Source organism: Burkholderia sp. GW821-FHT14F03, assembly GCF_058803765.1.
The window spans coordinates 1-56,459 of the sequence record NZ_JBXAPG010000014.1 but is presented as its reverse complement, the minus strand read 5'-3'; the positions used below and the strand labels follow the sequence as shown (position 1 = coordinate 56,459).

Here is a 56,459-nt window from a genome sequence, read left to right as displayed (position 1 = left end):
AGTTCGAGCGCGGCGGCATGCGGGATCCCGACGTCGCGCGCGGCCAGTGCGGCGCGCAGCCGCCTGGCCATGGCTTTGGCCTGGTCGATGGTGGGCAAGGTGGACTCCTGGTCTCGGCGACGGTCAGTCGGGGCTCGCATTGCCGATCCGTCGCCGGCCCGAAGGACGCGGTGCAAGGAAAGGATGTCGTGATGCATTCACCATCCCCGGGCAGGAGGCGAGCGGCAGGCTGCATCGGCCGAAGCGGCATCGTGCCGCGTTTTCGGGGCATCGTCAAACCCGGGGGCGGTCGCGCGTTTCGGCGGTCGGCGGCGCAATGGGACGGGGCAGGCGCGCGGCGGGCAAGAGCCCCGCACGGCGGTTTTCGCACGCGCGCGACGCGCTGTCGGTCCGGCCGGCGGGGCGCGACTGGGAGGCGGCGGTTGCGCGGCCGATCCGTAAGGGATTCGAAGTCTTCGTGGAAGCTTTTCCGGGAAGTAAATCAGGGTTTTTCCGGGACCGGTTCCATCGATCGGGGTGACGGCGCGACAAGGCCCACGGCGGCGCTCGCCGCGATGGGTTCCGGGCGATCCGGAGCGTTGCGCCGAGCCCACGGTCGTTTATTCAGCATTTTGAAATATTGGGTAATCCGTCAGAATGGCGCCCGCATGGACTCGCCCATGTGCAGCAAACCACACCATACAAAAGAATTTTGAGGACGGAGAATCAATGAAGAAGCGCGTAGCAGTCGTCATGACGGCCGCCGGTCTTGCCGCCGCAACCACGGCCCATGCCCAGAGCAGCGTCACCCTGTACGGGATCGTTGATAATGGCCTGACCTACCAGAGCAGCGCCGCATCGGTCGGCGCGACCTCGGGCGGCCATTCCGCCGTCAAGATGTCGACGGGCGTGTGGGCCGGCAGCCGGTTCGGCCTGAAGGGCGGTGAAGATCTGGGCGGCGGCACGAAGGCGATCTTCCAGTTGGAAGCAGGCGTCTCGACCACCAACGGCACGTCGCAGTACGCAGGCGGGATCTTCACGCGCCAGGCGTGGATCGGCCTGACCAACCCGGCCTACGGTACGCTGACGGCCGGCCGCCAGTACACCGCCTACTACACGCTTCTGTCGCCGTACAGCCCGACCACGTGGCTGACGGGCGCATTCGGCGCGCACCCGGGCGATATCGATTCGCTCGACACCAGCTACCGCGCGAACAACTCGCTCGTCTACATGTCGCCGAAGTTCTACGGCTTCACGGTCGGCGGTTCGTACTCATTCGGCGGCACGCCGGGCAGCGTGAACGCGGGCTCGACCTGGAGCGCGGGGATTCAATACATCAACGGTCCGGTGGGCATCGCCGCGGCATTCCAGCGCGTCAACAACTCGACGCCGGGCGGCGGCGCCGTGTGGGGCGCGAATTCGACGACGAGCAACGGTGGTGCGCAGACGGCCGTGACGGCGATCAACGGCGGCTACTCCCAAGCGCAGGCGCAACAGCGCGTCGCGGTGACGGCGGGCTACCAGTTCTCGTCGGCGTGGGACGTGTCGGTGTCGTACTCGAACGTACAGTACATCCCGGGTACGAATTCGAATTTCCGCAACACCGCGATCTTCAATACCGCGGGCGCCGTGCTGCACTTCAAGCCGACGGCCACGTGGGATTTCGCGGGCGGCTACAGCTACACGCGCGCAACCCTCTCGAATGGCGTGACGAGCGCTGCGCAATACCATCAGTTCTCGCTGTCGCAGTACTACAGCCTGTCGAAGCGCACCGGCCTGTACGCGGTTGAGGCCTACCAGCGCGCGAATGGCCAGACGCTCGCGGGCGGTAAGATCATCGATGCGACCGCATCGATCGGCGACGGCTTCAATTCGTCGCCGTCGTCGTCGCGCAGCCAGGTGGCGGTTGGCGTCGGCATGATCCACCGCTTCTGATGCGGCGCGGCGTATCTGCCGCGTGATGCCGATGGATGGACGAACAGCCGGCCCGGGGCCGGCTGTTCGTTTTTGGGGGCGGCGATCAACGTCGTTTGCATCGAGCATGCATTTCCCGTCGCCGAATCCCGTGAACAGCCTCGGCTTGGCGGGTGGGGAGGCTCGGTTGGGCGGGATATCCCGGGGGGACGCATCACGCTGATGTTCGCGGCGGGCTCGACAGCGCACGCCCCCGGATTATGCGCCGGGGGGGCGTGATTTCCGCGTTCGACGCGGGTTGAGCATCATCGGACGGTCGGCCGAATCGATTCACGCGACAGAGCGCTGGGTTCGCGGCCGTATGGGGTTCCGACTGTTCCAAAGCGATGCGCAACGATGCTGATACAGCGGGGCGTGGTTCGGGTCGGCGAAGAGGCAGAGGTCTTGCCGGATGCCGGTTCAGCCCTGGCGAACGGCATCGTGACGAAACGCCACATTGAGCGACGTGACGAACTGCTAAGGTTCTCTACTTAATATTTCTACTGGTTTGAAGACGGGATGTGGCGCAATCGACTGTTGATACTACCGGGGCTGATGGTCGCGGGTGTGGCGAGTGCAAGTGGCTGGGATGAGGCTGTTCAACGTGCGGTCCTGTCACGAGCCATGTGCACCGAGGCTGACGTTCTGAATCTGGATGGCGGCGCGCCATCCGGTATTCAGCAACCGCCCTTGCCGGTCATGGGCGCGCCGTCGGCATCGAGCCGGACGAGCGCCGCGGACGTAAGCCGGCCGGACAAGTCACAGTTCGCGGAGCCGTCGCTGGTTCCCATGACCATGCAAGTATTTGAGGTGCTGGCACGGGGCTTTGCCAATATGGCCGCCAGCGCGTCGGGGCAAAAAAATATCAGGAATTGAGACGCTGATCCGTTCGGGCCGGCGATGCTGGCGTGCCGGCCTGTCGAGTCAGGAAGAACGCGAGGGGATCGAAATCGTGTAGGGTATCGGTGCACGGTGGATCCACCCGCAAGGCCGGCCATCTTTGGGACACGAACCGGTTTCGCGGCGGTGTGCGCGGCGAATTGCAGCACGAACGCTGCGGGATGCTTGAGCCGGCAAGTCGCGGCTGCGCGTTGCCCCCGAAGGTCGCCGATTACGAATCGCCTTCGATTACTCCGCCGGCGTTGATATTGTGCCGATATTGTTCCTGATATGCTGAATCCGAGCCGGAAGGTTTATACTTTCTTGTAAGGAATACTTATGATTGCGCATGCCGGTAGTGGGTACGAGGAACGGTCGTTCTCGTCAGTGGTGGACGGCGCCGAAATATTCCTCCGAAAATGGACCCCGCCGGTCGGGGTCGAGCCTCGGGCCGTGGTCCAGATCACGCACGGAATCTGCGAGCACGGCGGGCGATATGACCGGTTCGGCCGGTACCTCGGCGAGCGGGGCTACGTCGTCTACGCACTCGACTTGCGTGGTCATGGTCGGACGGCCGGCGCGGCCGGCCTGGGACAAGCGGGGCTGACTTGCTGGGCGGACATGACGAGCGACATTGCCCAGCTCTCGAGGCTGGCGAAATCCGAATATGCCGACCTGCCTTTGGTCGCGTTCGGCCATAGCATGGGTTCCGCGCTCACGCAGTCGCACATCCAGAATCACGGCGACCTGCTGGCGGCTGCCGTGCTGTGCGGCACCTTGGGCGCGTTGCCGGGGGTGGACGATGCGGAGGTGACGGCGCTCGAGGGTGTGGCGCATTCCGCCGAGGGCGATCAGCCCTCGGCGCTTTTCGGGAAAGTCCTGCATACGCTCAACGCACCATTCGCCCAGGATGGTCAGCCGGTGACCGGCTGCGAATGGATGGCGACAGACCCAGCCGAAATCCAGCGCTTCCTGAGCGACGATCTTTGCGGGAAGCCGTTCTCCAACAGCATGCTTTACTCGGTGCTGGATGGATTCCGTAGCCTGTGGGTTCCGGAAAACGAAACCAGAATTCCGGTAAGCCTGCCTATCCTGGTGGTGGCCGGCACTCAGGATCTTGTCGGCGGGAACACCGTCTCGATACAGTCCTTGATTACCCGCTACATGCGCCAGGGCCATCTTGCACTGGCGTATCGCTTCTATCCCGGGGACCGTCACGAGATATTGAACGGGTTCAACAAGGACATCGTTCAACGTGACGTGGGTGCGTGGCTGGATGATGCGCTTGCGCGTTCAGCGTAAGCCGACGGGCGCGCCCGGATTCCCTGCGCGGAGAAGATGGGGCGGATGAATTGCGGTTTGATCACGTGGACGAACGCTGCGCGCGGGGCGCCGACTGCTTCCCGAAGGCGGGCGCCGCGCGACCGCCCTGTCGTTCAACCGTGGCTGTCGACCCACGCGCGCGCCCAATCGAGCCCGGCGTGACGCGCTTCGTCCTCGGTGTCGAACACGCCCAGCACGCTCGAGGCCTCGATCAGCTTGTTGGCGCGGGTGATGGTGCCGCTCGCCGCGTAGCGCTCGGGTTGCAGGATTTCCTCCTGCTGCAGGATCGCGTGGCCCCAGATCTGGTAGCCCAGGTAAGTTTCTGCTTCCATCAGCGCACCACCTCGGCGTGACGACGGCCGGTGCCGACCTGCAGCACGTTGCCGTCTGGCGTGATCATTCGCGGGATCTGCGGCGTGGCCGACATATCCGGCGTCGTGCGTTCGATATCGCCGCGCGGCGCACTGCTGACCGACGGAGCGCCGCTGCGCGGCCGGGCGGTGAATTTGGGTGTGGCAGCGATGGCCGGCGCCCGACGGACGTTTGCCGGCACCACGTGCGGCGCGGCGCGCCGGGGTTTCGCCGGCGCGGGCGCGGCTGCCGGCGCGCGCGGCGCCGCGCCGCGCGCCTCGGGCGGATTCCAGATCTCTACGTAGTGGTCGCCGGCATGCGCAAGCGCCGCGCATGTCAGTAAGCACAACCCGAATCCCGCTCGTTTCACTCTGTGTTCTCCGTATGGCGCCGATGACGTTCGGCGCGATGCGCCGGATGCGCGGCGGGCCGAATGATACCCGGGCCGGGAGGCGATGTCCCGTCGAGCGTTGCCAATCCGCAAACCTGTATGAATATACAGTTTTCCGTGGCGCTTGTCTGCGTGGCGGGTTGCGCCGCGACAACGGGCCTGCCTAAGCGCGCCGCCCGGCGGCGGGCGGGGGCGGGGCAATCCATGCGAAATGGGCGAAGGGCATGGCGTAGCGCGGCAGCCACGGGGTGGAGAAGCTCCGGATCTCGTTGGTGCGGTAGGCCGCCTATTCACTCGCGGTCAGCTCGCGCAGCGGCTTGCCGTGGTCCTTCGGCACGTTCGATCGCGGGCGAGCCGCCGTCGGTTCGAGGCACGAAGATCAGCGTGTTGATCGGCAGGTACGGGAACCGTGCGGGCAGCGGGCAGCGAGCCGCCGACGGGAGCGCCGCCGCGAATTGGCGGGCCTGCCGGCGGGGCGCGAAGCGTCGCCGGCTGGCTACGCCGAAGGCGAACAGCAGCGCGATGCAGCCGCCGTGCAGCAGCCAGATCCACGGCAGCCGCGCGGCCGCGTCGGGCGGCGCGCACGAGGCCCGTCAACGACAGCGCGGCGAACAGGCGGTTCAGGTTCATCTCGGGCCTGCCGGCCGGAGGCGGCGAGGGTGGCGGAAGTCGGGAGACGGATTTGCATGAGGCAAACTTTCACGCGCTTTTTCCCGCAGCGGCGCGGCGGGCGCAGACGGTGAGGCTGTTGCTCTTTCCGGGTGTCGGCGCATCATGGCCGGGCGCTGGCCGGGCTCGGGGTGGTCAATGAATCGAGGCGGATCGCTTCGACGCGTCGAGAGGGGAGTCATTGATTTTAGACGACCGGTCTAATTTTGATTTATGATCTGGCTCCATGACGATAGGGGGCTGGCAAGGCGTCGTGACGTGGCCGATTGAATCGGACATGGCATATGAGGATGGGGCCGCAATCCAAGCGGCCATCGATGCCGATGCGAGGGTTTTCGTGGCGGCGCGACATGGGGGGATGCGTTGCCCGGCGGAGTGTGGGTGTGCATCGTGGATATTGGGGGGCGTGTCATCGGTCGCTGCGCACGTCGTAGCGTCGTCGTGTCGCGGTATGACCCCAAGGCGCGTGGGCGTCGCGTCGTGCAACCGCCATGCGCGCATGCGATGCTTGGCGGGTCCGCGCGGAGCGCCGGCACGGGATAGCGTCATGCCTGCCTCGGTGAGGTCGACGCTGGATTAACCGCATGGCGATTTTGAATTAGACGACTGGTCTAATATGTCGAGAAAAAGAAAGCCGTCACGGGTTTGAGGTCGTGCGTGTTGGCACGGCATCACGCGTCGCACCCGCCGTACCACCGGGTGTCAAACACCGCGCCGCGACGTCCGATCCGGACGGTCGCGTGCCGGCAGCGGGTTTTCAAGTGGCATGGGGTGCGCAGGGCAGCAGGCCCGACGTGTCGCATGCCGGATTGTCCTGTTTCGTTCGCAAGGAGCGCACCATGAAAGTTCTTGTCGTCCTGACTTCCCACGATCGCCTCGGCGATACCGGCCAACCGACCGGCTTCTGGCTCGAGGAACTGGCCGCACCGTACTACGCCTTCCAGGACGCGGGCGTCGATCTGACGCTCGCGTCGCCGCTCGGCGGCCAGCCGCCGCTCGATCCGAAGAGCAGCGATCCCGCGTCGCAGACCGACGCCACCCGTCGCTTCGACGCCGATCCGCAAGCCAAGGCGGCGCTGGCCGCGACGCGTTCACTGACGGAGGTGTCGATCGACGATCACGACGCCGTGTTCTACCCGGGCGGCCACGGTCCGCTGTGGGATCTCTCCGAGGATCCGCGCTCGATCGCCCTGATCGAGCGTGCGTTCGAGGCCGGCAAGCCGGTCGGCGCGGTCTGTCATGCGCCGGGTGTGCTGCGCCACGTGAAGCGCGCGTCGGGCGAGCCGCTCGTCAAGGGGTTGCGCGTGACCGGCTTCACCAACACCGAGGAAGCGGCGGTGGGCTTGACCGAGGTCGTGCCGTTCCTTGTCGAGGACATGCTGAAGGCGAACGGCGCGCAGTTCTTCCGCGGCGCCGACTGGGCGCCGCACGTCGAGACCGACGGCCTGCTGGTCACCGGCCAGAACCCTGCCTCGTCCGAACCCGCCGCAGCGGCGCTGCTGAAGCTGCTCGGCCGCGCCTGAACCCGCGAGGCCGGCGCGTCGCGCCGGCCGCCGCCCCTCGTTGTTCCGTATTCCGAATCGCCCCACCTTGACCTGGAGTCATCGATGTCCGCTTTGTTCGAACCTTTCAAGCTCAAAGACGTCACGCTGCGCAACCGTATCGCGGTGCCGCCGATGTGCCAATACGTGGCCGAGGACGGCCTGATCAACGACTGGCATCAGGTGCATCTGGCCGGCATCGCGCGCGGTGGCGCGGGGCTCGTGATCGCGGAGGCGACCGCGGTGGCGCCCGAAGGGCGCATCACGCCGGGCTGCGCGGGCCTGTGGAACGACGCCCAGGCCGAGGCCTTCGCGCGCTCGGCGGCCGCCATCAAGGCGGCGGGCGCGGTGCCCGGGATCCAGCTCGCGCATGCCGGCCGCAAGGCGAGCGCGAACCGCCCGTGGGACGGCGACGATCACATCGCCGATCACGATCCGCGCGGCTGGCCGCTCATCGCGCCGTCGGCCGTGCCGTTCGGCGCGCACCTGCCGAAAGTGCCGCGCGCGATGACGCTCGACGACATCGCGCGGGTGCAGGCGGACTTCGTCGCGGCCGCGCAACGCGCGCGCGACGCGGGCTTCGAGTGGCTGGAATTGCATTTCGCGCACGGCTATCTGGGCCAGAGTTTCTTTTCCGTTCATTCGAATCAGCGCGACGACGCGTATGGCGGCTCGGCGGAGAATCGCGGCCGCTTCCTGGTCGAGACGCTGGCGGCGGTGCGCCGGGTCTGGCCCGAGCACCTGCCGCTGACTGCGCGCTTCGGCGTGATCGAGTACGATGGCCGCGACGAGGAAACGCTCGCGGAGTCGATTGCGCTGACCCGGCGTCTCAAGGAGGTGGGGCTGGACCTGCTCAGCGTCACGATCGGCTTCTCGACGCCGACCGCGCAGATCCCCTGGGGGCCGGCCTTCCTCGCGCCGATCGCCGAACGGGTGCGCCGCGACGCGCGGCTGCCGGTCGCATCGGCGTGGGGCATCGACACGCCGCAACTGGCCGAGCGCGTGATCGCCGACGGCCAGCTCGATCTCGTGATGGTCGGGCGCGCGCACTTGGCGGATCCGCACTGGCCGCATTACGCTGCGAAGACGCTGGGCGTCGAACGTCCGTCGTGGACCTTGCCCGCGCCGTACGCGCACTGGCTGGAACGCTACAAGACCGCCTCGAAGGCGGCCTGAACGACAGCGGTCCGTCCTGGCGGCGGGCCGCCGGTCGGCGCGGATTGTCCGGTGTGCGAATCACCCCACCATTACAACCAAGTCCCGGAGTTCCCACCATGACGACGCTTACCATCAACGGCACGCCCCACGAGGTCGACGCCCCCGGCGATATGCCGCTTCTCTGGGCGTTGCGCGATCTGGTCGGGCTGACCGGCACCAAGTTCGGCTGCGGGATCGCGCAGTGCGGCGCCTGCACCGTGCACCTCGACGGCATCGCGGTGCGTTCGTGCGTGCTGCCCGTCGCGGCGGTCGGCGACAAGAAGATCACCACGATCGAGGCGGTGGGCGCGACGCCCGCCGGCCGCAAGGTGCAGGAGGCGTGGCGCGCGCTCGACGTCGTGCAGTGCGGCTACTGCCAGTCCGGACAGGTGATGGCGGCGGCGGCGCTGATCGCATCGAATCCGCGCCCGACCGACGCCGACATCGACGCCGCGATGACCGGCAACATCTGCCGCTGCGGCACCTACAACCGCGTGCGCGCGGCGATCAAGCACGCTGCTCAGGAGGCCTGACATGTCGCGAGGACTGATCGAGGCCGGCCGGGCGGCCGCGCGCGCCGGGTTGTCGCGGCGCACATTCGTCAAGTACGGCATCACGCTCGGCGCGGCGGCGGGCGGCGGCCTGTTGCTCGGCTTCAGCGTGCCGGCGGCGGGCGGCGATGCGCGCCGCTCGGTGCTCGGCGGCGACGCCGTCGAGGGCGCGCAGCCGGGCGTGTTCGCACCGAATGCGTTCGTCCGGATCGATCGCGCCGGGCAGGTCACGCTGGTGATGCCGAAGGTCGAGATGGGACAGGGCGTCTATACGTCGATCCCGATGCTGATCGCGGAAGAGCTGGAGGTGCCGCTGTCGAGCGTGACGCTCGACCATGCGCCGCCGAACGAGAAGCTGTTCCTCGACCCGCTGCTGGGCGGCCAGCTGACGGGCGGCTCGACGTCGATCCGCTATGCATGGGAGCCGATGCGGCGCGCGGGCGCGACCGCGCGCACGCTGCTCGTCTCGGCGGCCGCCGCGCAGTGGAAGGTCGACCCGGCGAGTTGCCATGCGCAGAACGGCGAGGTGCTGCATGCGCCGAGCGGGCGGCGCGCTTCCTACGGGCAACTGGCGGATGCAGCCGCGAAGCTGCCGGCGCCGAAGGACGTGGCGCTGAAAAAACCCGAGGACTTCAAGCTGATCGGTCAGCCGGTCAAGCGGCTCGATTCGCCCGAGAAGGTCGACGGCAGCGCGCAGTTCGGCCTCGACGTGCGCGTGCCGGGCATGCTGTACGCGGTGATCGTCAACAGCCCGGTGTTCGGCGGCACGGTCGCGAGCGTCGACGACGGCGCGGCGCGCCGGGTGCCGGGCGTGCGCCAGGTGGTGCGCGCCGACAACGCGGTCGCCGTGGTGGGCGACCACACGTGGGCGGCCAAGCGCGGCGCGTCGGCGCTCGTCGTGCAGTGGAACGAGGGCGCGGGCGCGCGCGTGTCGATGCGCGAGATCGTCGCGGATCTCGCGCGCGCGGCCGAGCGTCCGGGCGCCGTCGCGCGCCGCGACGGCGACGTCGAGCGCGGTTTCGCGGACGCGAAGACCCGCGTCGACGCGGTTTATCAGCAGCCGTTCCTCGCGCACGCGACGATGGAGCCCGTCAACTGCACGGTGCACGTGCGCCCCGACGGCTGCGACGTCTGGGTCGGCACCCAGGTGCCGACGCGCGCGGTGGACGCCGCGCGCCGGGTGACCGGGCTGCCCGCCGAGAAGATCGCGATCCACAATCATCTGCTGGGCGGCGGCTTCGGGCGCCGGCTCGAGACCGACATGATCGAGCAGGCGCTCAAGATCGGCAAGCAGGTGAATGCGCCGGTGAAGGTGGTGTGGACGCGCGAGGAGGACATTCAGCACGACATGTACCGGCCGTACTACTACGACCGGATCTCGGCCGGGCTCGATGCGAACGGCCGGCCGGTCGCGTGGCGGCACCGGATCGTCGGCTCGTCGATCATGGCGCGCTTCGCGCCGCCCGCGTTCAAGGACGGCGTCGATCCGGACGCGGTCGAGGTCGCGTCCGATCTGCCGTACGACCTGCCGAACCAGCGCATCGAGTATGTGCGCGAGGAGCCGCGCCACGTGCCGACCGCGTTCTGGCGCGGCGTCGGGCCGACGCGCGGCACCTTCGTGGTCGAGAGCTTCATCGACGAGCTGGCGGCGCAGGCGAAGGCCGACCCGGTGGCGTACCGGCGCGCGCTGCTCGGCAAGTCGCCGCGCGCGCGCAACGTGCTCGACACCGCGACGCGGGCGGCGGGGTGGGGCGCGTCGATGCCGAAGGGGCAGGGGCGCGGCGTGTCGGTCATGTACGCGTTCGGCAGCTATTTCTCGATGGTCGCGGACGTCGCGGTCGACAACGGCGAGGTGAGCGTGCGGCGCGTGGTGTGCGCGGTCGATTGCGGGATGGTGGTGAATCCCGACACGATCGAGGCGCAGGTGCAGGGTGGGATCATCTTCGGGATCACGGCGGCGCTGTACGGCGAGATCACGATCCGGGACGGCCGCGTCGAGCAGCGCAACTTCACCGACTACCGGATGTTGCGGATCGACCAGACGCCGAGCATCGACGTGCATATCGTGAAGAGCGCGGAAGCGCCGGGCGGGATCGGCGAGCCGGGCACGGCGGCGGTCGCGGCGGCGGTCGCGAACGCGATCTACGCGGCCACCGGCAAGCGCCTGCGGCAGTTGCCCGTGGGCGACCAGCTGCGCGCCTCGAACCCTGCCTGAGCGAGGATCCCGATCATGGCATTGAAGACCCTGACAGGCGTCGCGCGCACGCTCGGCGCGGCGCTCGCATTCACGTTCGCCGGCGCGGCGGGCGCCGCCCAGGCCGATCCGGCGCTGGTCGCGCGCGGCGCCTATCTCGCCAAGGCGGGCGACTGCGTCGCCTGCCACACCGCGCCGCATGGCCGGCCGTTCGCGGGCGGACTCAAGATGGTCACGCCGCTCGGCGCGATTTATTCGACCAACATCACGCCCGACCCCGACACGGGCATTGGCCGCTACACCGAGGCCGAGTTCGCGCGCGCGTTGCGCGCGGGCGTCGCGAGGGACGGGCACAACCTGTACCCGGCGATGCCGTATCCGTCGTATGCGAAGGTGCGGGACGACGACGTGAAGGCGCTCTACGCGTACTTCATGAACGGCGTCGAGCCGGTGCCCGCGCCGAACCGCGCGGCGGAGATCCCGTGGCCGCTCAACCTGCGCTGGCCGCTCAAGCTGTGGAATGCTGTGTTCCTCGACACGACGGTCTACGCGGAGAAACCGGACAAGGACGTGCTGTGGAATCGCGGCGCGTACCTGGTGCAGGGGCTCGGGCACTGCGGCTCGTGCCATACGCCGCGCGGCGTCGGCTTCCAGGAGCAGGCGCTCGACGAGCGCGGGTCGGCGTTTTTGTCCGGCGCGCTGATCGACAACTGGTTCGCGTCGAATCTGACCGGCGAGCACAACGTCGGGCTTGGCCGCTGGAGCGAGGCCGATCTCGCGCAATTCCTCAAGACCGGCGCGAATACGCACGCAAGCGCGTTCGGCTCGATGACGAGCGTGATCAACCTCAGCACGCAGGCGTTGAGCGACGACGACCTCACGGCCATCGCGCGCTATCTCAAGTCGCTGCCCGCGGCGGGCGGCAACGGCGCGCCGCCGTATCAGTACGATCCGAAGGACACGCAGGCGGCGCTCGCGCGGCCGGCCGGCAACCCGGGCGCGAAGGTGTACGCGGCGTATTGCATGCACTGCCACGGCGTCGACGGGCGCGCGTTCGCGCCGTTGCTCGCGCCGCTCGCGGGCAATCCGACCGTGCTGGAGCCGCATCCCGCGTCGCTCATCAACGTGACGCTGAACGGCACCGAGGACCTCGTGATCCAGGGCTTGCCGGCCGCGTATCCGATGCCGAAGTTCGCCGACGTGTTGACCGACCAGCAGATCGCGGACGTGCTGACCTTCATCCGCGCCGGCTGGAACAATCGCGGCCCGACGATCGAGGCGGCCGAGGTCGCGAAGCTGCGCAAGGCGACGCGCGGAGAGCGGTAAGGTTCAAGGCGGCGTCGCGCAGCGGTTCGCGACGCCGCCGCCTTGAAGCCCGGCCTCGCCCGTGGTCGGGGCGCGGGCCCGCATTCGGGATCGCTTGCGTCGCTATTGCGAGACGGCGCGTGCGGATCGATTGATTTCGGAAGGAAGCGCGTGTGGCATGCGTGTTGTATCGGTCTTGCCCGATTCTTCCATCGCAGGGTTAATTTCAAGATTGATTGATTAAATAGATAAAATCTTGATGTATTGAATTTATCTTCAATTTATATATTTTGATGTGCGATTTGTTTGAGAGGGGAGTTGCATGCCGGCATTCGGGATCGCTTGCGTCGATGTCGCATGGAGACGGGGCTGATCGACAGGGATCGAAGTGGCAAATACGCGATATGCACCGTGCGTCGTTCCAACCTCATCCTCTCGGAGAGTTGTCGGTTTTGAGGCCGTTAAAATCGAAAATTGACAATTTAATACACTTCAATGGATGAATTTTTGAAATTCGAATCGCATTGATTCTTGAGGTGGCCGGACTCGCCGTGCTACACATATTGCACCGGGATTGTTCCTCATTTAAACTCGCGCTTCCGTGTCAGCGCGAAGTGCGCATTCTGCTTCACGTTTTTGCATCGCGCGCCGCCCGTTCATAACGGTGCACGCAAGGTGTGAAGTCGCCACGAGCCGTCGTGGAGCAGATCTGCCGTCGCGAGCGACAAGTTCGGGATGTGTGTCGCCCGGCTTGAACGCACGGGCAACGCCATCCGAAAAAATCAAGACTGGCGTCGCAGTGACCGGAGACCATCCGGACGATCGGGGATAGCGGTAACGTCACCTCCTTCCAGCACACACGCGTCCGCCCGGGCCACCTTTGCGCGCAGCGCCGGTGTCCGGCGTCGGCTGTCGGCATGTCCGCAGTCCAGGCGCGCTGACGGCTTGTCCGGTTGACCGGACCATGCCGGGAAGGCATGGCGGCGGCATCGCGCGCACCGATTGCCGGCACCCACGCAAGAACGGGTGTAAGCCGCTTCATGCAATGCAACGGGGAGTCCATTTTGAAAATAATTTCCAGTCCTACCCTCCTGATTTCGGCTGCCGTGCTGGCCACCACGCTGGCCGGCTGCGCGACCGAATCGTCGCGCGCGCTGCCGGTGCCGGTCGCGGACCGCGCGCGTACCACACCCGTGGGGAAACCGGTCGAAATCGCGCTCGGCAAGTTCGACAACCGTTCGAGCTATATGCGCGGCATCTTTTCGGACGGCGTCGATCGTCTCGGCGGGCAGGCGAAGACGATTCTGATCACCCATCTGCAGCAGAGCCGCCGCTTCAACGTGCTCGATCGCGACAATCTCGAAGAGATCAAGCAGGAAGCGGGCTTCCTGAAGCAGTCGCAGGCCGTGAAGGGCGCACGCTTCGTCGTGACGGGCGACGTCACCGAATTCGGCCGGAAGGAAGTGGGCGACCATCAGCTGTTCGGCATCCTCGGGAGCGGGAAGGAGCAGGTGGCCTATGCGAAGGTCAATCTGAACATCGTCGACACGACCAGCTCGGAAGTCGTGTTGTCGGCCCAGGGTGCAGGCGAATACAGCGTGTCGAATCGCGAAGTCATCGGCTTCGGCGGAACCGCGAGCTATGACTCGACGCTGAACGGCAAGGTGCTCGATCTGGCGATCCAGGAGGCGGTCAATCATCTGGTCGATCAGGTCGACGCGGGGGCGCTGGGCGCCCGCGCGAAGTGAACCGCATCGTTTCCATCGATCCGCTTACCGATATCCCTACCATGACGATCAAGCTTCCGACGCGAGCGGCCTGGCTGCCGCTCGTCGCAAGCGGCCTGCTGCTGGCCGGCTGCGCGACTCCCAAGACCCCGCCGCTGTATCAGTGGGATGGCTATCAACCGCAGGTCTACGAGTACTTCAAGGGGCAGACCGGTCCGCAGCAGCAGATCGATGCGCTGGAGCAGGCGCTGCAACGGATCCGCGCGAAGGGCAACCGTCCTCCGCCGGGCTTCCAGGCGCATCTTGGCGTGCTGTACGCGAGCGTCGGCAACGACACGCAGGCCGAGCAGGCATTCGAGGCCGAGAAGCAGTCGTTTCCTGAATCCACGGCCTATATGGATTTCCTGCTGAAGCGATCCCAACAAAAATAAGAGATGACCATGCGCACATTCATTTCAGTGAAGCTCATCGGCGTGCTCGCCGTGCTGGGCCTGCTCGCGGCCTGCGCAGGCCCGGCGCAGCGTCCGGACTACACCGCGTTCAAGAAGAGCCAGCCGCGCTCGATTCTCGTGCTGCCGCCCGTGAACGACACCACCGACATCAAGGCGACCTACGGCGTGTTGTCGCAGATGACGATGCCGCTCGCGGAATCGGGGTATTACGTGATTCCCGTCGTGCCGATGGAAGAAACCTTCAAGCACAACGGCCTGACCACGCCGGTGGACATCGAGCAGGTGGCGCCCGCCAAGCTGCGCGAGATCTTCGGCGCGGACGCGGCGCTGTACACGCGGGTCACGCAGTACGGGTCGAAATACATGGTCGTCGACAGCACGACGATCGTGTCCGCTTCGGCCAAGCTCGTCGACCTGAGGACGGGCGATGTGTTGTGGCAGGGCGCCGGGCAGGCGAACGGCAAGGAGGTGGGCGCGCAGCTCAATCTCAACTCGTACGGGTTGATCGGCATGCTGGCGCAGGCCGCGGTCAAGCAGATCGCGCACACGCTGGCCGACGACAGCGTCGACGTGGCCGGTCTGGCGAGCCTGCGCATGCTGTCCGCCGGGCCGCCCAACGGCCTGTTGTACGGGCCGCATTCGTCGAAGTACGGCACGGACTGAGGCGAATCGCCTGCGTTCGTTGCGGCCGGCCCAGGTATGGCCGGCCGCATTTGGCGGATAGCGCAGTGGTCGGCCGTACGGTAGTCGGCCGCGTTTAGCCAACCTTGCACGGGTAACCGGTGTCGCCCGGCTGCGCCTGGCCGGTCGTACCCAGTCGGCCGCACCCAGTCGGCTGGCACCCAGTCGGCCACACTCAGTGTGGCTGCATCCAGCCGACCGCATCCAGCCGACCGCATCCAGCCGACCGCATCCAGCCGACCGCATCCAGCCGACCGCATTCAGCCGACCGCATTCAGCCGACCGCATTCAGCCGACCGCATTCAGCCAACCGCATTCAGCCGACCGCATCCAGCCGACCGCATTCAACCGACCGCATCCAGCCAACCGCATTCAGCCGACCGCATCCAGCCGACCGTATCCAGCCGACCACATTCAGCCGACCACATTCAGCCGACCGCATCCAGCCGACCACATCCAGCCGACCGCATCCAGCCGACCACATCCAGCCGACCGCATCCAGCCGACCACATCCAGCCGACCACATCCAGCCGACCACATCCAGCCGACCGCATCCAGCCGACCACATCCAGCCGACCACATCTCCCGGCCGCACCTGTCCCGCCTCACCTGACACGCGTCCGGCGCGCGGGCCGCCTGTCGACGCGGGGCTGCTGCTGCTTGCCTTGCGCCGGTCGAGCGGCTCCCGGGGCAGGCCTGCAGGACGCCGGGATGCGTGGATATCCGCTGGACCTCGCTCCCCGGGGCCGATTCGGACGAACCGTCCGGCCGCCGCCATCGCGGCTTCACAGCAGGACACGATGCACGCTAAGATCGCGCATCGTGCCTCCGGGAGCCTGCATGTCCGCCGTTCACATCGTCATCACCGATCAGCCCGATGCATGCGTGGAGGCGCAGATCGGAGACGGCCTCAGGGTCTTCAACCTCGAACACACCGGGATCGACGACAACCGGCCGCTCGCGGTGCTCGCACGGGATCCGGAAACGGGGGAGGCGCTGGGCGGCCTCACGGGCCGCACCTCGCTCGGGCTCTTGTTCATCGATCTGTTCCACCTGCCGGATGCGTTGCGCGGCACGGGGCTTGGCGGCGAGCTGTTGCGGCGCGCCGAGGACGAGGCGCTGCGGCGCGGCTGCCGGCGCGCCGTGCTGTATACGATCAGCTTTCAGGCACCGGGCTTCTACGAGAAATTCGGCTGGACCCGGTTCGGCGAAGTGCCGTGCGATCCGCCCGGAACGAGCCGCGTATTCATGACCAAGCAGCTTGGCTGAACGCTCATCCGTCATGCGCCGCACGCGCGCCGTCACGCGGCGAAGCTAAGATGACGGGCGGCGCGCCGCGCCCGATCGACCCCGACACCGGACTGCCCATGGCTTCGACTCCATCCTCTTCCCCCAATCCGTCTTCCCGCCCGAAAGCCCAGGCGATCGCGCTCGGCGTGCTGTACACGCTGCTCGTCGCGCTCGCGCTGTGGGTGATCAGCGATTTCCTGCCCGCGATCGTCTGGGCCTGCGTGATCGCGATCGCGCTGTGGCCCGCGCTGCACCGGATCGACGCGTGGCCGCCGCTGCGCGGCCGCACCACGCTCGTCGCCGTCGGGCTGACGGCGGCCGTGGCGCTGCTGCTGGTGGTGCCCGTCGTGATCGGGCTCGCGCAGGCGGCCGGGCAGGCGCACGCGTTGTTCGAATGGGGGCGCAGCGCGCAGCAGAACGGCATTCCCGTGCCGGATGCGCTCCAGCACCTGCCGTTCGGCGCGCAGCAGGCCACGACCTGGTGGCAGGAGAATCTCGCCAAGCCGCTGCATGCGGCGAGCGCCGTCAAGGGCGTCAACGGCGAGAACTTCCTCGCGTTCAGCCGTCATTTCGGTTCGCGGATCGCGCATGCGGGCGTGCTGTTCGGTTTCATGCTGATCACGCTGTTCGTGATCTTCCAGGCCGGGCCGCGCCTGTCCGACGCACTGTTGAAGGGCGTGCAGCGCGCATTCGGCGCGGACGGCGCGGCGTTGATCCAGCGGATGGTGGCGGCCGTGCACGGCACCGTGACGGGGCTTGTCGTGGTCGGGCTCGGCGAGGGCGCGCTGCTCGGCGTCGCCTACGCGTTCGCGGGCGTGCCGCATGCGGCGCTGCTCGGGCTCGTGACGGCGGTGGCCGCGATGCTGCCGTTCTGCGCACCGCTCGTGTTCTGCGGGGCCGCGCTGTGGCTGTTCGCGCAGGGCATGGCCGGGTGGGCGATCGGCCTCGCGGCGTTCGGTTTCGTGGTCGTGTTCGTCGCCGAGCACTTCGTGCGGCCGGTGTTGATCGGCAGTTCCGCGCGGCTGCCATTCCTGCTCGTGCTGTTCGGCATTCTCGGCGGCGCGGAAACCTTCGGCCTGCTCGGCCTGTTCATCGGCCCCGCGCTGATGACCGTGCTCACGGTGCTGTGGGCGGAGTGGGTCTGCTGACTGCGAGCGGCGCGGTGGTGCGACGAGAAGCCCGAGTAGTCCTCGGAGCCCGAGAAGCTCAAGAAGCTCAAGAAGCAAGCGGGGCAATCGACGCAGTAGCGCGACTTAGCGCTCGTGTTCGTGACAGAAGCGCGGCGCGCGGCGGCGTGCCGATTGAATAGTGCTTCGCATTGCCATGCTTTAGCCGCGTTCCATACGCACCGGAGGCGTTTTTTTCGTTGTTGTTTTCACAAATTTAAACAAACGACCCCGGATCGTCGATTAGCATGCAGCTTTTACCTTGCGACGGCTCCGGCCGCATTGTCCCCCGGCATGCCATTTCCGACGACTCGAACTGCGCTTGTCCTTCCGTTTGCCGCCGGCATCCTGATGATGTCCGGCTGTTCGTGGTTCGGCTTTTTCGGGACCTTCTCGTACTCGCGCCTGCCGGTGCCGAAGGCGGCGTCGCATGCGGGCGCGACGCAGGAACAGGTCGTCAAGGCGGGGGGCAATCCGAACAGCGTGTGGATGGTCCGCAACGGCAGCGGCGTCTGCTACAACTACATGCTGCACAAGGGTGACGAGCGGCGCCCCTACTATGTCGTGTTCGACAAGCGAGGTGTCGTCACCCGCTACGGCTTCGCGACCTGCATGGATGCGGACCGCAAGGGCCTGTTGCGGGCCGTGACGGACGCGGGCTGAACGCGTGAAGCGCGCCGCCCGCTCATGCGCGGGGCGGCGGTACGGCCTCGCGTCCGGCCGCGGCTGCGGCGCCGCACCGGATCAGGCGAGCGTGTCGACCACGCCGCCGTCGACGCGCAGCGCGGCGCCCGTCGTCGCCGATGCCTGCGGCGAGCAGGTATAGACCACCAGATTCGCGACTTCCTCGACGCTGGCAGGGCGCTGGATGATCGAGCTGGCGCGGTGCGCGCGCACGAAATCGACCGCGGCGGCCTCCACGTTCTTGCCGTCGCGCGCGGCCTGCTCCTTCAGCATGGCCTTCACGCCGTCCGACAGCGTCGGACCGGGCAGCACCGCGTTGACCGTCACGCGCGTGCCGGCCGCGAGCTTCGCGAGGCCGCGCGAGATCGACAGCTGCGCGGTCTTGGAGAAGCCGTATTGGATCATGTCGGCCGGGATGTTGAGCGCCGATTCCGACGAGATGAACACGACGCGGCCCCAGTCGCGCGCGAGCATCCCCTTCATGTAGTGCCGCGCGAGCCGCACGCCCGACATCACGTTGACCTGGAAGTACTGCTCCCATTCGGCATCGTCGATGTCGAAGAACGGCTTCGGCCCGTAGATGCCCGCGTTGTTGACGAGGATGTCGGCGGACGGCGCCGCGTCGATCAGCCGTTGCGCGCCCGCCGCGTCGGACAGGTCGGCCACGACGCCGGTGACGGCCGCGCCGGACGCGGCCACCCGGAGGTGCGCGAGTGCGCGCTTCACCGATTCGTCGCTGCGGCCGTTGACGACGAGTTGCGCGCCCGCGCGCGCGAGCCCTTCGGCGATCGCGAGGCCGATGCCGGCGGTCGAGGCGGTCACGAGGGCGGTCTTGCCAGTCAGGTCGATGTGCATGGCGTGGTCTTGCTGCTGAAAGGGGTGGGAGGGGGCGAACGGCGAGCGGCCGGACCGATGCTTGACCGTGACCGCGCCCGGGTTCGCGCACGTCGCCGTACGGCGAACTTTTCAGGCGTGCGGCAAGGATGAGCGTACCTGAGAATGCCCGGCTTGCCCTTGCCCGTCGATTTGAGACGGAGGGCGGATCCGGCGCGGCCCGTGGTTGCCTAGAGCGTGGCGGATGAAGCGAATGGAGGCCCGTGGTTGTCCCCGTTGAGGCGAATGTTCGTTTGCATCGCAGGCAGCCGTCGATTTGGCTTTTTTGACCGGCGCGAGGCGCGGCGGGTTGGCGAGCGGTTTGCTTGAATGATATCGTTTTGCCTGAAAATAGAAGCTGTCGAGTCAATTGAGCGAATAATTGCCGCATGGCAATTTTCAATGCTTCCGATGGTTTGCGTAAGCGATGCGATGGAGAAAGAAAAATCGATCATCTGGAAAAACCGAGATCCTTCTGGATCGGCAAGTTCGGCATGATCCCTCATGTCGAGGGCGGATATTTCAAATATTTATTCGGGTCCGAGGTGTGGCGAAAGACCGCCGACGGCGAGGATCGTAGAAACTACTCCGGCATCCATTTCATGGTCACGCACGACAGTCCCTCTCATTTTCATCGGATGAAGTCCGATGAGATTTGGTGCTACCACGCGGGATCGGTGCTGACGATGCATATCATCGATGAGCAGGGCGAATATCGCACGATGCGAATCGGCCCTGATCCGGATCGGGGCGAATCCTTGTCGGCCGTGATGCGGGCCGGATGGATTTTCGGCGCCTCGGTCGATGAAGGGGATTATGGCCTGGCAAGTTGCCTGGTTGTGCCCGGCTACGATGATGCGGATTACCAGCTCCTGACTCGGTCGGAACTGCTGGAGGATTATCCGGCGTGCCGCGATGTCATCATGAAAATGGCCTGCGAGATTATTCCAAAATGACCGAAGGCATGCTCATGGGAATTCGTGGATCGACCGGATGAAATTAAAATAAAGCGGCCGATTCCGGCGCGGGCGGATACCGTGCCGGGCATTTGATCGAAACCTCGCGCATACCTCACGCCGTCACGCCGCCGGGCGCCCGGCGTTCTCCGGCCGTCCGCTGCGCGCATCGTCGATGGCCGCGCGCAGCTGCTGCACGGCGGCCGTCATGCGCTCGACCGGCACGCTGCCGTAGCCGAGCAGCAGGCCGTTGTAGCGCGCCGCGCCCGCCGCGCTCGCACAGTACTGCGACAGCGGACGCACCACGAGTCCGCGCGGCTGCGCGGCGGCGCAGACCGCGTGGTCCGCGACCGCGACGTCGAGCCGCGCGGACAGGTGCATGCCGCCCGCGCCGCCCGAGACCGTCAGGTAGTCGCCAAGGTGCTGTTCGAGCGCGGCTTGCAGCGCGTCGCGCCGTTCCGCGTAGAGCATGCGCATGCGCCGCAGGTGGCGCGTGAAATGGCCGGCCTCGATGAAATCCGCGAGCGCGAGCTGCTCGGCGAGCCGGCCGCGCGGCGACAGCGCATGGAAGATGTCGCGCAGCGCCGGCGCAAGTGCGACGGGCGTCACGACGAAGCCGACCCGCAGCGCGGGAAACATGACCTTGCTGAAGGTGCCGAGATAGATCACGGGCGCATCGTCGCTGAGCCCCTGCAGCGCCGACAGCGGCGCGCCGTGATAGCGGAATTCGCTGTCGTAGTCGTCCTCGAGGATCCACGCGCCGGCCGCGCGCGCCTGCCGCACCAGCGCGAGCCGCCGTTCGAGGCTCATCACCGCGCCGAGCGGGTACTGGTGCGACGGCGTGATGTAGATGAGCCGTGGCGGCCGCGTGCGCCACAGCGCGGGCGGCGGCGCAAGGCCGTCGGCGTCGACGGGCACGGGCTCGATGCCGAGGCCGGCGGCCTGGAAGGCGGCGCGCGCGCCGCTGTAGCCGGGCTCTTCGAGCCAGGCGGTGTCGCCGGCGTCGGCGAGCGCATGCGCGCACAGGTCGAGGCCGTGCTGGGTGCCGTCGGTGATGAAAACCTGCTCGGCCTCGCACTTCATGCCGCGCGACACGCGCAGATATTCGGCGATCACGCGGCGCAGCCGCAGGTTGCCCTCGACGGGCAGGTAGCCGAGCTGCGCCGGGCCGAGCTGCCGCCACGCGCGCTCGACGCAGCGCCGCCAGGCGGTGAGCGGGAACTGATCGAGCGCGGGCATGCCGGGCACGAACGGCAGCGGCAGGTCCTGCTCGTTGCCGAACCGCCGCAGCTCCGCGACGCGCCGCGCGAGCACGGGCGGCGCGGCGGGCTCGGGCGCGGGCGCCGCGTCCGGCAGCCCGACGTGCATCACCATCGTGCCTTGCCGCCGGCCGACCACGAAACCTTCGGAGGCCAGACGTTCATAGGCGTACAGCACGGTGTTGCGCGCGATGCGCAGCGCCTCGGCGAGCGCGCGCGACGGCAGCAGGAAGGTGCCGGGCTCCAGCGTGCCGTCGAGGATCGCCGTGCGCAGGCACGCATACAGGCGGTGCTGTTGCGAGGCGCGCGACATCGCCTCGTGGGCGTTCGCGCGTTCGAAGTTGGCCAGCAGCACGCCGTAATCCATCATGGCTCCAAGAAATCGATACGGGATGGGTCTACGCATGGTGCCATAGTTTTCTTATTGTTTCGACATGGTCAATTTTTCAACTATTAACCTGGAGCCCGAACATGTCCACCGCCCCCACCGACACCGCGGCGCCGTCGAGCGAGCGGACCCGCGTGCGTCGCGTCGCGAATCGCGCGCACTACGATCGCGGCACGCTGTACGCGATCCTCGACGACGCTTATCTGTGCCACATCGCGTTCGCCGACGAGCACGGCGTGCACTGCATTCCGACCGCATGCTGGCGCGAAGGCGACCACCTGTACATCCACGGCTCGAACGGCAGCCGCATGCTGAAGCTCGCCGCGACGGGCGCGCAGGTCTGCGTGGCCGTGTCCCACCTCGACGGCCTGGTGCTCGCGCGCTCGGCGTTCAATCACTCGATGAACTACCGTTCGGCGGTGATCTACGGCGAGTTCGAAGTCGTGCCGGACGCGCACAAGGCCGCCGCGCTCGACACCTTCCTCGAGCAGCTCGCGCCGGGCCGTGGGCAGGAGGCACGCCCGGGTAGCGCGAAGGAACTGGCGGCGACCACCGTGATGCGGATCGCGCTCGACGAGGCGGTCACGAAGATCCGCGCCGGCGGGCCGAAGGACGACGAAGAGGATCTCGTGCTGCCGGTCTGGGCCGGCGTGCTGCCGATGGGCGTCGCGCGGCTCGCGCCGGTGGTCGACGGCGCGCCGGCGGGCACGCCGGACTACGTCGCGAACTGGGGCGGCGAGCGCGGCGCGTAGCGAACGGGCAGGGCGCGCCGGCAGGGTAGTTTTGTTCAATACCGGCGCGCCGCCGCCTTCTATCCTCGGCGCTCGATCAACCCGAGCGTCACGAGGATACGTGCATGAATCTGCTGCTTTCAATGGCCGCCTTCGCCCTGGCGGCCTCGATCTCGCCCGGCCCCGTCAATCTCGTCGCGCTCGGCGCGGGCGCCCGCCACGGTTTCGCGGCCAGCCTGCGGCACGTGACGGGGGCCACCATTGGCTTCGTCGCGCTGTTCCTGCTGGTCGGGTTCGGCCTGCACGAGGCGCTCGCGCGCTGGCCGTTCCTGACGGCCGCGATCCAGTGGGCGGGCGTGGTGTTCCTGCTGCATCTCGCCCGGCGGCTCGCGATCGACGACGGCCGGCTCGGCGTCGACGCGTGCGCGGCGGCACCGTCCGCGCTCGGCGGCGCGGCGATGCAGTGGCTGAATCCGAAGGCGTGGCTGGCGTCGGCGGCGGGCATGAGCGCCTATGCGGCGAACGGCGACAGCGCGCTGGTCTGGCGCTTCGCGGCGATCTATCTGGTGGTGTGCTACGTGTCGGTGGCGTGCTGGGCGTTCGCGGGTGCCTTCCTCACGCGGCACCTGCGCGACGCGCGACGCGTGCGGCTGCTCAATCGCGCCATGGCGGTGCTGCTCGCGGGCAGCGCGATCGGCCTGCTCGGCGCGTAGCGGGCGGGCGGCGGCTTCAGCCCCGGTACTGGCCCGGCGTGGCCGCGACCCGCTTGCGAAACGCGCGCTGGAAATGCGCCTGGTCCGCGAAGCCCGCTTCGAGCGCGACCTCGGCGATCGGCCGGCCGCGCTTCAGCTGCGCGCGGCCGTAGTGGATCCGCCGATCGATCAGGTAGGCATGCGGCGTCATCCCGTAGCACGCCTTGAACGCGCGGATCAGGTACGACGGCGAGAGCCCGGCGGCCGCGCAGATGTCGTCGAGCGTCAGCGCGTCGGCGAGGTGCGCGTCGATGTAGTCGGCCGCGCGTTCGAGCCGGGGCGACGCGGCCGGCGCGCGCGGCGCGGGCGCCGGATTCAGGCTGCGCTGCACGGCCGCGAAAAACGCGACCGCGGCCTCCTGCTTGTGCAGCGGTCCCTCGTCGGGGCCGACCAGCAATTGATGGAAGCGGTTCAACCCGTCATGCAGATCGGCCTGCCACGACAGCGCGGCCGGGAACGCGTGGAAATCCTGGTTTGCGCTGAAGCCCAACTGCCGTTGCAAGCCGGCCAGCCAGCCGGCGTCGACATAGAGCATCCGGTAGCGCCACGCGTCGTCGCCGCGCGGGTTGCAGGCATGGACCTGCTCGGGATTGACGACGACCACCGCGCCCGGCCCGATCGTCTCGCGCGCGCGGCCGTTCAGATAGGTGCTGCGCCCGCCCAGCACCGTGCCGATCGAGAACGTGTCGTGCGTATGCGCGGCATAGCACAGCGAGCGACCGTCGTCGATCGCGCGGGCTTCGATGAACGGGAGCGCGGCGTCGCGCCAGAAGCGCGCTGTGGTGTGTGGGGCGGGGCTCACGCGATGCGGGTCCGGGACGGGCGCCGGGGCCGGCGCGGGTTGGCGAAACCCGTCGATGATACCCGCGTGCGCGACGGCGCGCGCTATCCCGCGCGCAATGCCGGCCGGCGCTCGCCCGGGTCGCGCTCGGCGGGCAGGTCGGGGAGCGGCGGGCGGGCGTGCGCGGCGACCGAAAAGCCGAACGTATTCCTGCCGTCGCCGCAGGTGACGAACACCGCGCCGCCGTGCATCTCGGCCACGGCCTTCACGATCGACAGGCCGAGGCCGTGGTTTTCCTCGCTGTTCGCGCGCGCTTCCTCCAATCGATAGAAACGTTCGAAGATATGGGCGCGCGCGACCGGGTCGATCGGCTCGCCCGGATTCGACACGGCGATCTCCACCTGCTCGCCGCGCGGCGTGATCCGCACCTGGAGCGTGGCGCCCGCGCGCGAATGCTGGATCGCATTGATCAGCAGGTTGGTCATCGCGCGGCCGAACAGCGACGGATCGACGGGCGCGCGCGCGTCGCCCGTCAGCTCGGCGCGCAGCTGCGCCTCGTCGAGCGGGATCTCGAGGAAGTCGAGCATGCGCGCGACCTCGGCCGCGAGCGAGACGTCGGCGAGGTCGGTCGCGCGTTCGCCGCGATCGCTGCGCGACAGGAACAGCATGTCGTTGACGATCACCCGCAGCCGCTCGAACTCCTCCAGATTCGACTGCAGCGTCTGGCGCATCCGCTCGGCCGAGCGGTCACGCGTGGTCAGCGCGACCTGGGTCTGGCCGATCAGGATGCTGACCGGCGTGCGCAGCTCGTGCGCGACGTCCGCGTTGAACGATTCGAGCCGGTCGTACGCATGCTCGATGCGCTCCAGCGCGCCGTTGAATGAACTGGCGAGGTCGTGCAGCTCGCGCGGCAGCGCGTCGGCGCACAGCCGCTGGCGGCGGTTCGCCGGGCTCAGCTCGGCGGCCTCGCGCGACAGCTGCACGAGCGGTTCGAGCCCGAAGCGCGTGACCGCGCGGCTCAGCAGCAGCGAGATCAGCGTCGCGCCCGCGATCAGCGCGGCGAGCGTGAGGCCGATGTGCCGGAGCATCTTCTGGGTGCGCTCGCAGGTGGTCGACACGATCAGCCGACCGGGCGGCCGCCCGGCCGCCGCGGGCAGCAGCGTGGTGTGGACCATCACGTCGTAGCCGCTGTCGTCGAGCCGCAGCAGCTGGAACGCGCCGGACGCCGGCCCGGCCGGCGCGCCGCGCACCGGCTGGCCGAAGCGGAACGCGGGGTTGTCGCTGTCGACCTGGTAGCGCGTGGACCCGCTCGGCGGCTCCAGGTCGGCGAGCTTCTCGTGCATGATGCGCCAGCGTTCCGGGGTGTTCGCGTGCAGCACGATCATCTCGGCGACCTTCGCGCGCGTGGACAAGGTCGCGCGCAGCTCGGCGAACAGCTGCCGCTCCATCACCGCGAACATGCCGACGCCGATCAGCGTGAAGACCAGGAACGAGGTGATGCCGAACATCACCGACAGGCGCAGCGAGATCGAGCGTTTCATAGGCGCCTCGGCTCCGGTTCGGGTTCGTCGCGCACTTCGAGCACGTAGCCCATGCCGCGGATCGTATGCAGCAGCTTGTCGCTGAACGGGCCGTCGAGTTTCGCGCGCAGCCGCTTGATCGCGGTCTCGACCACGTTGGCGTTACTGTCGAAATTGACGTCCCACACCAGCTCGGTGATGGTGGTCTTCGACAGCACCTCGCCGCGCCGCCGCGCAAGCACGCTGAGCAGCTGGAATTCCTGCGCGGTCAGGTCGAGGCGGATGCCGTTGCGCATCGCGCGGCGGCTGATCAGGTCGACCCGCAGGTCGCCGATCGAGATCAGCGTCGCCTCCTGCACGCGCGCGCGGCGCGTCAGCGCGCGCAGCCGCTCGATCAGCTCGAGGAACGAGAACGGCTTTGTCAGATAGTCGTCGGCGCCGCCGCGCAGGCCGCGCACGCGGTCGTCGACGCGGTCGCGCGCGGTCAGCATGATGACCGGCGTGTCCTTTTGGGCGCGCAGCGCGCGCAGCACGCCGAAGCCGTCGAGCTTCGGCAGCATCACGTCGAGCACGACCACGTCGTAGTCGTATTCGACCGCCTTCCACGCGCCTTCCTCGCCGTCCGTCGCGGCGTCGACCACCCAGCCTTCCTCGGACAGGCCGCTTCTCAGGTAATCGACCACCTTGGCTTCGTCTTCGACTATCAATACTTTCATATCCGTTCCCGGTTGACCGTCACGAGGCCGGCGCGGGCGTCGTGACGGTGCTGCCGGCGGCGGGGCCGCCTGCCGCAGGATCGCCTGCCGCATCCACCTCCGCCGCGCTCCAGCCGCCGCCGAGCGCCTTCGCCAGATACACCACGAGCGCGGCGCGCTGGCCGCGAATCTGCACCTGCTGGCGCTCGCTCGTCAACAGCTGCTGTTGCGCGCTGATCACGTCGATGTACGCGGCGAGCCCGCCCGCGTAGCGATCCTGCGCGAGGCCGACGAGCCGGCGCGCATCGTCGGCGGCGGCCTGTGCGCGGCGGTTGGCCTCGTCGAGCACCGACAGGCCCGTGACCGCATTTTGCACCTCCTCGAACGCAGTCAGCACGGTTTGCCGGTAGTTGGCCTGCGCAGCGGTGTAGCCGGCCTTGGCGAAGTCGACGCCGGCCGCCAGCCGGCCGCCCTCGAACAGCGGCTGGCTGATCGAGGCGCCCACCGACCATAGCAGGCTCGGCACCGTGAACAGGCTCGCGAAGCGGGTCGCGTCCCAGCCGAGGTCCGGCGCGAGCGTGATGCGTGGGAAATAGGCCGCGCGCGCGACGCCGATCTGCGCGTTGGCGGCCGCCATCGCGCGCTCGGCCGACGCGACGTCGGGCCGCCGCTGCAACAGGTCGCTCGGCAGGCCGGCCGGCAGCGGCGGGGCGGGCAGCACCTGCACGGCCGGCGCGATCGAGAACGACGGCGCGGGCGTGCCGACCAGCGTCGCCAGCGCATGTTCGTACTGGGCGCGCTGATTCAGCAGCAACTGGGCCTCGGTGTGGGTCGCGTCGAGCTGCGCCTGCTGTTGCAGCAGGTTCAGGCCGGACACCGCGCCGAGGTCGTGCTGCGCCGTCACGAAATCGAGCGCTTTCTGTTGCAGCGCGACCGAGCGGTTCAGCACGTCGATCTCGGCGTCGCTGGAGCGCAGCGCGAGGTAGGTGGTCGCGACGCTCGCGGTCATCACGAGGCGGGCGTTCGCGAGATCGTCGCCGGCCTGCTCGGCGCCGGCCCGCGCGGCCTCGACGGTGCGCCGGATCCGCCCGAACAGGTCGGGCTCGTAGCTGACCCGCGCGCCGACCTGCACGTCGTTCTGCACCGTCGAGGTGTTTTGCGTCGCGTAATTGGTGAGCGGCCGATCCGACGAGATCCGCGCGCGGCTCGCGCCCGCCGTCAGGCCGACGCTCGGCCATTGCGCGGCGGCGGCCGAGGCTAGCGTCGCCCGCGCCTGGTCGTAGCGCGCCGCGATCACCTGCACGCTCTGGTTGTGCGCGAGCGCCTCGGTTTCGAGCGCATCGAGGCGCGGGTCGCCGAATGTCTGCCACCAGTCCGGCGCGAGCGAAGCGCGCGCGGGCGCGGCCGGGCGCCAGTAGGCGTCGGCGGGATCGAGCCGCCATGCAGCCGGCGCGGCGACGTCGGGCCGATGGTAGTCGGGGCCGACCGTGCAGCCGGCGAGCGCGAGCAGCGCCGCGGCCGCCGCGAGCCGCAGCGGGCCGGGCCGGATCAGGCGGGCCGTGGCGCAGCCGGGCGCGGCCTTGCCGGCCATGTCGCGGTACGCGCTCACGAACGCGCTCCCGCGCTGGCGGCGCGCGCCGGCCTGGCGGTTTGCGCGACGGTCACCTCGTCGCCGTTGGCGAGCGAATCGCTCGGATTCAGCACGAGCCGGTCGCTCGCGCCGATGCCGCTGTCGATTTCGAGCGTCTGGCCGAGCGTGCGGGCGATCGTGACCGGATGCAGCCGGATCTGGCCGTTCGCCCCGACCACCGCGACGTTCGGGCCTTCGGCGCGGAACAGCAGCGTGTTGGCGGGAATCGTCAGCGTGCCGACGGGCGCCATCGGCAGCGTCGCCTTCACATATGCGCCGGGCAGCAGGCGGCCGTCCGGATTCGGCAGCGTGATCTCGACCTGCAGCGTGCGGCTTGCGACGTCGATCGCCTGCGCGGTGTGCGTGATGGTGCCGTCGAACTGCTGGCCGGGAAGCTCGGACTGCGTGACCGACACGTGCTGGCCGGGCTTGATCTGCTGCGCGTAGGTCTGCGGCACCTGCACGTAGAGCCGCAGCCGGTCCGCCTGCACCACCGTGAACAGCGCACGGCCGGTACCGCCGTTGCCCGCGTTGACGAGGTCGCCGACATCGATGTTGCGCTGCGTGACCACGCCGTCGATCGGCGCGACGATGCGCTGGAACCCCTTCAGCTCGGTCAGGCGTCGCACGTTCGCATCGGCGGCCGCGAGGTTCGCGACGCCCTGGTTGTACGCGCCCTGGCGATCGTCGAGTTCCTGCTGCGACACCGCATCGCGCTGGCGCAGCTGCTGCGCGCGGTCGAACGAGGTCTTCGCGAGCGCGAGCGTCGACGCGACCTGCTGGCGCTGCGCGCTTGCCTGCGCCAGCTCCTGGTCGAGTTCGGGCGTATCGAGCACGGCGAGCAGCTGGCCCTGGCGGACCCGCGCGCCGATGTCGGTCTCCCAGCGCTGCACGTAGCCGCTCGCACGCGCGTAGATCGGCGCCTCGACGTAGCCGCGCAGCGTGCCGGGCAGCGCCACGTGGGCGTCGCCCGTCGCGGTGCTCGGCTGCACGACGTTCACGTACTGGCGGGCGTTCTGCGCGGTCAGCGCGTCGAGCCGGTTGCCGTTCATCAGGTCGGCGATCACGGTGCGCAGCGCGAGCGCGGCGAGCAGCAGCCCGATCACGAGCAGCGCGAAGCGCGCGCGGGTCCACACCTGCGCGCGGGCGGGGAGATCGAGGCCGGATTCGTCGACGTGGAGGCCGACGGTGCTGTGATGTTTCTCTTCCATGGAATCAACCAGTCAATGCGAATTCAGTCGGTCAGGATGAAGCGGTCAGCCGCGCCCGGCGCTTCGCCAGACGCTGATGGACCCCGGCAAACACGAGCGGCACGAACAGCAGCGTCGAGACGGTCGCGAACAACAGGCCGCCGATCACCGCGCGGCCGAGCGGCGCGTTCTGCTCGGCGCCTTCGCCGAGCCCGAGCGCCATCGGCACCATGCCGATGATCATGGCGAGCGCGGTCATCAGCACGGGCCGGATGCGCGTCGCGCCGGCCTCCAGCGCGGCCGTCAGCGGCGGCGCGCCGGCGTCGAGCCGCTGCCGCGCGAACGCCACCACCAGGATGCTGTTGGCGGTCGCGACCCCGACCGTCATGATCGCGCCGGTCAGCGCGGGCACGCTCAGGTGGGTGCCCGTGATGAACAGCATCCAGGCAATCCCGGCGAGCGCGGCGGGCATCGCGCTGATGATGATGAGCGGATCGAGCCACGACTGGAAGTTCACGACGATCAGCAGGTAGACGAGCACGATCGCCATCGCGACCCCCGCGCCGAGGCCGAGGTACGAGGTGCGCATGGTCTCGACCTGGCCGCGCATCACGATGCTCGCGCCGCGCGGCAGCGTGTCGCGCGCGCGGTCGACCAGCTTGCCGATGTCGCCCGCGACCGAGCCGAGGTCGCGGCCCTCGACGCTCACGTACAGATCGATCACGGGCCGGATGTTGTAGTGGCTCAGGATCGCCGGCGTGACGCCCTGGCGGATCGACACCAGGTTCGCGAGCAACTGGTACGGCGCGCCCGCGCGGGTGCTGGCCGACACCGGCGTCGCGAGCAGGTCGCCGACCGACGCGACCTGGTATTGCGGCGTCTGGATCGTCAGCGGGTACTGTACGCCGGTCTTCGGGCTGACCCAGAACGCGGGCGTGGTCTGCGTGCTGCCCGACAGCGAGATCAGCATGTTCTGCGCGACGTTCTGCGCGGACAGGTTGAGCTGCTGCATGCGCGTGCGATCCATGTCGGCGGTCAGGAGTGGCGTGTCGTTGCGTTGCAGGACGTGCGCGTCGACCGCGCCGGGAATCGCGCGGATCTGCTTCATCAGCCGGCTGGCGATCGCGGTGTTGGCCGCGAGGTCGTCGCCCTGGACCTGCACGTCGATCGCCGCTGGCTGCCCGAAGTTCAGGATCTGCGTGACGATGTCGGACGGCTGGAAGAAGAACTCGATGCCGGGGAAGCGTGCGGGCAGGAGCGCGCGCAGCTGCTCGACATAGCGTTGCGCGGGCCGGTGGCCGGGCTTCAGCGCGATCATGATCTCGCCGTCGAGCGAGCCGATGGTGCCCGAGTTGCTGTACGACAGGTTGATGCCGCTGACGGGCAGGCCGAGGTTGTCGACGATCGTGCCCAGCTCGCCCGCGGGCACCACCTCGCGCACCACCTGCTCGACCTGATCGGCGAGCCGCGCGGTTTCCTCGATCCGGTAGCCGGTCGGCGCGCGCATGTGCAGGCGGATGTTGCCGGCGTCGACGCTCGGGAAGAAATCCCGGCCGAGCGCGAACACGAGGCCCGTCGACAGCACGCAGAAGCCGAGGAAGGCCGTCGCGTAGACGCGCCGGCGCACCAGCAGCACGCTCAGCAGCACGATGTACGACGCGCGCAGCCGCTCGAACGCGTGGTCGAAGCCGTGGTACAGGCGCGCGAGGCGCGATGGCTTCGCGTGCGGATCGGGCGCGGCGTGCCCGCGGAACAGCAGCAGCGCGAGGGTCGGCACCAGCGTGCGCGACAGCACGTAGGACGCGAGCATCGCGAACACCACCGCCTCGGCGAGCGGCACGAACAGGTAGCGGGCGACGCCCGTGAGGAAGAACATCGGCACGAACACGATGCAGATGCAGAGCGTCGACACGAAGGCCGGCACCGCGATCTCGCCCGCGCCTTCGAGGATCGCCTCGCGCAGGCCGGTGCCGAGATGCAGGTGGCGCTCGATGTTCTCGATCGTCACGGTGGCGTCGTCGACCAGGATCCCGACCGCGAGCGCGAGCCCGCCGAGCGTCATGATGTTGATGGTCTGGCCGAGCGCCGACAGCGCCAGCAGCGAGGTGAAGATCGACAGCGGGATCGAGATCGCGATGATCAGCGTGCTGCGCCAGTTGCCCAGGAACAGCAGGATCATCATCGCGGTCAGCAGCGCGGCGATCAGCGCCTCGTGGATCACGCCCTGGATCGCCGCGTCGACGAACACCGACTGATCGAACAGCGGCGTGATCTTGAGATCCTCGGGCAGGGTCGGCTCGATCGCCGGCAGCAGCGATTTCAGCGTGTTGACGACCTGCAGCGTCGAGGCGTCGCCGTTCTTCAGCACCGACACGAGCACGCCGCGCTGGCCGTCCTTGCGCACGATGTTGGTCTGCGGCGAGAAGCCGTCGCGCACGTGCGCGACATCCCCGAGATAGATGGTCGCGCCGTTCGCGGTCTGCACCGGGATCCGGTTCAGTTCGGCGACGGTGTCGGGGGAGGCGTTGGTGCCGACCTGGTATTCGGTCTGGCCGATCTTCGCGGTGCCGGTCGGCAGCACCAGGTTCTGCACGTTGACCGCGCTGACGATGTCGGCGGGCGTGAGCCCCTTCGCGGTGAGCGCCTGGGTGTCGAGGTCGACCGCGATCACGCGGGTCCGGCCGCCGTACGGATAGGGCACCTGCGCGCCGGGGATCGTGATCAGCTGCGGCCGCAGGAAGTTCATCGCGACGTCGGCGAGGGCCTGCTCCGACATCGAATGGCTCGACAGGCCGAGCTGGATCACCGGAATGCTCGACGCCGAGTAGCTGATGATGAGCGGCGGGGTCGCGCCTTGCGGCATCTGCCGCACGATCGCCTGCGCGGACGACACCGTCTGCGCGATCGCGGTCTGGGTGTTCGCGCCGGGCTGCAGGAACACCTTGACGATGGCGATGCCGGGCAGCGTCTGCGATTCCAGATGCTGGATGTTGCTGACCGTGGTGGTCAGCGTGCGTTCATGCACCGACGTGATGCGGTTCGCCATCTCCTGCGCGGACAAGCCGTTGTAATTCCAGATCACGCTGATGACCGGGATGTCGACCGACGGCAGCACGTCGGTCGGCGTGCGCATCAGCGCGAGCGGGGTGGCCAGCAGAATCATGATGGCCATCACGATGAACGTGTACGGGCGCCGGAGCGCGAGGTCGACAATCCACATGGGAAACGGCAGGAGCGGTGGGAGGGAGCGGGCGGCGCGTTACGGTGAATGGATACGCATGATAAAGAACAGGTCCGGACCGAAGGCTGACGCCAAAATGGCGGAATTGTCAGGTTCGGACGGCGCGCCCCTGCGCGTCAGATCTGCTCCATGCCGAACGCGGCGAGCCGCGCCAGATCGACCACCGTAATCTGGTTATAGGCGATCCGCAGGATGCCGCACTGCTCGAGATGGCGCAGCGCCTGGTTGACCCGCTGGCGGGACACGCCGGCCAGCATGCCCAGTTCCTCCTGCGAGATCGCGAGCGACGGGCCGGTGTCCGGATACAGCGCCGGGTTGAACAGCTGGGAGAGCGATTGCGCGACGCGCGCCTCGACGTCGAGCAGGCGGCTGTTCTGGATCGAGGCGATGAACTCGCCCATGCGGTTGTTCAACTGACGAATCACGAAGCCGGTGAACGGCAGGCTCGTGTCGAGCAGCGCGTGGAAGGTGGCGGTCGGTACGTAAAGCACCAGCGAGCGCTGCATCGCGATCACGTCGTACTTGCGCAGTTCGCGCTTGATCACGCTGCCTTCGCCGAACCAGCCGCCCGACGGCACGCCGGAGAAGGTGCAGCCGCGCCCCGCGACGTTGTGGATCGCGAGCTTGACGAGCCCCTCGTGCACGCCGATCCAGTAGTCGGAGGGGGCCTGGCGGCGCGCGATACAGTCGCCGGCGTCGTGGTGCTCGGCGTGCGCGTCGGCGAGGACGAGGGCCTGGTGCTCGGGGGCGAGGGGAGTGAACCAGCCGCAGCGGGCGAACAGCGCGGGCAGGGCGTCGGTGGGGGGCGCATCCGCGCGGAGATCGGACATGGCGTGGCGTAGGCGGGCACGGGGGAGCCGCGCGGAGCGGCGGGTAGGGGCATCATATCGAAGATCGGAAGCGGGGCCGTGACGAATGCCGCCTGCGGGCGTGGCAGACCCGGTGGTTCGTATAATGCGGACGGCAATGCTCCGACGAATGGAATGCCGCCACCTGACACCTTCTCGACCGGGATATACCCCAGACCTGCATGAAGATCCTGGCTATCTCAGGCAGCACGCGCGAGGCATCGACCAATACCACCCTGCTGGCGGCGATGCGCGCGTGCGCGCTGGCGGGCATGACGGTGTCGGTTTTTCATCGACTCGACACCTTGCCGGTTTTTTCGCCCGATGCGCAGGGCGAGCGGACGCCCGCCGCCGTGACCGCGTTCCTTGAACGGGTATCGGCGGCCGACGGCATCGTCATCGCGAGCCCGGAGTATGTCCGGGCCATCCCAGGCGGCCTCAAGAATGCGATCGACTGGATGGTTGCCCGGTTCGAGGTCGTCGGGAAGCCCATTGCGCTCGCGCATGCATCCCATCGGGGCGACGCTATGCTGACTTCGCTGAGGCTCGTGCTGTCGACGGTCAGCGATCGGTTCCTGGAACACGTGTTCGTGCGGATACCGCTGATCGGGAAGTCGCCGCAGGAGGCTGCGGCGATATTGCGCCTGCCGGAGCACGAGGCGCGGATGGCGGGGTTTCTGGCGGCGTTGGCGGCTGAAATCCGCGAACCGGGCGTCAGGACGCCGCCTGCGATGCCGTGAGGCGCGTATTGATCTCGATGGTGCGGGCCCGCACCGCACGCATCAGGAGCATCGCTGTCCCGAGCGTCGCCGCGGCCAGTATGCAAACGAGGCGCGGCTGAGGGCATATCCACAGCAAGGCCTGAGCGCCGGCTTCTCCGATTGCCCCGGCTACCCAGATGAAGCCGAAGTAGCGGCTCCGCGCCTGTGCCGGGGCGTGCTCGGAAACCAGGTGGTAGAGCACGGGGATCGACATGAATTCGCCGATGCTGAGGACGACGACGCCCGCCCCGACCGCCAGGTCATTGGGTGAAACCCCTACCGCAAGGACGCCCGCCGCCGTCAAGCCGAGCCCGATCGACACGCTGCGCCAGGCGATTCCTGCGCTTGCCGGCCGGCGCATCGTCCATAGATAGGCGAACAGGACCGTCGCTGAATTCAACCCGAGCCAGATGTTGCCCCGCGGGCGCAATCCCAATTCCGCGGCGATCAGCGGCGCGCTGGAAAAGATCATGGTGTAGCACGCCCAGATCGCGGAAAAGAGCGCAAATACCTTGATGAAAAAAGGATCCCGCAACGGCGCGAACCAGGATGTCGATCCGGGTTGGCCCGGAGTCCGTTGCGGCGCGACGGGTATGGCGAGGACGCCTGCCACCGCGATGCTCAGCGGAAGCAACAACCACAGGCTGGTGCTGCCGAGACTCGGCCACAGCAGGAGCGGGCCGGCCATGGCGCCCACGTTGATCAGGAGATAGTGCGTGGAAAAAGCCCGGCCGCCCTGCTTGCCCGAGACCTGACTCAGGATCGAATACACGGCGGGATTCAGTATTCCGCCGCCGATTCCGGCGATGCCGCCCGCCGCAAACAGCGTGAGCGGCGTATCGGCCTGACAGAGCGCCGTCAATCCGAGCGCCTGCACGGCCGAACCGAAGGCGATCACGAGGCGGCCTGGGTAGCGGTCGGCGAGAAAGCCGCCCAGTAAGGGGAACAGACGGTAAAGAAAGATCTGGATGACGAAGAAGAGGGCAAGGCCGGCATCGCTTAGCCAGCCTGCTTGCCACGCGGACAGAGGTTTGTTCGGCGTGATCGCGAAGAACAGGAGCTTGTCCAGTCCGTGAAAGACGAGCAGCGTCCAGAGCGGCCGGTTCATTGCACGGTCCTGACCACGAGTTCACGGAGGATGGATTGTATGCGTGCCGCAGCTTGCTCGGCGGTATCGCCCTTCACGATGACGAAACCAATTCGATCGCCGGAGTTTTCAGGGGGGCGGATTCGATCTCCGGGCCGCTTTTCGAGCCCGGACCGGACGACATAGTCTCGTCGCGTCATGTCTTCCCAGCCATCCACGCTTTTCAGAATGCCGTCGCCCGGGGCGACGACGAAACCTATCGCTGCGGCGTGGCCGTGATGGGCCGGCGCCGCATCGCCGTTGCCGAGCAGGGCGTTGAGGTGAAGCTGGAAGAGGTTGACGCCGGTTGCGAGCGGTATCAGGTCCGTCGTGATGTGATCCCCGCCGGGTCGCGGATTCGTCTCGATGATGCGAGGCCCGGTCGAGGTCCACTTCAGTTCGATGTGGAATACCCCGTCGTGCAGGTCGAGTGCCTGCGCCGCGGATCGGGCCGCGGCGATGAGCGCTTGCCGTTGCGGCTCGGACACCCGCGCCGGGAAAACATGCCCCAGTTCGACGAAGAAGGGGGGCGGCGTCACCCATTTCTCCGTCACGCCGGCAAACCGGACCGCGCCGTCGACCATCGCCAGTTCGACGCTGAATTCAGGGCCGTCCGCGAACGCCTCCAGCAGATATGTCTTGCGACGGACGAGGCCGAACATGCCGAAGTCCGTTTGCTCGAGATGGAGCCAGGCTTGTTGCAGGGCGTCATCGTCGCTCAACAGCGCGACGCCTCTGCTGGAAGCGGAGCTTGTAGGCTTGATCACCAACGGATAGCCGATGCGGCGCGCGGCGGCCTGCGCCTCGCCGATCGTCTCGACGAGCGCGTAATCGAGCGAAGGTGCGCCCGCCGCTCTATAGGCGAATCTGGCGAGGTCTTTGTGCACGCCTCTTTCAGCCGCGAGCGGAGCGACTCCGCGTAGGCCAAGCAAGGACGCCAGTTTCGCGGCCGTGGTCGTGACGAATTGGTTTCCCGCGACCACGGCCGAGATTGACGACAATCGGCCGGCATCGCCGAGCGTGCGCCAGATGGCATGCTCGTCGTTCACTGGGCACACCAGCACGCCGTCCACGTGCCGGCGATACCGATGCTGGTCCGGGAGCGATGCGTCGCTGGTCACGACCCAGCACGCCAAGTGCATGTGCCGCGCTGCTTCGAGGTAACCGATGCCGAAGTAGCACGGTTCGATGACGAGGATTTCCATCAGTGTTCTCGGTTCGACGGGGTGGTGCTTGTCATGGGCAGGTATTCGGGACGTTCGGTACTTAGGCGCAGCCGGATGCATGGCCTATCTGGATGATGTGCGCGGCCAGGTTGTCGACCTCGTGGAGCGTTGTGGCCGAAGAAAACGAGATCCGGATCGTGCTGTTGAGCCGTGAGGGAGGAATCCGCATCGCGGACAGCACCCGGGACGGCGCATGCGACTGACTGCTGCACGCCGAGCCCTGCGAGACGCAGAAACCCGATGCGGCGAGGTCCGCGACCATCTGTCGGGACGGTACGCCGGGAAAGGCCAGCGCCAGGATGTAAGGCGATGCGGCTTCAGCGGGAATCAGCCGTTCGAAGGCGATGCCGGCTTGTGCCAGACAACTGGTCAAGTGGTGGGCGAGCGCACTGACATGAGCGAGTTTCTCGATCGGGTTATGCGTGGCTTCCCCTAATGCTGCGCCGAGCGAGCCAATCCCGTATACGTTCTCGGTGCCGGGTCGGTAGGCCTGCTCCTGGGCACCGCCGTACATGAGCGGCATGAGCTTGAACCGGCCGTTCAGATAGAAGCAACCGACACCCTTGTCGGCGCCGATCTTGTGACCGGACATGAACATTGCGTCGACGACGTCGAGATCGAGCGGCCAGTCCAGCTTGGCGAAATGCTGTACCGCGTCGCATACGACTAGGATGTCCGGGTCCACGCGTTTGACCTCGCGGGCGACTTCATTGATGGGCTGGACGGCACCCGTTTCGTTGTTGACGGCCATCAGGCAGAGCATCGCGGTGTTCGAGTCGATCAGCGCCGCGACATCGGGCGTTGCGACGACGCCGTCCTGCGTCACCGGCAACTCGCGCACAGTGTGCCCATGCGCTTTCATCGCGTGGACGGTTTGGTAGACGGCTGGATGCTCGATCGCGGAAACGACGATCTCGGTACGGGCACTCCCTTGACGTCGGAGGGCTGACAGATACCCCTGAATGAGCAGGTTGGCGGATTCGGTCGCCCCCGATGTGAAATAGATCCAATCAGCGCGGCATCCGAGATGAGCGGCGATCCGGCTTCGGGTATCGCTGATGATGTGGCGGGCCTGCCTGCCAGCGGCGTGAATGCTGGAAGGATTGCCGGAGAACCCGCCGGGCCGGATCTGCGGCAAGACCTGCATCGACGCGGCGTGATCGAAATACCTGTTCATGCGTATTGTTCTCCGGTTGACTCGGGCTTCGAATAAAGCGTCATGGCGTGGAATATCCCGAGCGCGTCCAATGCATCGACGAAAGTTTTCCAGGATGTGTCGTATCGTCTCAAGCGAGCGGAACTCAGGAGTGAGATTTCCGGCGTGGCGGATAGGTGCGGAAAGATGATTTGCAGGAAGGTGCGCGACATGTCGCGTTGCACGACGTTGGCTGCTACGACGCCGCGCAGTACTTTTTCGCCGATGTCCGGGTCATCGTGTCTGCTGTAGAGGCAGATGTGATCGCTGGACTCGTCGTAGTTGAGGAGAAGCCCGCCGTAGGTGGCGGGGCAGAGGACCCCGGTGCTTTTTTCGTAAAGATTGATTAGCCCGCGTCTGAGCAGGCGGGTCATCGGTCTCGCGATGATGTCTTCCTCGCAGTCGACGTGATCGGGCTGCTTCCATTCGTTCTGTCCGTAGTAATCGTCCTCGCTGGCGCAATCGAGGAGAAACGGCACGCTGACGGCTAGGCGATCGCCATCGAGGCTGGTAAGCAGAACAGCTTGTTCCTCTCGATAGAACGCTTCAGGCGTCGATGCACGGAGCGCCCTGGCCTTCAGTTTCTTCAAGGCCGCTGAAAACCGATTGCTATTCCTTGTCTGGAGCGTGACGGAAACCTGATCGAGTTCGATGGGCGTGAGCCGATGTAGATATTCCGGCGGTAAAACAGCGGACCAACTCCGCTGCGAAACGGCTGCGGCCAATGCTTCCCTTTTGCTCCCGTCCCCGAGCAGGCGCGATGTGTCGGAGAGGCAAATGCTCAGAATCGCTTTTCGACCCTCGGCGGTCAGCCGGCGGCTGATCGCGATGCCGAGTTCCAGCGTCTCCAGCGTTGAGGCGCTGGGCCCGGCGACTTCGCCAAATGAGAACCCCTGGTCGCACCCGCGGATAGGGAGGTGCCCGCAATCAATAATGATCCGCTCCCGCAGACACGAAATGAGCCGACTTATTTCATTCCATCGAGGCATTTTTTCCAGGTCCAATTTCCGCTCCCAATATGAGCGCTCCGTCGTGGATAAGGTATTTGAGAATGCGCGAAACAAAGGAGCGTGAGGTTAGTGCGTGGCTGAAAGATATTCGCTTGCGTGGACCGATATATAGAAAGAAGACCGCGATTTTGGCTGGTGCGATCGTAGCCAGGAAAACTTCACTTGTCTTTGGTATTGGTTCGAAAATAAGATGAATCCACGGTTATCCGCGCACCGGGATTTCCGGGTTTTCCACGAGCGTGCAGGCGGAGCGCGATCTTGTCGGAGGAAACGGACCGAGGTGTCTCAGTTCGTCGGTTCCGGGTCGGGCGGGCGGCAAGCGGGATGACGTCCACCGTGGCCGGGTTTGTCGTTCCGATGACAGACGGCCGGCCGATCGGGTCGCTACACTCGCGGGCTATCGGGCCCGGGCCCGCTCACACCCATACCAATCATTGAAAAATCGAGGCCGCCTGCCTCGCAGGAGACACACATGACGCAGCGATTCGAGGAAGGGCTGGGCCGGCGCGACGCGAACTACGTTCCGCTCACGCCGATCGATTTCATCGCGCGCGCCGCCGAGATCTACGGCGACCGGCTCGCGGTCGTCCACGGCGACGTGCGGCGCAACTGGCGCGACACCTACGCGCGCACCCGCCGCCTGGCGAGCGCGCTGCGCAGCGCGGGCGTCGGCCCGGGCGACACGGTCGCCGCGCTGCTGCCCAACATCCCCGCGATGGTCGAGGCGCATTTCGGCGTGCCGATGGCGGGCGCGGTGCTCAACGCGCTGAACACGCGGCTCGACGTCGCATCGATGCTGTTCATGCTCCGGCACGGCGAGGCGAAGCTGCTGATCGTCGACACCGAGTACGGCGAACTCGCGCAGCGCGCCGCACAGGAACTGCCCGGGCTCGTGATCGTCAGCGTCGCCGACGCGCAGCCCGCCGACCCGGACCGCTTCGACGCGGCGCTCGACTACGAGGCGTTCGTCGCGACGGGCAACCCGGACTACGCGTGGACGCCGCCCGCCGACGAGTGGGACGCGATCGCGCTCAACTACACGTCCGGCACGACGGGCGACCCGAAGGGCGTGGTCTACCACCATCGCGGCGCGTATCTGGCCGCGCTCAGCAACATCCTCGAATGGGACATGCCGAAGCACCCGGTGTATCTGTGGACCTTGCCGATGTTCCACTGCAACGGCTGGTGCTTTCCGTGGGCGGTGGCCGCGCGCGCGGGCGTCAACGTGTGCCTGCGCCGCTTCGAGGCGCAACGCGTGTTCGAACTGATCCGCGCGGAGGGCGTGACCCACTACAGCGGCGCGCCGATCGTGCAGAGCGCGATCGCCAACGCGCCGGCCGCGTGGCGGGCGGGCATCACGCACGCGGTGCATGCGCAGGTCGCGGGCGCGGCGCCCGCGCCCGCCGTGATCGCGAAGATGAAGGAGATCGGTTTCGTGCTGACCCACGTTTACGGGCTCACCGAGACCTACGGGCCCGCCTCGGTCTGCGCGAAGCAGGCGGAGTGGGACGCGCTCGGCGACGACGAGGTCGCGCGCCTGAACGCGCGGCAGGGCGTGCGTTACCACCTGCAGGCGGGCGCGACCGTGCTCGACCCGGATACGCTCGCGCCGGTGCCGGCCGACGGCGAGACGCTCGGCGAGATCATGTTTCGCGGCAACATGTGCATGAAGGGCTACCTGAAGAATCCGCGCGCGACCGAGGAGGCGTTCCACGGCGGCTGGTTCCATACCGGCGATCTCGGCGTGCTCGCGCCGGACGGCTATATCCGCATCAAGGATCGCCGCAAGGACATCATCATCTCGGGCGGCGAGAACATTTCGAGCATCGAGGTCGAGGATGCGCTGTACCGGCACCCGGCCGTTGCAATCGCGGCGGTGGTTGCGCTGCCGGATCCGAAGTGGGGCGAGGTGCCGTGCGCGTTCGTCGAACTGCGCGAGGGGATGGAGGCGACCGAGGCGGAGATCATCGCGCATTGCCGCACGCTGCTCGCGAGCTACAAGCTGCCGAAGGCGGTGCGCTTCGGCGAGCTGCCGAAGACCGCGACCGGGAAGATCCAGAAGTTCCAGCTGCGCACGCAGGTGGGCTCGGGGCAGGCGATCGATCTGGCGGGCGACGGAAAGCAGGGGTGAGGCATCGTGCCGGCCTGCGGCGGCGCGGGGCGGCATCGGCATGGCGTGCGGGTCGATCGCGACGCGGGCGGCGTTGCCCGCGCGATGCGCCGGGCGCGGCGGCCGTGCGGCTTGTCGCGTACGAAGCGGGCCGGGTGCGGCGCGCGCGTCGTCAAGGCAGGATCAGCCACGCCACCACGAGATACCGCGCGATCTTCGCGCACGCGACGATCGCCAGGAACGTCGGCAACGGCTCGCGCAGCACGCCGGCGATCACGGTCAGCGGATCGCCGATCACGGGCGCCCAGCTGAGCAGCAGCGACCAGCGCCCGTAGCGGCGATACCAGCGTTCGGCGCGTTCGAGCGCGGCGGGCTTGACCGGAAACCAGCGGCGCGTGCGGAAGTGTTCGATGAAGCGGCCGAGCACCCAGTTGAGCGCCGAGCCGGCGATGTTGCCGGCGCTCGCGACGGCGATCAGCAGCCACGGAGCTTGCTTGCCGGCGATCAGCAGGCCGGCCAGCAGCGCTTCGGATTGCAGCGGGAACAGGGTCGCGGCGAGCAGCGACGCGGCGAACAGGCCGCCGAGGGTGAGGAACGTGGACATCGGGCGATTGTAATGGGCGGTGACATGGGGTCTCGCCGCGCCTTGTCCGGCGGGGCCGGCGCTTCCCGGCCGCGTGTCATAATCAGCACCCCCTCCCATCCGGTCCCGGGCCATCGTGACGCACGCGCGTTTACCGTTTCGAAAGCCAGGCAGCTGGCTCGGCCTGCTCGCGATCCTGCTGATCGCGCTGGCGCCGACGGTGTCGCAGCTGCTCGCGCAGCATGGCCGCCTCCACCGGATCCTCGATACCTACTGTTCCGCCTCGCCGATCGAGCGCGCCGTCGAAAGCCATGCGCACGCCGGCCACGCGGTGGCGTCGCATTGGGAAGCGTGTCCGTATTGCGGCCTGTTCGCCCACGCGCCGGTGCTGCCCGGCGTGGCGCGCGCACCCATCGGCGCGGTTGCGGCGAGCGGGTTCCTGGTGCTGCCGGCGGCGAGCGCCGTCCGGCTCGCGCCGCTGTTCAGCCGCGCCCACGCGCGCGCGCCGCCCGAACCGGCCTGAGATCGCCTTCCGGCATCCGCGTTCGCGCACGGCGACGCGGCGCGCCGTCGCCCGCACGCGGCGGCGCGATCCCAGCGCACGACACAGGAGCAGTACCCTCATGCAAGAACTTTTCAAGCGTTATGCGGCGCCCGCGCGCGCCTGCCTGCTGGCGGCCGGCGCGGCCGCGGGCTTCGCGGCCCCGATGACGGCCGCCGCCCACGCGGTGGTGGGCGACCGCGTGTTTCCCGCCACGATGGCCGTCGACGACCCGGGCGTCGGCGACGAATTCGACCTGCAATACGGCCACATCAAGAGCCCTGCCGACGGCGGCGGCGACATGAACGTGAACACCGTGTCCTATGAGTGGGACAAGCTGATCACCTCGGACCTCGGTTTCAGCGTCGCGGGTTCCTATGTCGGACAGAACGCGCCGGACGGCGGTTCGGCGCGCGGCTGGGACAATCTGACGGTCGGCCTCAAGTACCTCGTGTACCGCAGCGCGCCGCACGAATTCATGTTGTCGGCGGGCGTGCTCGCGGCGCTCGGCGGCAGCGGCGCGAAGTCGATCGCGAACGCCTACTCGACGATCACGCCGACCGTCTATTTCGGCAAGGGTTTCGGTGATCTGCCCGCGTCGCTGGCCTATCTGCGGCCGCTCGCGCTCACGGGCGAGATCGGCCCGAACCTGACCACCGCGCGCAGCGCGCCGAACTCGCTCGACTGGGGCCTCACGCTCCAGTACAGCATCCCGTACCTGCAGTCGCAGGTGAAGGACCTGGGCCTGCCGCAGCCGTTCGCGAACCTGATCCCGGTGATCGAGTTCCCGATGAACACCTGCACTGGCAGCGGCTGCTCGGGCACGGCGACGACGGGCACGATCAACCCCGGGCTGATGTGGATGAACCACTACGGCCAGTTCGGCATCGAGGCGCAGATCCCGCTGAACCGGGCATCGGGCTCGCATCCGGGCATCCTGTTGCAGGCCCACGTCTATTTCGACGACGTGCTGCCGCATTCGCTGGGTCAACCGTTGATTCACTGAGGAGACGCGATCATGAGGTCAGGGAGACATCTCGACGTCGGCGCGCGCATCGCGCGCGGCGCCGCCGCGCTGCTGCTCGCGACGGGCGCGCAGTGGGCCTGCGCGCATGCGTATCCGGTTCACCAGACGCCGGGCGCGGGCGCGAGCGTGGCCGCGCCCGCGCAGGTGGCGATCGAGTTCGACGACGCGCTTGAACCCGCATTCAGCTCGATCGCGGTGACCGACGCGGCCGGCAAGCCGGTGACCGCCGCCAAGGCCGTGGTCGATCCGGCGGATCGCAAGCACCTGTCGCTGGCGGTCGGCGGTCTCGCTCCGGGCGTGTACGCGGTCGCGTGGGTGGCGGTCGCGGTGGACGGGCACCGCACGCAGGGGCACTACACGTTCACCGTGAAGTGAAGTGAGGGGGCGGCGCGCCCGCCGTCTCATGGCGGCGGGCCGGCGCGCGCCGAGCCCGCGATCGCGCATCAAGCCGCGTGCGCGTCGTCCCCGTGGCCGAGCTTGAACACGCTCACGGCCTGCGTGAGTTGCGCCGCCTGGTCGCGCAGCTCGGTCGCCGCATGCTCGGCGTCCTCGATCAGCGCGGCGTTCTGCTGGGTCGCCGCGCCGATCTGCGTGACGGCGAGGTTCACCTGCTCGATGCCGGTCGACTGCTCGCGCGACGCGGCGCTGATTTCGCCGATGATGGTCCGCACCTGCTCGACCCGCTCGACGATGCCCTGCATCGTCGCGCTCGCTTCCTCGGCGATCCGGTAACCGTGCTCGACCGTCGACGAGGAGCCTGCGATCAGCGTCTCGATCTCCTTCACGGCCGCCGCGCTGCGCTGCGCGAGCGCGCGCACCTCGGCGGCGACCACCGCGAACCCGCGTCCGTGCTCGCCCGCGCGCGCCGCCTCGACGGCGGCGTTCAGCGCGAGGATGTTGGTCTGGAACGCGATGCCCTCGATCACGCCGGTGATGTCGGCGATCTGCCGCGACGAACGCTGGATGTCGCCCATCGTCGCGACCACGCGCTGCACCGCCTGTCCGCCATGCTGCGCCGCTTCGGAGGCGCCCGACACGAGGTCGTTCGCCTGCGCCGCGTGCTCGGCGTTCTGCTGCACGACGGCCGTGATCTGCTCCATGCTCGCCGCGGTTTCCTCGACGCTGCTCGCCTGGGTGGCGATGCGCGCGGCCATGTCGGTGCTGCCGGCCGCGATCGTCACGGTGCCGTGCGCGATGTCGTGCGAGCCGCGCCGCACCTGCGCGACGATCCGCGCGAGCCCGTCGCCGATGCCGTCCACCGCCTGCACCAGACGGCCGATCTCGTCGGCGCGTCCGTCCCGGGTTCCGCGTCCGCCGATCCGGACGCTGAGGTCGCCCGCCGCGAAACGCTCCGAGGCGCGCGCGGCTTCGTCGAGCGGCCGGCTCACGAGACGTTTGACCAGCATCAGGAACAGCGCCGCGAACGCCAGCACGAACGCGCCGCCGATCGCGAGGAACAGGTTGCGGGTGCGGCGCGTGTCGGCCGTCATTTCATCGTCGATCGCGATGCCGCCGACCAGCCACTGCCACTCGGGCACCGTGACGAACGAGACGAACTTCGCGCGCGGCCCGTCGTCGTGGGCGGCGGAATCGGCCGAGCGGTAGGCGATCTGGCCTTGCTTCGCGGCGAGCATCTGCGCGTAGGGTGCGATCGCGTCGTCGGCGCGCTGGCCCGCGCGGTCCGGGTGGACGAGCAGCGTGCCGCGGGTCGGGCCGTTCGAGGCGTCGAGCACGAAGTAATAGCCGCTGTCGCCGATCTTCAGTTCGCGGATGCCGGCCTCGACCAGACGGACCTCGGCGCCGACGTCGATGCCCACGAACAGCGCGCCGATGATGCGGCCGCCGGCGTCGGTGATCGGCCGGTACTGCGTGATGTAACGTTTGCCGAACAGCGCGGCCAAGCCCGTATAAGCCTGACCGGCCATCAACGGGCCATAGGCGGGGCCCTTGCGGTCGAGCAGCGTGCCGATCGCGCGGCTGCCGTCCTGCTTTTTCAGCGAGGTCGTGATCCGCACGAAATCGTCGTCGGTGCGCGCGAAGACGGTCGCGATCGCGCCGCTCTTCTGCAGGAACTGGTCGGGAATCGAGAAATCGAGGTTCAGCGCGCGGCCGCCCGCGTTCAGCACCGGGGTCGCGACACCGCCGATCTCGACTTTCTGGGCGGGATCGAGCGCGTAGTCGGGCGGCAGGAAGCTCGCGAGCAGATTCATCGAGCGGCCCGCCTCGGCGGACAGCGCCTTGTCGAACAAGCTGATCATCGCGGCGATCGAGCGATCCTTCTCGTCGATGCGGGCATGGGCCTGATCACTGAGCTGGGTGCCCGCGATGTGGGTCAGGGCCCAGGTGAAGACGGCAAACAAGAGGGCAACCAGCGCGCACGAAAAAACGGCGAGGCGTGCGCCCACGCTCGCGCGCTTGAGGAAAGACACGTTCATGTAAAGAAAACTCCGGTGTTGCGGTATTGCAGAGAGGGGGTGGCGGAACGCACGCGTCACCGCTCGCTCATCGGAGGTCTACGGCAATTGGAAAGGATTCTTTAGTTTTTGTAAGGTAAAGGGACGCTGGGTTCGGGGAGGTGTGACTTTTAGGTGACGTTTTCGTAACGGTCACGGTCGGTGGTGCGAATGTCGGCATAGTTGCGCGACGGCGACGGCGACGGCGACGGCGACGGCCAGGGCCAGGGCCAGGGCAGTGGCCCGGCGATGGTGATGGCCACGGCCACCGCCAAGCGGGGGCGAGAAGGCTCGAAACAGGCGGCCCCCGGGCGAGGCCGCGCTCGGGGCCGCGTCAGCGCGTGATGAACGGCGCCGACGCGCCGGGCGCGCCGCGCGCGTGCCTGCGCTGGCGCAGCAGCGCGACCCGGCAGTTCTCGCGGGCGGCTTCGCGGCCGTCGTCGTCGAACAGCACGAGGTCGCCGCGCATCACATTGAAGGTGATCACGTGGCCGGTCGGCGACGACAGGGTCTCCGGCGTGTGATGCGAGCCGGCGGGTTCGAGCACCGTGCTGCCGGGCCCCGCGATCCAGTCGTATTCGCGGTAGCGCCATTCGCCCACGAGGGTGTGGACGAACACCCGGCCGTCGTGGCGGTGGCGGGGCAGCGTCATGCCGACCGGCATGCGGAGCAGCACGGTCAGCTCGTCGCCGGCCGCGTCGATGTGCAGGTACTTGATCGCGAGCCCCGGCAGGTGCTCGGCCATCGGCAGCCAGGGCAGGTCGTCGTCCTGCAGGCACGAGATGGGCGGCAGGGCGATGGGCGGGGTTGCGTCGGACATGGCGGGCGGCGTCGGGAAGGGCTCGGAGCGGCGATTATCGCAGACCGGAGCGGCGCGCCTGCCCGCTGCCGCCTACTCTCGCGCCGTGCGGCCCTGCGGCCGCGCGGGCGCGCGCTGCGTGCCGGGCAGCGGTTCGGCCCCGGCGGACATCAGCGGATCGGTGACGACCATCCGTTCGGACGAGCCGTCAGGCCAGGTGATCTTGAACACGCTGCCCGCCGGCAGCGCGAACAGGCCGTGTTCGAGCCGGTACTGCGCCGCGCAGGCGCCCGCGCCCGCACTGCGGATCGCGGCCTCCGAGCCGGTCGACGTGTCGCGCACGTTGTTCAGCTTCGCGCACGGCGGATAGCGCCCGTCCAGGGCCGGCGGCGCGGCGTGGGCGAGGGCGGGCAGCGCGAGTGCGCCCAGGACGACGAGCAGGGAGCGGGACATGGCGGGTTTCCGTGTGGAGAAGGGGGCCGGAACGAGCGTGGCAGGGTCGGATGATACAACGCGCGCGGCCGGCGGCGCCTGGTGTTCGGCGAGCAGTGGCCGATGGCGCGCGGTAAGCCGTGGGCGACGGGCCATGAGCCGTGAGCGACCGGCGACCGGCGACCGGCGACCGGCGACCGGCGACCGGCGACCGGCGACCGGCGACCGGCGACCGGCAACCGGCAACCGGCAACCGGCAACCGGCAACCGGCAACCGGCAACCGGCAACCGGCGACCGGCAACCGGCAACCCGCAACCGGCGACCGGCAACCCGCAACCCGCAACCCGCATCGCCCGCCGCTACCGCCCGCCTTCCTTGCCGTTCCGGCTTGCTTGCCCCCCGCCGCGCGGCGCGTGGGCTTCCGCGAGGTGGGTCTGGAACAGCAGCGCCGCGCGCGACGGTTGCGGCGAGCGGCGCAGCAGGCTCACGAACCGGCACGCGTAATGGAAGCGCTGCGGCGCGATCGCCTGCATCAGGCCCTGGGTCTCGAAGCTGTGCGCATAGTGGTCGGGCAGGAAGCCGAGATACTTCCCGGACAGGATCAGCGTCGCGATCGACTCCTGGTCCGACGCGTTCGCGCTGCGCGTGAGCTTCGCGCGGTGGCTCAGTTCCATGTTCGGCGAATGAAAGCCGAGCCCGGCGAACGGATGGGCACGGATCTGGCTCCAGGTCAGCCGCCCGTGCGGCGCGTCGAACAACGGGTGACGCATGCCGCAATACAGCAGCATGCGCTCGTCGAACAGCTCGCTGTAGACCAGGCTGCCGGAGTTGCGGTGCGCGGGGATGATCCCGATCTGATAGCTGCCGTCGATCACGCCGCGCTCCACCTCGTTGATCGACGCCACATGCAGGTTGAGCTGCACCTCGGGCGCCTCGTCGTGGAAGCGGCCGATCGCGTCGCCGAGACGCGCGTTCGGATTGGTCGCGGTCTTGTCGAACACGGCGATGTGCAGTTCGCCGCCCATCCGGTCGTGGATGCCGTCGACGCGGCTGCGGAACGCCTCCAGCGACGCCAGCAGCCGCAGCGTCTCCTCGTAGATCGCCTGCCCCTCGGGCGTCAGCGTGAAGCCCGCGCGGCCGCGCCGGCACAGCACGAGGCCGAGCCGGGTTTCGAGGTCCTTCACGTGGCGGCTGATGGTCGAGATGCCGATGTTCAGCTCCAGCTCGGCCGCGGCCATCCCGCCGCACTGCACCACGCCCTTGAACACGCGCAGCAGCCGCAGATCCATGTCGCTGAGCTGCCCGAGCAGCGCGCGACTCTTTGGTTTTCTTACTTGCATAAAAGCTCAAGTAAACATTGATATAGAGATATTCAAAAGACTAATCGGCGAGCCAACAATGCGCAACATATCCATCAACGAGGAGCGCGCGGCGCTGACCGACATGACCGTTCTTACCGCACCCAATCAGGAAGAGACCCCCCGCACCGACGCCGCGTGGCTCGATGCGCACTGGATGCCGTTTACCGGCAACCGGCAGTTCAAGACCGACCCGCGCATCATCGTCGAGGGCAAGGGCGCGTACTACACCGACGCCGAGGGCCGCAAGATTTTCGACGGGCTGTCGGGTCTGTGGTGCTGCGGCCTCGGCCACGGCCGCGCCGAGATCACCGAGGCGGTGAGCCGCCAGATCGGGCAGCTCGATTACGCGCCCGCGTTCCAGTTCGGCCACCCGACCTCGTTCGCGCTCGCGAACAAGCTGCGCGACCTGACCCCGGACGGCCTCGACTACGTGTTCTTCACCGGTTCCGGCTCGGAAGCCGCCGACACCTCGCTGAAGATGGCGCGCGCGTACTGGCGCGCGAAGGGCAAGGGCACGAAGACGCGCCTGATCGGCCGCGAGAAGGGTTACCACGGCGTGAATTTCGGCGGGATCTCGGTGGGCGGCATCGGGGCCAACCGCAAGCTGTTCGGCCAGGGGATCGAGGCCGACTTCCTGCCGCATACCCAGCTGGCCGCGAACGCGTTCTCGCGCGGGCAGCCGGAGCAGGGCGCGGAGCTGGCCGACCGCCTGCTCGACCTGATCACGCTGCATGACGCGTCGAACATCGCGGCGGTGATCGTCGAGCCGTTCGCCGGTTCGGCCGGCGTGATCGTGCCGCCGAAGGGATATCTGAAGCGGCTGCGCGAGATCTGCACCGCGCACGACATCCTGCTGATCTTCGACGAGGTGATCACGGGCTTCGGCCGGACGGGCGCGTTGACCGGCGCGGAAGCGTTCGGCGTGACGCCCGACATCATGAACGTCGCGAAGCAGGTGACGAACGGCGCGCAACCGCTCGGCGCGGTGATCGCGAAGCGCGACATCTACGAGACCTTCATGGCCGCGGGCGGCCCCGAGTATCTGGTCGAATTCCCGCATGGCTATACCTACTCCGCGCACCCGGTCGCCTGCGCGGCGGGCCTCGCGGCGCTCGACCTGCTCGTCAAGGAAGACGCGATCGGCCGCGTGCGCGCGCTCGCGCCGCATTTCGAGGCCGCGGTGCACGGCCTGAAGGGCGCGCGCCATGTCGTCGATATCCGCAATTGCGGCCTCGCGGCCGGCCTGTCGATCGAGCACGCGCCCGGCGAGCCGGCGCGCCGCCCGTACGAGATCGCGATGCGCTGCTGGCAGAAGGGCTTCTACGTGCGCTACGGCGGCGACACGATCCAGCTCGCGCCGCCGTTCATCTCGGAGGCGCGCGAGATCGACAACCTGATCCAGGCGCTCCACGACGCGCTGCACGAGGTCGACTGACGCCTCCGCATCCCATCGCGCCGGCCGCGCGTCGCGGCCGGCGTCGTATTCAACCGCATTCGCCCGATTGCATTTGCATGGAAAGAAAGTCATGAAACACGACAGCAACGTCACGTCCACTGTGGGGCACCTGATCGACGGCCAGCGCGTCGACGGCGGCAGCCGCGTCCAGCCGGTGTTCAACCCGGCGACGGGCGTGTCCGGGCGCAGCGTCGCGCTGGCCGACCGGGTGACCGTCGAGGCGGCGATCGCATCCGCGCAGGCCGCCTATCCCGCCTGGCGCAACACGCCGCCGCTCAAGCGCGCGCGCGTGATGAGCCGGCTCAAGACGCTGCTCGAGGAGCATGCCGACGAACTGTGCGCGCTGATCACGGCCGAGCACGGCAAGGTGCTGCCCGATGCGCTCGGCGAACTGCAGCGCGGCATCGAGAACGTCGAGTACGCGAGCTACGCGCCGGAGCTGCTGAAGGGCGAGCACAGCAAGAACGTCGGGCCGGCGATCGATTCGTGGAGCGAGTTCCAGGCGCTCGGCGTGGTCGCGGGGATCACGCCGTTCAATTTCCCGGTGATGGTGCCGCTGTGGATGTGGCCGATGGCCGTGGCGTGCGGGAATACCTTCGTGCTGAAGCCGTCGGAGCGCACGCCGTCGTCGACGCTGCGGATGGCCGAACTGGCGCTCGAGGCCGGCTTGCCGCCCGGGGTGCTGAATGTCGTGAACGGCGACAAGGAGGCCGTCGACACGATCCTGACCGATCCGCGCGTGAAGGCCGTGAGCTTCGTCGGCTCCACGCCGATCGCCGAATACATCTACACGACGGGTTGCGCGCACGGCAAGCGCGTACAGGCGCTGGGCGGCGCGAAGAACTTCGCGGTCGTGATGCCGGACGCCGATATCGGCAATGCGGTCAACGCGCTGATGGGCGCGGCGTACGGTTCGTGCGGCGAGCGCTGCATGGCGATCCCGCTGGTGGTCGCGGTGGGCGACGAGACCGCGGATGCGGTGGTCGCGGGCCTCACGGCCGAGATCGCGAAGATGAAGGTCGGGCCGGGCGTCGAGCAGGGCAGCGACATGGGGCCGCTCGTGACGCAGCAGCATTTCGACAAGGTGAAGGGCTTCGTCGATGCGGGCGTCGCGGCCGGCGCGACGCTGGTGGTGGACGGGCGTTCGGTGAAGGTCGACGGGCACGACGGCGGGTACTACCTCGGGCCCTGCCTGTTCGATCACGTGAAGCCCGGCATGCCGATCTATCAGCACGAGATCTTCGGGCCGGTGCTCGGCGTGGTGCGGGTCAGGTCGCTCGACGAGGCGATGGCCCTGATCGACGCGCATGAATACGGTAACGGCACGTGCCTGTTCACGCGCGACGGCGAGGCGGCGCGCTGGTTCAGCGACAACATCCAGGTCGGGATGGTCGGGATCAACGTCCCGCTGCCGGTGCCGGTCGCGTATCACTCGTTCGGCGGCTGGAAGCGTTCGCTGTTCGGCGACCTGCATGCGTATGGTCCGGATGCGGTGCGCTTCTATACGAAACGCAAGACGATCACGCAGCGCTGGCCGTCGGCGGGTGTGCGGGAAGGGACGGTGTTCAATTTTCCGTCGAACCGGTGAAGGAATCCGAGTAGGCAGGAAGCCCGCCGTCAGGCGGGTTTTTTTATGGTGTGGCGGATGAGCGGGCAGGCGGTTCGGAAATGCCGCGGGGTCGTATTTGGCGCAGGTCTGCGAGCACCGGTCTTTTTGCGATTTATTGTGCGTGGATGATTGCCGCATCGACGGCGTGACGTATTATTTCGACTGCATCGATAGATTCTTTTGATCCTCTATACCGCGCGCGTTCGATGTTTTCCGGTTGCGACGACGAACCGCGTGTTGCCTTGAAGGAGCGGTGTCAATGAAATCAATCAGCCTGAGGTGGGCAATTGGGCGGCATCCGTCATGAACCCGGACAACCTGGCGGGTGGCGCACCGGCAAGCCGCGTGAACGTCGCCGGCGGCGCAGCCGAACGGCAGGCGCGCGCGCCGCTTCCGGCCGTCACGCCGGCGCGGACCGCGCTTCTCGTCATGCATTACCAGACCGACATCCTCGCGCTCTTCCCCGAGGTCGCGCCGGGGTTGCTCGCCCGCACGCGGGCGTTATGCGATGCGGCGCGCGCGCGGGGCGTCAGCGTCTATTTCGCCAATCTCCGTTTCAGCCCCGGCTATCCGGAAGTCAGCCCCTCGAACAAGAACGGGCAGGGTATCAAGCAGCTCGGCCTGTTCGTCGAGGATCGGCTCTCGCCGGACCTGGGCCGGCAAGCGCATGAACCGATCGTCCTCGCGCATCGCGCCAGCGTGTTCTACGGCACCGATCTGCAGGTGCGCCTGTCCGCGCAAGGGATCGATTCGCTGATCATGGTCGGCATCGCCTCGACCGGCGTCGTACTCTCGTCCGTCGCCTATGCGAGCGATGCGGACTTTCGCCTGTATACGGTCAAGGATTGCTGCTACGACCCGGATCAGGTCGTCCATGAGCATCTGTTCTCCACGGCCTTCGATTCGCGCACCACGGTGTTGTCGATCGAGGGAGTGTTGGCGTGGCTCGCCTAGGCCGGCGCCGCCGCGCATTCGTCCTGCGCGCGCCGGCTGGATGAGGCGATCGGGTCGACGCATGCGGCGCGACCTGATCGATCCGCTGGCCGGTTCGATGCCGCGCTCAGGCCTCGGGCTTGTGGCAAACCAGTTCGATGTTGTGCCCGTCCGGATCTATGACGAATGCCGCGTAGTAATGCGCGTGATAGCGCGGGCGCAGGCCCGGCGCGCCGTTGTCCTTGCCGCCCGCCGCCAGCGCCGCGCGATGGAACGCGTCGACCTGCTCGCGGTTCTCCGCCACGAAGGCCAGGTGCAGATGCGCGGGCTTCTCCTGGGCCGGAAACAGGCACAGCGACGTCTTGCCGTCCGAGCTGAGTTCGATGCCGAGTTCGCCTTCGTGCACGACCGCGATGCCGAGTGGTTCGAGTGCCTTGAGGTAGAACGCCTTGCTCGTCGCATAGTCGCTGACGCCGAATACCACATGATCAAACATGGGATTTCCTGTCCAGAAATGGGTGGGCCGGGCTCGAATCATGCTCGAATTCAATTCCCGACGAAAGGCGCGGATTTCCCGGAGAACCGTTCCGTCGGTCAGGTTCGGGTGAGAAGCCGATTAGCCATGCAATGGCCGGCATCGTTCACGTCGCCTTGCCCGGCATGCTGACTCTCCTCCCTCTTATAAAAGCGTCGCCCGACGATTACTCGAGCGTGCTGCGGATCTTTCTCGAATCTCCGTCTTACGTCGAACTTCACGAGGGCCGCTCGCCTTCTTCAGCCGACGTCGAGGATTTCTTCGACGGCAAGCCCGACAGCAAGGATGCATCGGACAAGGCGGTCTATGGCCTCTATGTCGACGGCGACATGATCGGCTGCGCCGACGTGATCCGTGCGTTTCCGCACGACGGCTGCGCCTGGATCGGCTTGTTGCTTTTTTCCGAGCGGCACCGGGGACGAGGCCATGGCGCGAGCGCACTGGCGCTGATCGAAGCCATCGCGCGCGAGTGGGGATGCGTCAGCATGCAAATCGCGACGCTCGCCACGAATCTGCGTGGGCATGCGTTCTGGCGGCGCGAAGGTTTCCAGGAACGTTCCCGGGCGAGCAATCCGCGATTCCCGGCCGAGCTTGTCGTCATGGAACGGGCGATCGAATAAAAAAATAAGCGAGCGGCAGCCGGTGGCGCGCAGCGAAATATCGCTGCTGCCGCCGACGCCGCATCACTTGAGGTCGCTGATGCCGTGCATCGATCGGGATGAACCGGTGGAACGGCAAAGGCGTCGGGTGGCAGAGCCGGCGTGTGTGCGACAGGATGCCGCCGGTGACGGTTCGCTGTCTCGGGAGCCGGTCAGTCATGGTTCCGGTCCGCGTCAAGGCGATCCTTCGCCGGCGGCGGCATGTTCTGTTCTTGCGCAATCCTCGTGGCGAATGGGAATTGCCCTGCGGGCGACCCGGATTCGGCGAGTCGCTCGAAGCGGTGCTGATACGGGACGTGCACGAGGAATGCGCGCGGTGGTGTCGAGCGCGCGCTATGTCGGCAGCAGGCCGTTCGCGGCGATTCCCGGGAAATTCGCGCTGGTCGTCTGTTTCGACCGCGAATTCGACGCGCGCGATATCTTGTTCAGCGATGAACACGAGGGTTCCGCGTGGATCGACCTCGATCAGCCCCGGCCGCTGACTCTCCCGTTGTGCTATTGGACCTTCTGCCTGTTTGGCGACGCACGAGGCGAGGGAATCGATTGCCGGCGATCGTCGGCGTGCGCCGGACGAAACGCGCGCTTGGTGGCGCGCGTGCTCCGGGTTTTCCGGCGCGAAGCCGGCGGCGTTGCGGGCGACGCCGGCCGCGTTGCTCTGGTGTTTACGGCTTGACCGCGTGCCAGACGTCCTTGAAGCCATCGCCTTTCATATCGCCCTTGGCCATGTCCTTCTGGAAGAAATACAGCGGCTTGCCCTTGTACGCCCATTGCTGCGCACCGTCGTCGCGCTTGATGATCGTATAGTCGCCCATCGCGTGATCGGTCGCGCTGGCCTTGTACGGCGGCCAGTAGGTCTCGCAGGGGCCATTGCAGGCGCTCTTGCCGGCGTTCGCCGGATCCTTGTCGAAGGTGTAGAGCGTCATCCCGTTCGCGGCGACCAGCATGCCGCCCGACGCCATCGCCGGCATATCGTCGGCCTGAGCGGCGAACGAGGCGAGGCTGAACAATACAGCACCGGCAACCAAGGCAATCTTCATGTTGTTATCTCCTGTTGATGTGACACGACATGGGTAAAACCGGGAACGCCGATTGTTGCGCGCCGTGCAGTCATTTTCTCGGTGTGTTGCCGTATGGTCGGCTTTCGCGCAACGACGACACGTCGAACTGCCGATTGCCGATTGCCGGCACGACGTTCGTCTGGATGCCACGATGCAGCAATCTACTCCTTTTCTTTTCCCGTCTCCACTGGGCCTGTCCACCGTCGATGAACGGCTGCCGGGGTGCAAAAAAACCGCATTCGGCGTTTGGCCGAGCCCAATGCGCTCATCGGTCGGGAGTCGGCGCGCCGTTCATCTCGTCGCCGTGACCGGTCGGCCGCCGACACAGGATCGCCAACAGGAGGTCAAGGCAAACTGAAGTTCCGCGTAGAGAGGCGGCTTCAGGCAATGGCTGGAAGAGGATGGTGGTTGGCGGACGTCCATGAGCCGGCCGCTGTTCTGAGCGATGGCAAGCAATAGGGCGGTGCCGAAGGGCACCGCCTCGATACGGCATTGGCGTGTGGACGATGGATCGTCCCTCACCATCGAGCCTCTTGTCCCGGATCCGGGTGCTTTTTTCGGTTAGGTTTTTGTTTATGCAATTTTCACCAAGAGTACCCAATTCCGCCGTTGATCATCATGCGCGATCCGTTGACAGTGCCGACGCCGAGCTTGACGACCGTGCTCTGGGTCAAGCGTGCGCTTCCTCCTATCGCGACGGCAGTGTAGCCACTGTAGTTGCTGAATCCGGCACCTAGCGAAACAGTTTTCCCGCTCTCGACTTGCGGCAAGCCGGCCAAAGCGCCTGCGATGGCCACGCCGGAATAGGCATTGCGAGCGAGATCCGTTATGCCCTGCTGTAGTGCCCCGACGCGTTGATCCGTGTACGAATTCGCAGAGGCCTGCGAGGCATTCAATTGATTCAGGTTGACGGCGTCGGTGCCTTGCGTGCCGGGCGCGACGTTGATGACCTGACGCTGATCGGTGCTGCTGCCGACCGAGACCACGTTCGAGCGTCCGCCGTCGGTGGAGTTCGCGCCGATCGCGACCGAGTTCGAGCCGGCGGTGACGGTCGGCTTGTCGTTGCCGGTGCCGTTCATGTCGGCCGCGATGCCGGTCGTGCTGGTCGAACGGGTCGTGTTGTTGATCGTCGTCGACAACGAGTTCAGCTGGGTGTTGATGTTGGTCACGCCGCTCGATAGTGATGCGACGTTGCTGTTGGTGGTGCTCAGGCCCGTCGACAGCGAGTTGACGGCGGTCGAGGTCGAGGTCGAGAGCGACGAGACGGTGCTGTTGGTGCTGCTCAGGCCGGTGGACAGCGAGTTGACGGCGGTCGAAGTCGAGCTCGAGAGCGACGAGACGGTGCTGTTGGTGGTGCTCAGACCGGTGGACAGCGAGTTGACGGCGGTCGAGGTCGAGGTCGACAGCGAGGTCAGGTTGCTGTTGGTCGTGTTCATGCCGGTGGACAGCGAGGCGACGTTGCTGTTGGTCGCGAACAGCTGGCTGCCGTTGACTGCGTCGGTGCTGGTCTGGCTGATCTGGCCGGCGGCGACGTTGGTGACCTGGCGTTCCGCGCCCGGCGCACCGACGCTGACCACGCCGACCGGGTTGCTGCCCGCGAAGTTGCCGAAGGTCAGGCCGCCGACGGTCGCTGACGAGACCGGGACGGCGGCGGACGTGGTCGCGCCGTTACCGATCGCGACTGAGTTGTCGACGTTGGCGACTGCGTTCGGTCCGATCGCGACGCTGTTCTGGCCGGTGGCCTGGCTGTCGGCCTCGGTCGAATTGGTGTGGAAGTACTTGGTGCCCTTCGCGTTGATGTTGTCGATCGCCGAGCCGACGTTGTTGTTGGTCGTGGTCGTGCCGTCGGTGTTGTAGGTGATGTAGGCCGGGGCGGAGATGGTGCCGGTGGCCGGGTCATATGTCGCGCCGCCGCCAAGCGCCGCGGCGGTGCTGGTGCCGAGGTTGTTGGTGTTGGTGGTGATCGAGCTGATGCTGGTCGAGAGCGAACCGATGCCGGTCGAGGTCGAAGTCGAGAGCGAAGCGATGTTGCTGTTGGTGTTGCTGATGCCGGTCGAAAGCGAACCGATGCTGGTCGAGGTCGAGGTGGACAGCGATGCGATGTTGCTGTTGGCGGTCGAGAGGCCGGTCGAGGTGGAAGTCGAGAGCGAGGCGACATTGCTGTTGGTGGTGCTGAGGCCAGTCGAGAGCGAACCGATGCCGGTGGAGGTCGAGGTGGACAGCGAAGCGATCGAGCTGTTGGCGGTCGAGAGGCCGGTCGACGTGGAGGTCGAGAGCGACGTAACGGTGCTGTTGGTGGTGCTGAGACCGGTCGAGAGCGAACCGATGCCGGTGGAGGTCGAGGTGGATAGCGAAGCGATCGAGCTGTTAGCGGTCGAGAGGCCGGT

At 67.5% G+C, this 56,459-nt stretch carries 51 protein-coding genes and 1 pseudogene (1 of these 52 running past the window's edge); 27 read left to right on the top strand and 25 right to left on the bottom strand.

Annotated features, from left to right (window positions below; genetic code table 11):
• Positions 1-140 (bottom strand): annotated as a pseudogene (locus tag AC1RQF_RS11730) (glyoxalase superfamily protein); its annotated part reaches 55 nt to the left of the window's first position; the annotation flags it as partial.
• Between the two features lie 568 nt (positions 141-708).
• Between AC1RQF_RS11730 and AC1RQF_RS11725 the strand changes: the two are divergent.
• The 3 genes from AC1RQF_RS11725 to AC1RQF_RS11715 all read left to right on the top strand — a co-directional run bounded on the left by AC1RQF_RS11725 (position 709) and on the right by AC1RQF_RS11715 (position 4,113).
• Positions 709-1,914 carry a porin gene (locus AC1RQF_RS11725; RefSeq protein ID WP_273998047.1) on the top strand — a complete coding sequence of 402 codons (1,206 nt, stop codon included), beginning with the start codon at positions 709-711 and terminating at the stop codon, positions 1,912-1,914.
• A 537-nt stretch (positions 1,915-2,451) separates the two neighbouring features.
• Complete coding sequence (locus AC1RQF_RS11720; protein WP_273998048.1) at positions 2,452-2,808, top strand: hypothetical protein; 357 nt, start codon at positions 2,452-2,454, stop codon at positions 2,806-2,808.
• A 342-nt stretch (positions 2,809-3,150) separates the two neighbouring features.
• A complete protein-coding gene (locus tag AC1RQF_RS11715) occupies positions 3,151-4,113 on the top strand; it encodes an alpha/beta fold hydrolase (RefSeq protein ID WP_273998049.1) in 963 nt (320 codons plus the stop codon).
• A 134-nt stretch (positions 4,114-4,247) separates the two neighbouring features.
• Here AC1RQF_RS11715 and AC1RQF_RS11710 read toward each other — a convergent pair whose 3' ends face one another.
• Both AC1RQF_RS11710 and AC1RQF_RS11705 read right to left on the bottom strand, forming a co-directional pair.
• A complete protein-coding gene (locus AC1RQF_RS11710) occupies positions 4,248-4,466 on the bottom strand; it encodes a hypothetical protein (protein WP_273998051.1) in 219 nt (72 codons plus the stop codon).
• Positions 4,466-4,855, bottom strand: coding sequence for a hypothetical protein (locus AC1RQF_RS11705; protein ID WP_273998052.1), 390 nt, complete (start codon positions 4,853-4,855; stop codon positions 4,466-4,468). The genes AC1RQF_RS11710 and AC1RQF_RS11705 overlap by 1 nt, the downstream gene beginning before the upstream one ends.
• Positions 4,856-6,384: 1,529 nt before the next feature.
• On the opposite strand from AC1RQF_RS11705, the gene AC1RQF_RS11700 reads away from it, so the two are divergent.
• The 11 genes from AC1RQF_RS11700 (at position 6,385) to bamE (ending at position 18,312) form a co-directional block, all read left to right on the top strand.
• A complete protein-coding gene (locus AC1RQF_RS11700) occupies positions 6,385-7,068 on the top strand; it encodes a type 1 glutamine amidotransferase domain-containing protein (protein ID WP_273998053.1) in 684 nt (227 codons plus the stop codon).
• Positions 7,069-7,152: 84 nt separating this feature from the next.
• A complete protein-coding gene (locus AC1RQF_RS11695; RefSeq protein ID WP_492872101.1) occupies positions 7,153-8,262 on the top strand; it encodes an NADH:flavin oxidoreductase/NADH oxidase in 1,110 nt (369 codons plus the stop codon).
• A 98-nt stretch (positions 8,263-8,360) separates the two neighbouring features.
• A complete protein-coding gene (locus AC1RQF_RS11690; protein WP_273998055.1) occupies positions 8,361-8,816 on the top strand; it encodes a (2Fe-2S)-binding protein in 456 nt (151 codons plus the stop codon).
• 1 nt (position 8,817) lies between these two features.
• Entirely contained in the window at positions 8,818-11,049 is a 2,232-nt protein-coding gene (locus AC1RQF_RS11685; RefSeq protein ID WP_492872100.1) for a xanthine dehydrogenase family protein molybdopterin-binding subunit, read from the top strand.
• A 15-nt stretch (positions 11,050-11,064) separates the two neighbouring features.
• On the top strand, positions 11,065-12,354 hold the full coding sequence (locus AC1RQF_RS11680) for a c-type cytochrome (protein ID WP_492872099.1): 1,290 nt from the start codon (positions 11,065-11,067) through the stop codon (positions 12,352-12,354).
• Between the two features lie 1,019 nt (positions 12,355-13,373).
• A complete protein-coding gene (locus AC1RQF_RS11675) occupies positions 13,374-14,081 on the top strand; it encodes a CsgG/HfaB family protein (protein ID WP_492872098.1) in 708 nt (235 codons plus the stop codon).
• Between the two features lie 41 nt (positions 14,082-14,122).
• On the top strand, positions 14,123-14,491 hold the full coding sequence (locus tag AC1RQF_RS11670) for a DUF4810 domain-containing protein (RefSeq protein ID WP_273998058.1): 369 nt from the start codon (positions 14,123-14,125) through the stop codon (positions 14,489-14,491).
• Positions 14,492-14,500: 9 nt separating this feature from the next.
• The gene (locus tag AC1RQF_RS11665; protein ID WP_492872097.1) at positions 14,501-15,175 is read left to right on the top strand and encodes a DUF799 domain-containing protein; all 675 of its coding nucleotides are present in this window, start codon (positions 14,501-14,503) and stop codon (positions 15,173-15,175) included.
• An 858-nt stretch (positions 15,176-16,033) separates the two neighbouring features.
• On the top strand, positions 16,034-16,462 hold the full coding sequence (locus AC1RQF_RS11660; protein ID WP_273998060.1) for a GNAT family N-acetyltransferase: 429 nt from the start codon (positions 16,034-16,036) through the stop codon (positions 16,460-16,462).
• A gap of 98 nt (positions 16,463-16,560) precedes the next feature.
• Entirely contained in the window at positions 16,561-17,631 is a 1,071-nt protein-coding gene (locus AC1RQF_RS11655) for an AI-2E family transporter (protein WP_492872096.1), read from the top strand.
• Between the two features lie 312 nt (positions 17,632-17,943).
• Positions 17,944-18,312: an outer membrane protein assembly factor BamE domain-containing protein gene (gene bamE, locus AC1RQF_RS11650; protein ID WP_492872095.1), complete on the top strand. Its 369-nt coding sequence runs from the start codon at positions 17,944-17,946 to the stop codon at positions 18,310-18,312.
• An 81-nt stretch (positions 18,313-18,393) separates the two neighbouring features.
• Here bamE and AC1RQF_RS11645 read toward each other — a convergent pair whose 3' ends face one another.
• Complete coding sequence (locus AC1RQF_RS11645; RefSeq protein WP_273998063.1) at positions 18,394-19,188, bottom strand: SDR family NAD(P)-dependent oxidoreductase; 795 nt, start codon at positions 19,186-19,188, stop codon at positions 18,394-18,396.
• A gap of 407 nt (positions 19,189-19,595) precedes the next feature.
• Here AC1RQF_RS11645 and AC1RQF_RS11640 point away from each other — a divergent pair, with 407 nt between their 5' ends.
• Positions 19,596-20,162 (top strand): cupin domain-containing protein, encoded by a 567-nt coding sequence (locus AC1RQF_RS11640; RefSeq protein ID WP_273998064.1) that lies wholly within the window; start codon positions 19,596-19,598, stop codon positions 20,160-20,162.
• Positions 20,163-20,285: 123 nt separating this feature from the next.
• Here AC1RQF_RS11640 and pdxR read toward each other — a convergent pair whose 3' ends face one another.
• Positions 20,286-21,788 carry a MocR-like pyridoxine biosynthesis transcription factor PdxR gene (pdxR, locus tag AC1RQF_RS11635; protein ID WP_273998321.1) on the bottom strand — a complete coding sequence of 501 codons (1,503 nt, stop codon included), beginning with the start codon at positions 21,786-21,788 and terminating at the stop codon, positions 20,286-20,288.
• A gap of 104 nt (positions 21,789-21,892) precedes the next feature.
• Here pdxR and AC1RQF_RS11630 point away from each other — a divergent pair, with 104 nt between their 5' ends.
• Together AC1RQF_RS11630 and AC1RQF_RS11625 are read left to right on the top strand one after the other, a co-directional pair.
• Complete coding sequence (locus tag AC1RQF_RS11630; protein ID WP_273998065.1) at positions 21,893-22,561, top strand: pyridoxamine 5'-phosphate oxidase family protein; 669 nt, start codon at positions 21,893-21,895, stop codon at positions 22,559-22,561.
• Positions 22,562-22,665: 104 nt separating this feature from the next.
• Positions 22,666-23,253 carry a LysE family translocator gene (locus AC1RQF_RS11625; RefSeq protein WP_492872094.1) on the top strand — a complete coding sequence of 196 codons (588 nt, stop codon included), beginning with the start codon at positions 22,666-22,668 and terminating at the stop codon, positions 23,251-23,253.
• A gap of 16 nt (positions 23,254-23,269) precedes the next feature.
• Here the strand turns inward: AC1RQF_RS11625 and AC1RQF_RS11620 are convergent, their stop codons facing one another.
• The 7 genes from AC1RQF_RS11620 to AC1RQF_RS11590 all read right to left on the bottom strand — a co-directional run bounded on the left by AC1RQF_RS11620 (position 23,270) and on the right by AC1RQF_RS11590 (position 33,329).
• Positions 23,270-24,094, bottom strand: a complete 825-nt coding sequence (locus AC1RQF_RS11620; RefSeq protein ID WP_492872093.1) for an AraC family transcriptional regulator — start codon at positions 24,092-24,094, stop codon at positions 23,270-23,272.
• 83 nt (positions 24,095-24,177) lie between these two features.
• A complete protein-coding gene (locus AC1RQF_RS11615; RefSeq protein ID WP_273998069.1) occupies positions 24,178-25,614 on the bottom strand; it encodes a heavy metal sensor histidine kinase in 1,437 nt (478 codons plus the stop codon).
• A complete protein-coding gene (locus tag AC1RQF_RS11610) occupies positions 25,611-26,309 on the bottom strand; it encodes a heavy metal response regulator transcription factor (protein WP_273998070.1) in 699 nt (232 codons plus the stop codon). Before AC1RQF_RS11610 ends, AC1RQF_RS11615 begins: the two co-directional genes overlap by 4 nt.
• Before the next feature lie 19 nt (positions 26,310-26,328).
• Complete coding sequence (locus AC1RQF_RS11605; RefSeq protein ID WP_492872133.1) at positions 26,329-27,840, bottom strand: efflux transporter outer membrane subunit; 1,512 nt, start codon at positions 27,838-27,840, stop codon at positions 26,329-26,331.
• A 53-nt stretch (positions 27,841-27,893) separates the two neighbouring features.
• Positions 27,894-29,129: an efflux RND transporter periplasmic adaptor subunit gene (locus AC1RQF_RS11600; RefSeq protein WP_273998071.1), complete on the bottom strand. Its 1,236-nt coding sequence runs from the start codon at positions 29,127-29,129 to the stop codon at positions 27,894-27,896.
• Positions 29,130-29,160: 31 nt separating this feature from the next.
• Positions 29,161-32,328 (bottom strand): efflux RND transporter permease subunit, encoded by a 3,168-nt coding sequence (locus AC1RQF_RS11595; protein WP_273998072.1) that lies wholly within the window; start codon positions 32,326-32,328, stop codon positions 29,161-29,163.
• Between the two features lie 137 nt (positions 32,329-32,465).
• Complete coding sequence (locus AC1RQF_RS11590; RefSeq protein WP_443111500.1) at positions 32,466-33,329, bottom strand: Crp/Fnr family transcriptional regulator; 864 nt, start codon at positions 33,327-33,329, stop codon at positions 32,466-32,468.
• Positions 33,330-33,379: 50 nt separating this feature from the next.
• Here AC1RQF_RS11590 and AC1RQF_RS11585 point away from each other — a divergent pair, with 50 nt between their 5' ends.
• Positions 33,380-33,937 carry an NADPH-dependent FMN reductase gene (locus AC1RQF_RS11585; RefSeq protein WP_273998073.1) on the top strand — a complete coding sequence of 186 codons (558 nt, stop codon included), beginning with the start codon at positions 33,380-33,382 and terminating at the stop codon, positions 33,935-33,937.
• On the opposite strand, the gene AC1RQF_RS11580 is transcribed toward AC1RQF_RS11585, so the two are convergent.
• The 4 genes from AC1RQF_RS11580 to AC1RQF_RS11565 all read right to left on the bottom strand — a co-directional run bounded on the left by AC1RQF_RS11580 (position 33,912) and on the right by AC1RQF_RS11565 (position 38,509).
• Positions 33,912-35,066, bottom strand: coding sequence for an MFS transporter (locus AC1RQF_RS11580; protein ID WP_492872092.1), 1,155 nt, complete (start codon positions 35,064-35,066; stop codon positions 33,912-33,914). The genes AC1RQF_RS11585 and AC1RQF_RS11580 overlap by 26 nt on opposite strands.
• The gene (locus AC1RQF_RS11575) at positions 35,063-36,289 is read right to left on the bottom strand and encodes an ATP-grasp domain-containing protein (RefSeq protein ID WP_273998075.1); all 1,227 of its coding nucleotides are present in this window, start codon (positions 36,287-36,289) and stop codon (positions 35,063-35,065) included. Before AC1RQF_RS11575 ends, AC1RQF_RS11580 begins: the two co-directional genes overlap by 4 nt.
• 61 nt (positions 36,290-36,350) lie before the next feature.
• Positions 36,351-37,487: a cysteine desulfurase family protein gene (locus tag AC1RQF_RS11570; protein WP_492872091.1), complete on the bottom strand. Its 1,137-nt coding sequence runs from the start codon at positions 37,485-37,487 to the stop codon at positions 36,351-36,353.
• Positions 37,484-38,509 carry a hypothetical protein gene (locus AC1RQF_RS11565; RefSeq protein ID WP_492872090.1) on the bottom strand — a complete coding sequence of 342 codons (1,026 nt, stop codon included), beginning with the start codon at positions 38,507-38,509 and terminating at the stop codon, positions 37,484-37,486. Before AC1RQF_RS11565 ends, AC1RQF_RS11570 begins: the two co-directional genes overlap by 4 nt.
• Positions 38,510-38,987: 478 nt before the next feature.
• Between AC1RQF_RS11565 and AC1RQF_RS11560 the strand changes: the two genes are divergently transcribed.
• Positions 38,988-40,646 carry an acyl-CoA synthetase gene (locus tag AC1RQF_RS11560; RefSeq protein WP_492872089.1) on the top strand — a complete coding sequence of 553 codons (1,659 nt, stop codon included), beginning with the start codon at positions 38,988-38,990 and terminating at the stop codon, positions 40,644-40,646.
• Positions 40,647-40,797: 151 nt separating this feature from the next.
• Here AC1RQF_RS11560 and AC1RQF_RS11555 read toward each other — a convergent pair whose 3' ends face one another.
• On the bottom strand, positions 40,798-41,229 hold the full coding sequence (locus tag AC1RQF_RS11555; protein WP_492872088.1) for a YqaA family protein: 432 nt from the start codon (positions 41,227-41,229) through the stop codon (positions 40,798-40,800).
• 115 nt (positions 41,230-41,344) lie between these two features.
• Here AC1RQF_RS11555 and AC1RQF_RS11550 point away from each other — a divergent pair, with 115 nt between their 5' ends.
• The 3 genes from AC1RQF_RS11550 to AC1RQF_RS11540 all read left to right on the top strand — a co-directional run bounded on the left by AC1RQF_RS11550 (position 41,345) and on the right by AC1RQF_RS11540 (position 43,151).
• Positions 41,345-41,731 (top strand): DUF2946 family protein, encoded by a 387-nt coding sequence (locus AC1RQF_RS11550; protein WP_492872087.1) that lies wholly within the window; start codon positions 41,345-41,347, stop codon positions 41,729-41,731.
• A gap of 100 nt (positions 41,732-41,831) precedes the next feature.
• Positions 41,832-42,755 carry a hypothetical protein gene (locus AC1RQF_RS11545; RefSeq protein ID WP_492872086.1) on the top strand — a complete coding sequence of 308 codons (924 nt, stop codon included), beginning with the start codon at positions 41,832-41,834 and terminating at the stop codon, positions 42,753-42,755.
• A 12-nt stretch (positions 42,756-42,767) separates the two neighbouring features.
• Complete coding sequence (locus AC1RQF_RS11540; protein ID WP_492872085.1) at positions 42,768-43,151, top strand: copper resistance protein CopC; 384 nt, start codon at positions 42,768-42,770, stop codon at positions 43,149-43,151.
• A 68-nt stretch (positions 43,152-43,219) separates the two neighbouring features.
• Here AC1RQF_RS11540 and AC1RQF_RS11535 read toward each other — a convergent pair whose 3' ends face one another.
• From AC1RQF_RS11535 to AC1RQF_RS11515, 5 genes are all read right to left on the bottom strand, one after another.
• Positions 43,220-45,211, bottom strand: coding sequence for a methyl-accepting chemotaxis protein (locus tag AC1RQF_RS11535; RefSeq protein WP_273998082.1), 1,992 nt, complete (start codon positions 45,209-45,211; stop codon positions 43,220-43,222).
• A 149-nt stretch (positions 45,212-45,360) separates the two neighbouring features.
• Entirely contained in the window at positions 45,361-45,492 is a 132-nt protein-coding gene (locus AC1RQF_RS11530) for a hypothetical protein (protein ID WP_492872084.1), read from the bottom strand.
• A gap of 71 nt (positions 45,493-45,563) precedes the next feature.
• Entirely contained in the window at positions 45,564-46,049 is a 486-nt protein-coding gene (locus tag AC1RQF_RS11525; RefSeq protein WP_273998084.1) for a 2,4'-dihydroxyacetophenone dioxygenase family protein, read from the bottom strand.
• Between the two features lie 72 nt (positions 46,050-46,121).
• Positions 46,122-46,481, bottom strand: coding sequence for a hypothetical protein (locus AC1RQF_RS11520; RefSeq protein ID WP_273998085.1), 360 nt, complete (start codon positions 46,479-46,481; stop codon positions 46,122-46,124).
• 339 nt (positions 46,482-46,820) lie between these two features.
• Positions 46,821-47,801, bottom strand: a complete 981-nt coding sequence (locus tag AC1RQF_RS11515) for a LysR family transcriptional regulator (protein ID WP_273998086.1) — start codon at positions 47,799-47,801, stop codon at positions 46,821-46,823.
• Between the two features lie 58 nt (positions 47,802-47,859).
• Between AC1RQF_RS11515 and aptA the strand changes: the two genes are divergently transcribed.
• The 3 genes from aptA (at position 47,860) to AC1RQF_RS11500 (ending at position 51,841) form a co-directional block, all read left to right on the top strand.
• Entirely contained in the window at positions 47,860-49,257 is a 1,398-nt protein-coding gene (gene aptA / locus AC1RQF_RS11510) for an omega-aminotransferase AptA (RefSeq protein WP_492872083.1), read from the top strand.
• A gap of 91 nt (positions 49,258-49,348) precedes the next feature.
• A complete protein-coding gene (locus AC1RQF_RS11505; protein ID WP_492872082.1) occupies positions 49,349-50,866 on the top strand; it encodes a CoA-acylating methylmalonate-semialdehyde dehydrogenase in 1,518 nt (505 codons plus the stop codon).
• A 324-nt stretch (positions 50,867-51,190) separates the two neighbouring features.
• Positions 51,191-51,841, top strand: coding sequence for a cysteine hydrolase family protein (locus AC1RQF_RS11500; RefSeq protein ID WP_492872081.1), 651 nt, complete (start codon positions 51,191-51,193; stop codon positions 51,839-51,841).
• A gap of 106 nt (positions 51,842-51,947) precedes the next feature.
• Here AC1RQF_RS11500 and AC1RQF_RS11495 read toward each other — a convergent pair whose 3' ends face one another.
• Positions 51,948-52,316: a VOC family protein gene (locus tag AC1RQF_RS11495; protein ID WP_273998091.1), complete on the bottom strand. Its 369-nt coding sequence runs from the start codon at positions 52,314-52,316 to the stop codon at positions 51,948-51,950.
• A gap of 131 nt (positions 52,317-52,447) precedes the next feature.
• On the opposite strand from AC1RQF_RS11495, the gene AC1RQF_RS11490 reads away from it, so the two are divergent.
• The gene (locus AC1RQF_RS11490) at positions 52,448-52,975 is read left to right on the top strand and encodes a GNAT family N-acetyltransferase (protein WP_273998092.1); all 528 of its coding nucleotides are present in this window, start codon (positions 52,448-52,450) and stop codon (positions 52,973-52,975) included.
• Between the two features lie 346 nt (positions 52,976-53,321).
• Positions 53,322-53,687 (top strand): NUDIX hydrolase, encoded by a 366-nt coding sequence (locus AC1RQF_RS11485; protein WP_492872080.1) that lies wholly within the window; start codon positions 53,322-53,324, stop codon positions 53,685-53,687.
• Here the strand turns inward: AC1RQF_RS11485 and AC1RQF_RS11480 are convergent.
• Positions 53,677-54,051 (bottom strand): COG4315 family predicted lipoprotein, encoded by a 375-nt coding sequence (locus AC1RQF_RS11480; protein WP_273998095.1) that lies wholly within the window; start codon positions 54,049-54,051, stop codon positions 53,677-53,679. The two genes, AC1RQF_RS11485 and AC1RQF_RS11480, sit on opposite strands and share 11 nt — an antisense overlap.
• A gap of 605 nt (positions 54,052-54,656) precedes the next feature.
• On the bottom strand, positions 54,657-56,459 hold a 1,803-nt coding region (locus AC1RQF_RS11475; protein ID WP_492872079.1), incomplete at its 5' end, for a YadA family autotransporter adhesin.

Bases quoted from the DNA above. Each gene is read 5' to 3' on its own strand.
- AC1RQF_RS11725 (WP_273998047.1), top strand. From the start codon at position 709: ATGAAGAAGCGCGTAGCAGTCGTCATGACGGCCGCCGGTCTTGCCGCC.
- AC1RQF_RS11720 (WP_273998048.1), top strand. From the start codon at position 2,452: ATGTGGCGCAATCGACTGTTGATACTACCGGGGCTGATGGTCGCGGGT.
- AC1RQF_RS11715 (WP_273998049.1), top strand. From the start codon at position 3,151: ATGATTGCGCATGCCGGTAGTGGGTACGAGGAACGGTCGTTCTCGTCA.
- AC1RQF_RS11710 (WP_273998051.1), bottom strand. From the start codon at position 4,466: ATGGAAGCAGAAACTTACCTGGGCTACCAGATCTGGGGCCACGCGATC.
- AC1RQF_RS11700 (WP_273998053.1), top strand. From the start codon at position 6,385: ATGAAAGTTCTTGTCGTCCTGACTTCCCACGATCGCCTCGGCGATACC.
- AC1RQF_RS11695 (WP_492872101.1), top strand. From the start codon at position 7,153: ATGTCCGCTTTGTTCGAACCTTTCAAGCTCAAAGACGTCACGCTGCGC.
- AC1RQF_RS11690 (WP_273998055.1), top strand. From the start codon at position 8,361: ATGACGACGCTTACCATCAACGGCACGCCCCACGAGGTCGACGCCCCC.
- AC1RQF_RS11685 (WP_492872100.1), top strand. From the start codon at position 8,818: ATGTCGCGAGGACTGATCGAGGCCGGCCGGGCGGCCGCGCGCGCCGGG.
- AC1RQF_RS11680 (WP_492872099.1), top strand. From the start codon at position 11,065: ATGGCATTGAAGACCCTGACAGGCGTCGCGCGCACGCTCGGCGCGGCG.
- AC1RQF_RS11675 (WP_492872098.1), top strand. From the start codon at position 13,374: ATGCAATGCAACGGGGAGTCCATTTTGAAAATAATTTCCAGTCCTACC.
- AC1RQF_RS11670 (WP_273998058.1), top strand. From the start codon at position 14,123: ATGACGATCAAGCTTCCGACGCGAGCGGCCTGGCTGCCGCTCGTCGCA.
- AC1RQF_RS11665 (WP_492872097.1), top strand. From the start codon at position 14,501: ATGCGCACATTCATTTCAGTGAAGCTCATCGGCGTGCTCGCCGTGCTG.
- AC1RQF_RS11660 (WP_273998060.1), top strand. From the start codon at position 16,034: ATGTCCGCCGTTCACATCGTCATCACCGATCAGCCCGATGCATGCGTG.
- AC1RQF_RS11655 (WP_492872096.1), top strand. From the start codon at position 16,561: ATGGCTTCGACTCCATCCTCTTCCCCCAATCCGTCTTCCCGCCCGAAA.
- bamE (WP_492872095.1), top strand. From the start codon at position 17,944: ATGCCATTTCCGACGACTCGAACTGCGCTTGTCCTTCCGTTTGCCGCC.
- AC1RQF_RS11645 (WP_273998063.1), bottom strand. From the start codon at position 19,188: ATGCACATCGACCTGACTGGCAAGACCGCCCTCGTGACCGCCTCGACC.
- AC1RQF_RS11640 (WP_273998064.1), top strand. From the start codon at position 19,596: ATGGCAATTTTCAATGCTTCCGATGGTTTGCGTAAGCGATGCGATGGA.
- pdxR (WP_273998321.1), bottom strand. From the start codon at position 21,788: ATGGATTACGGCGTGCTGCTGGCCAACTTCGAACGCGCGAACGCCCAC.
- AC1RQF_RS11630 (WP_273998065.1), top strand. From the start codon at position 21,893: ATGTCCACCGCCCCCACCGACACCGCGGCGCCGTCGAGCGAGCGGACC.
- AC1RQF_RS11625 (WP_492872094.1), top strand. From the start codon at position 22,666: ATGAATCTGCTGCTTTCAATGGCCGCCTTCGCCCTGGCGGCCTCGATC.
- AC1RQF_RS11615 (WP_273998069.1), bottom strand. From the start codon at position 25,614: ATGAAACGCTCGATCTCGCTGCGCCTGTCGGTGATGTTCGGCATCACC.
- AC1RQF_RS11610 (WP_273998070.1), bottom strand. From the start codon at position 26,309: ATGAAAGTATTGATAGTCGAAGACGAAGCCAAGGTGGTCGATTACCTG.
- AC1RQF_RS11600 (WP_273998071.1), bottom strand. From the start codon at position 29,129: ATGGAAGAGAAACATCACAGCACCGTCGGCCTCCACGTCGACGAATCC.
- AC1RQF_RS11595 (WP_273998072.1), bottom strand. From the start codon at position 32,328: ATGTGGATTGTCGACCTCGCGCTCCGGCGCCCGTACACGTTCATCGTG.
- AC1RQF_RS11585 (WP_273998073.1), top strand. From the start codon at position 33,380: ATGAAGATCCTGGCTATCTCAGGCAGCACGCGCGAGGCATCGACCAAT.
- AC1RQF_RS11580 (WP_492872092.1), bottom strand. From the start codon at position 35,066: ATGAACCGGCCGCTCTGGACGCTGCTCGTCTTTCACGGACTGGACAAG.
- AC1RQF_RS11575 (WP_273998075.1), bottom strand. From the start codon at position 36,289: ATGGAAATCCTCGTCATCGAACCGTGCTACTTCGGCATCGGTTACCTC.
- AC1RQF_RS11570 (WP_492872091.1), bottom strand. From the start codon at position 37,487: ATGAACAGGTATTTCGATCACGCCGCGTCGATGCAGGTCTTGCCGCAG.
- AC1RQF_RS11560 (WP_492872089.1), top strand. From the start codon at position 38,988: ATGACGCAGCGATTCGAGGAAGGGCTGGGCCGGCGCGACGCGAACTAC.
- AC1RQF_RS11555 (WP_492872088.1), bottom strand. From the start codon at position 41,229: ATGTCCACGTTCCTCACCCTCGGCGGCCTGTTCGCCGCGTCGCTGCTC.
- AC1RQF_RS11545 (WP_492872086.1), top strand. From the start codon at position 41,832: ATGCAAGAACTTTTCAAGCGTTATGCGGCGCCCGCGCGCGCCTGCCTG.
- AC1RQF_RS11540 (WP_492872085.1), top strand. From the start codon at position 42,768: ATGAGGTCAGGGAGACATCTCGACGTCGGCGCGCGCATCGCGCGCGGC.
- AC1RQF_RS11535 (WP_273998082.1), bottom strand. From the start codon at position 45,211: ATGAACGTGTCTTTCCTCAAGCGCGCGAGCGTGGGCGCACGCCTCGCC.
- AC1RQF_RS11525 (WP_273998084.1), bottom strand. From the start codon at position 46,049: ATGTCCGACGCAACCCCGCCCATCGCCCTGCCGCCCATCTCGTGCCTG.
- AC1RQF_RS11520 (WP_273998085.1), bottom strand. From the start codon at position 46,481: ATGTCCCGCTCCCTGCTCGTCGTCCTGGGCGCACTCGCGCTGCCCGCC.
- AC1RQF_RS11515 (WP_273998086.1), bottom strand. From the start codon at position 47,801: ATGCAAGTAAGAAAACCAAAGAGTCGCGCGCTGCTCGGGCAGCTCAGC.
- aptA (WP_492872083.1), top strand. From the start codon at position 47,860: ATGCGCAACATATCCATCAACGAGGAGCGCGCGGCGCTGACCGACATG.
- AC1RQF_RS11505 (WP_492872082.1), top strand. From the start codon at position 49,349: ATGAAACACGACAGCAACGTCACGTCCACTGTGGGGCACCTGATCGAC.
- AC1RQF_RS11500 (WP_492872081.1), top strand. From the start codon at position 51,191: ATGAACCCGGACAACCTGGCGGGTGGCGCACCGGCAAGCCGCGTGAAC.
- AC1RQF_RS11495 (WP_273998091.1), bottom strand. From the start codon at position 52,316: ATGTTTGATCATGTGGTATTCGGCGTCAGCGACTATGCGACGAGCAAG.
- AC1RQF_RS11490 (WP_273998092.1), top strand. From the start codon at position 52,448: ATGGCCGGCATCGTTCACGTCGCCTTGCCCGGCATGCTGACTCTCCTC.
- AC1RQF_RS11485 (WP_492872080.1), top strand. From the start codon at position 53,322: ATGCGCGCGGTGGTGTCGAGCGCGCGCTATGTCGGCAGCAGGCCGTTC.
- AC1RQF_RS11480 (WP_273998095.1), bottom strand. From the start codon at position 54,051: ATGAAGATTGCCTTGGTTGCCGGTGCTGTATTGTTCAGCCTCGCCTCG.